The organism is Heminiphilus faecis (genome assembly GCF_008728965.1).
In the GTDB taxonomy this organism is placed as follows: Bacteria; Bacteroidota; Bacteroidia; order Bacteroidales; family Muribaculaceae; genus Muribaculum; species Muribaculum faecis.
On record NZ_VSMC01000010.1, the window covers coordinates 1 to 57,671 of the forward strand.

Genomic DNA, 57,671 nt, shown 5'->3' on the forward strand with positions numbered 1-57,671 from the left:
TTTAGCAATACAAAATTACTTAATCTTAAGGAGACTTCGGTCTCCTTTTTTGTATTGCTGTTTTACTCGTTGATGAATCTCTTGAAACGGATCGCTCTTGGGGGCGGACTCGGCCGCCCCCGCCACTCCGGGCATCCCCTGCCGAGGAGAGAGGGAGGCTTTGGTTATGTGGATTGAAAGCTAATACTGTGCGTTTCTATTTGGATTCTTCACTGTCACTATTCAATGTCAATTTAGAATCAATCCTTTTGTGCAAGCGGATTCCAGCCTTGAGCCTTAAGCGGAATTTCGGTACCGTCGCGTGTGACCATAGCACACCCGAGATCGGCTTTAGTTATATGACCGATAACTTTTATCCCCGGCAATTTCGAAACTGCTTCGTGCATAGACAACGGCACCGTAAAGAGGAGTTCATAATCCTCTCCGCCGTTCAAAGCCGCAGTAACGAGATTCATACCGAGTTCCTCGGCCATCACTGCAGTCTGGTAATCTATCGGTATACGGTCTTCATATACACGGCATCCGGTATGGCTCTGTCTGCATATATGCATAAGTTCGCTTGACAGACCGTCAGATATATCCATCATTGCAGTAGGCTTTATGCCAGCCTCGGCAAGTTCTTTTATTATATCCTTTCTTGCTTCAGGCTTCAACTGACGTTCGATAAGATACTCTTTGCCTCCGAAGTCAGGCACAAAATCTTTTTGTCCGGCTGATGCCACTTTCTCGCGTTCGAGCAGCTGGAGCCCCATATAAGCCGCCCCAAGATCGCCGCTCACACATATCAGATCGGTATCCTTTGCCCCGTCACGATACACAATCTTATCTTTCGGCGCATCGCCTATGCAGGTTATGGATATCACCAATCCCTGCCTTGACGAGGTAGTGTCGCCACCGACAAGGTCCACGCCATAGACATCGCATGCTTTACGTATACCATCATAGAGAGCATCCATATGCTCCACGGCAAAACGCTTAGACACACCGAGCGACACCGTTATCTGCCGAGGAGTGCCGTTCATGGCATATATATCGCTGAAGTTTACCACTGCTGACTTATAACCGAGATGACGCAACGGCACATATGTCAAGTCAAAATGTATGCCTTCAAGAAGCAAATCGGTGGTAACCAGCACCTCCGTATCGTGATACTCCATGACAGCGGCGTCATCGCCCACCCCCTTCAATGAGGAAGAGTTGGTCAAGGCTATGTCTTTAGTCAGACGGTCAATAAGACCGAACTCACCGAGGCTTGAAATCTCCGTATAATCCTGATTGGCATCCATGACTATTCTTCAAACCGATTAACCAGTTCCGTCATGATTTCCATCATTTTGGGCTGTGCTGCCTGCGCCGCCTTCTGCACCTCTTCATGAGATACCTCCTCGACAATGCCCTCTACGCCGAGGTCGGTTATAACCGAAACACCGAAAACCTCAATTCCGGTATGTCGAGCCACAATAACCTCAGGCACAGTCGACATGCCCACGGCATCGCCTCCTATGATATGAAAATACTTATACTCGGCCGGAGTCTCAAAAGTAGGACCTTGTGTACCTACATATACACCATGCATGACACGTATGCCTTTTTCCTCCGCTATCTCCTCGGCGTGTTTAAGCAACCGTCGTGAGTATGCTTCGCTCATATCGGGAAAACGCGGGCCGAGCTCTTCATAATTCTTACCATGCAACGGATGCTCCGGGAAAAGATTTATATGATCGGTTATCAACATTATGTCGCCTATCATGAATTCCGGGTTCATGCCCCCGGCGGCATTGCTGACAAAAAGCGTTTTTATACCGAGCGCTTTCATGACTCTTACAGGAAATGTCACCTGCTTCATGTCATAGCCTTCATAATAATGGAAGCGACCCTGCATGGCCATAACGCGTTTATTGCCGAGACGTCCGAATATAAGGTTTCCCGAATGTCCCTCGACCGTCGACACGGGGAAGTTGGGTATTTCGGCATACGGTATATATTGCTTATCCTCGATATGATCTACAAGAGCGCCAAGACCGGTACCCAGAATAATAGCGGTTTTAGGAAGATCCGAGACCTTAGAACGGATATAATCGGCAGTTTGGTTAATTTTTTCTAACATGCTTATAAATGAATTTGGTTATATACAATATATAGTAAACACCCATACGAGAGGTTAGTTTTCGTGGGGCACACTTATGACGCGGCGCAATTCACGATCAAAGACATCGGAACCCATTGGCATTTTATGAGGCAAAAACTCGACTTTTATCGGCAGATAGAAAGTAATCGCCTTGAGTTCATGTGGATAATAAGGATTATTGGCAATACGCACGGCATCCTTTTCAGTAGTGAATATATAATTGTTTCTGCCCTTAAGCTGCTTGAAGCGCTTTAATATATCATCAAAATCTTTTCGCGTAAAATTATGATGATCGGGATATTGCTTAAGTGTCACATCCACTCCGCTACCTTTAAGGAAACGAACTATAGGCGTGGGATTGGCTATTCCCGATACAAGCAGTACCGCATCATCGGAAGTCATCCAAGCGACATTAGGTACATACGCTACCTCGTCGGGAAACACACCAACGAGATTTCCGTATATATATCTTGAAAAATACACTTTCTGGTAAGCAAACAGGCCAAGATAGTCATATATCAGACGCACATCGACAGGCCGTATCTCAGCAGGACACTTGGTAACGATTATTATATTGCCGCGCAGCAAGGCCCTCTTTGGCTCACGAAGCCGTCCAAGCGGCAGCAACTCGTCATTGTATACCGGACGGTTCCACTCCATAAGCACAACCGAGGCAGTAGGCTTGACATACCGATGCTGGAAGGCGTCATCAAGTACAATAAGGTTTATCGTCGGGTCTATACGCAATAATTCCTCAATGCCCTTGACTCGACTTTCACAAACCGCGACCCTGACCTCATGGCCATACTTCTGATATATCTGATAAGGCTCATCTCCTATGTCAGAAGGTGTAGAGCGCTTTGAAGCTATGACAAAACCTTTAGTCTTGCGACGATATCCGCGACTAAGCACGCCTATATGATATTCATGTTTCAGAAGATTGACTATATACTCGGTATGAGGAGTTTTTCCCGTACCACCTACGGCAAGGTTGCCCACGACAACTACAGGTACATCAAACTTTCGCTGTTTGAGAATACCCCAGTCAAAAAAGCGGTTACGCAACAATACTATCCACCCGTATACAACCGACAGGGGCTTCAGCAAAAAAGTATCAAGTATCTTATTGCGCCGCATCGTCCAAAGCTATATCTAAACGTTATTCGACAACTATATATTCCATGCGGCATTGCACCGGTGACATCTGCTTTACCCGTTGTATAGCCTCATAATAAGGAAGAGCCTCACCAAGTTCGGCTTTAATAACCGACTGCTTGACACTTGATGATGCCATAAGCAACTCTTCCCACCATTCACCTTTGGGATCGGGATATTCTACAATACTGTACTTGTCATAACCCTGCTCTAAAGCAAGATCCGAAATACAGTCAGTCAAACTACCGAGTTTATCGACCAGACCGATCTCTAAAGCAGTGGTGCCGTCCCAGACACGACCCTCGGCAATGGCTTTGATTGAATCAACCGGAACTCCACGACCTTCGGCACAACGGCCCACAAATGTCTCATATCCACGGTCAATCATACGTTGCATAGCCGCGCGCTGTACCGGCGTAAAAGGTTCGGTCAAGGTCATGTTGGCATTTGGATTGGTGGCGATTGACACCATGTTTACTCCAAGTTTGTCATTCAGCAATCCTTTAATATTAGGTATCAGTCCGAAAATGCCTATAGAGCCCGTTATAGTCACAGGCTGACAATATATGCGGTCAGCGCCGCAAGATATGTAATATCCACCCGATGCGGCAACATCGCCCATTGACACATAAAACGGTTTTCCGGTAGCCTTAAACTGTTCGAGAGCTTCCCATATCTGCTCTGAAGCAAATGCACTTCCGCCACCGGAGTTAACTCTAAGAACCAAAGCATCTATATCATCATTCTCCGCGATACTCATGATAAGCGGAGCCATCTTGTCGCCTACAATTCCTTCATTGCCGCTATCCACAATATCACCGGTGGCATACAGAACAGCTATCTTGTTGGATGAGGACTTTTCCTTGATTGCAGACGCATATTTGGCAGGAGAAACAAGACTCAGATTATCTTTCTTCTTTTTACCGGTCACAGACTTCATCCACTCTTCCGCCTCGTGACGATATTTCAGCGATGTTATAAGCCCGCGTGCGGCAAATGTGGCAGGATCCTGAGTAACGATTATACTGTCGGCCCACTCGTTTACATCAGCTGTCGACACATCGCGTCCGGCAGCAATACCACCACTGATATAATTCCATATCGGTGTTATATAGCCCTTTATCTGCTCACGGTTGGCCTCGCTCGGTTCTGTCATTATATAAGGCTCGACAGCACTCTTGTAAGTGCCCACCTTAACCACCTGCATCTCTACACCGAGTTTATCAAGAAGGCCTTTAAAAAATGGCAGCGTACCTCCTACTCCATGTATGTCTATGGCTCCCACCGGATTCAGCCATAAAGAATCAGCTAACGATGCAAGGTAATAATTGCTTTGAGTATATGCATCGCCATAAGCCACTATCCACTTGCCGCTCTCCTTGAATTTCTCAAGCGACTCGCGTATATATGCCATGCTTGCAGCACCTCCACTTCCGCCCTGACAGTCAAGATATATGCCTTCTATTCTGTCATCGGCAGCAGCATGGTCAATGGCCTTTACAAGGTCATTGAGCGGTATTGTGTTTATAGATATACCCTGTAACTCTTCAAGAATAGACCGCCCCTGCGCACGCTCCTCGACAGGACCGTCGAGGCAGACATGCAATACTGACTTTTTATCAATTCTGACTGTTGGAGTCGCCATTGAAGCGGCAAGCATAACTATCGTCATAAGTACGGACCCGACGGTCATGATAATCATCGTTATCCATAATCCGGCGATGGTAGCAAGTACATAAGTAAAAAATTGTTTCATATTGTTGATTTCGTTATCAGCTTAAAGTCTGCTCATGCCAAATTCGGCACTATATCACACAAAGTTAACGCATAATGTCCGTAACTGCAAATATTGTTTAATTAATTTTAAGTTTTTAAATACAAGAAGTATCACTATTTATTTTTGAGCCGGACTTTCACCAAGAAAAATTAATTACTACTTTTGCGGTAAATATCGTCATGCAAGTATGAGTGAATATAATTACACCCTATATAACAGCGTCTTAAGCAGCGCTGCGTCATGATTGTCCCAATGAGTGAAATTTCCCATATATGAAGCCCGGTTTAAACTTACTTATCATAACAATATCAATAATGGCATTATCCTGTCGGACAAGCGAAACACCAACAACCCCGTCAGCATGCTCTTCGGCGACAACCATGACGGCTTCAACCTCATCGGCGACTAACCGTATACTGCCGCGTGCCATTATATATAAAACAAACGGCAATTTCGACGATTTTGTACCTGTGACATTAAATGATGACGGGCAGACGATAGCGTCATATCCGGCACCATCCGACATAACACCATCACAGAAACCCGTAAAACTGTCGTGCGGATATCTGCTTGACAGACGAGGAATAAATATTAACACTGCTTTTACGCATTATAAATACGCCGAATATGCATCCATGATGCAGGCTCCGTCAATCGACGAATTGAAAGCCGCCATAATGCCGGATGCTAAGGTCACACAAATCATCATATTGCCGATGACATTAAACGAAGCAATAAACGATACCGCAAAATGCGATTCACTGATAAACACCGGTTTGAAAGGATGTGAAATCATATTACATTAAAAAACTATACTACAATGATACTTTTTCCCAACGCAAAAATAAACATAGGTCTTAATATAACCGGCAAGCGCGATGACGGTTACCACAACATCGTAACGCTTTTTTATCCTGTGCCATGGCGAGATATACTTGAGATCGTACCGGCCAAGGGTTCAGAAACGACACTCACCGTAACGGGCAGATACGTCGACTGTCCCCCGGAAAAGAATCTCGTGATGAAAGCATATAATGCCCTCAATGACATGATATCGCTGCCGCCGGTCGATATATATCTGCACAAGATCATACCGGACGGAGCCGGGCTCGGCGGAGGCAGTGCCGATGCATCATTTACACTTACAGGCCTTAACCGCTTGTTTGAACTTGGGCTAAGCAATGACACATTGGCCGATATCGCGGCAAAGTTAGGGGCTGACTGCGCATTTTTCATATATAACCGGCCTCGTATCGCCCGTGGCATAGGAAACATATTCTCTGACATAGATATGGATTTAAGCCGATACACAATAGTGATAGTAAAACCGTCCAATGGCGTGTCTACCGCCCAAGCCTATTCCGGGGTAACACCATCGATGCCTCCTGTCTCCCTCGAAGATCTGCTTAAAAATGACATCTCGCAGTGGAAAGATACAGTATTTAATGACTTCGAAAAATCGGTATTCCCGCTACGCCCCGAGATTGCCGCGGCCAAGCAATCGCTCTATGACATGGGAGCTATATACGCGTCCATGACCGGTTCGGGAGCATCTTTATATGGAATATTCTCAACCGACAGTGACACTTTGTCAGCTACCGTCGGCACCATGTTCCCTGATTATGACACATTAGTACAACCGCTCGCTTTATAAGCCGTTAAATGAACGTTATAGCCTACGGGTTGTTATCACTAATGAGATTAAAATATAGTTCTTAATGTATTTGGCAGCATTTTTGCTGTTATTAATATGAAAACAGCGATATCTAAAAACATCAACATATTATGAGCAATAAACATGACAATCACGGCAAAGTCGAAGAACAAGCCCCGATTAATGAAAACGACATTGACATAAACGAATTGGACGACATCGAAAACTCCGACACCGAAGCTGCAAAGAACATTGCACAAGAAGAGGAGGATGAGGTGGAAAGCCTAAGAAAACAGTTGGCCGATACACAGGCACAACTTGAAAAAGAGAAGAAAGAATATATGTTTCTCATGGCGGACTTCGATAACTTCCGCAAACGCACACTCAAGGAAAAAAGCGAACTCATAAAAAATGGAGGCGAAAACGCCATGCGCGGTCTGTTGCCAATAATCGACGATTTCGAGCGCTCTCTTCAGGCTATCAATGAATCATCAGATGCAATGGCCATTAAAGAAGGGGTTGAATTAATATATAATAAATTCACCAAATACCTCGAGCAGAACGGAGTAAAACCGATTGCATCAGAACCCGGAAGCGACTTTGACACGGAGATACATGAAGCGGTGACTATGTTCCCGACTGACAATCCCGACCAAAAAGGCAAGGTGATAGACACCGTTCAAAAAGGATATACTCTGAACGATAAAGTTATACGCCACGCCAAAGTAGTCGTGGGACAATAATTAAGCAACAGGCAACAATGGACAACAAAAGAGACTATTACGAAATATTGGGTGTTCCCAAAACGGCTACCGCCGACGAGCTGAAAAAAGCTTATCGCAAGCTTGCCTTGAAGTATCATCCCGATAAAAATCCCGGGGACAAAGCTGCTGAAGAAAAATTCAAAGAAGCTGCAGAGGCCTATGACGTTCTTAGCGACGCAGACAAAAGAGCCAAATATGACCAATGGGGTCATAATATGGGGCCTTCAGGCTTCGGTGGCGGAGCCGGAGGCAGCTTCCACGCCGGCGGCATGTCTATGGAAGATATATTCTCACAGTTCGGCGATATATTCGGCGGAGGAGCTTTCGGTGGTTTCGGTTCGGCTGCCGGAGGTTCGGCACGACGTCGTCGCCAACCGAAAGGAAGCGACCTGCGCATAAAAGTAAAACTGACACTAAAAGAAATAGCGGAAGGTGTAACCAAGAAATTGAAAATACCTCGCTTCGTACAGTGTCAGCATTGTTCCGGCACAGGAGCAAAGGACGGCACGGCATTTCAGACATGCGCAAGATGCCACGGTTCAGGCGTGATAGAACATGTACAACAGACATTCCTCGGGCCAATGCAGTCCACAGCCACATGCCCTGATTGCAACGGAGACGGAAAGACAATAACCCAGAAGTGTCAGTACTGTAACGGTGAAGGCATTGTAAAACAGGAAGAGGTCATCGAATTCACGATACCGGCTGGTGTTTCAGACGGTATGACACTGTCGCTTAAAGGCAAAGGAAATGCCGCACGCAAAGGAGGCATAAACGGCGACCTGCTCGTAGTGGTTGAGGAGATATCTGACCCTGAATTGATAAGAGACGGCAATGATCTGATATACAACCTTATGCTCGACATCCCTACTGCCGCTCTCGGAGGTTCGGTAGAGATACCGACCGTCAACGGACGCGCCCGTGTAAAAATACCGGCCGGAACACAGCCGGGAAAAGTTCTGCGTCTGCGCGGAAAAGGACTGCCCTCCACCGACGGCTACGGCACAGGCGATGAGCTTGTAAACATAATGGTATACATACCGGAGAATCTCAATGACAAAGAGAAGGAAGCAATCGAGTCTTTGAGAAATTCACCAAATACAAAAGCTGACGATTCGGTCAAAAAACGTATATTCAGCCGCCTGCGACACATATTTGAATAAAGGCACATCATGACATATGGGCAGTCGGCAGTAATCGGCAGCCCATATGTCTTATTTTTTTAATTCGTTTCATGAAAATACACACCGGCAGATATCAACGCAAGACACACTCATATATTTAATAATACATTTATCATGAAAAGAAAACTTTTACTCAGCGTTGCGATTGCCATTATCAGCGTACTCACACCGGCAATAGCCGACGCACAGGTTGTCACCATCGGTGGATCGGCATCTTATTGGCGAAACTACAAAGATGACCATACAACGTTCTCAATTGCTTTTGATGCAAACCACGGGCTAAGCGAAAGGTGGCTTATCGGTTTGAACGCAGGTTTTAAACTTAACCGTGAAGACGGAGTCAGCGCACATGCTCTGACACTTAATCCATACCTTCGGTACGTTTACTTCACTCACGGTATACTCAGCCTGTACATGGACGGCACAGTAGGCTTTGCCAACGAACATATAAAAGATCATTCGGGCAATGCCTTCGGTCTTGAAGCAGGATTGAAACCCGGTATATCGGTAAGAATCACCGACAGGGCATGGTTTGCGGCAGGACTCGGCTTCATAGGCTATCGTCACTCAAAATATGCCGAAAGTGCATTGGGCGACAGAGGTTTCGGTGTCGACTTCAGCAGTACCAGCCTGTCATTCGGCTTTTACTACGCATTTTGATTATACGGTGGAATTTTAAACAATTGTCGGGCATTGCGTTCAGTAATCCCGACAATTTCATCTACCGGTACTCTCATTATATCTGCTACATAAGCGGCAGTATGTACAATGTAAGCCGACTCATTGCGTTTTCCTCTGTGTGGCACCGGGGCAAGATAAGGCGCATCGGTTTCTAAAAGTATACGGTCAGCACCTATTGATGGTATTACGTCACGCAGACGTGAATTTTTAAAGGTGACTATACCGTTGATGCCAAAATAAAAATCGCCGAAACGTCTTATACGTTCAATATCTGTCACTTCTCCGCCAAAACTGTGAAACACGCCTTCGGGCAATTTTGAAAAAGAAGCAAACACATCAAGGATATCATCAAGTCCTTCCCGGCAATGAATGATAAGCGGCAGTCCGTGACGCAAAGCCATGTCGATCTGAGCAACAAATGCGGAGCGTTGCTCTTTTCGGTACGATATATCCCAGTACAGATCTATACCTATCTCCCCTACTGCCACAAAATCGTCGCGCTCATTGATGAGGCGTTCGATTTGTATAAGGTCGGCATTCCACCCCGGACCGACTTCGGTAGGGTGAAGCCCCATAGCCACTGACGTACAGTCGCGATGCCTGTCATGAAGAGACAACATAGGTTCTATGCTTGTCATGTCGACATTAGGCAATACCATATGCCCCACTCCAGCCGCTAAAGCACGCTCTACGGCAGCATCGGGGTCTTCAAATTCAGGCAGATAGATATGAGTATGTGTATCAATTATCATGATTTCCGGTCTGATGACGACTCTGCCAGATTCACAAAAAACGCCCTAGCTTCTTCCGACAGTTCGATCGTATCAAGGCAGGCTACAGCATCGACAATATATGCCGCTATACGTTCACGACACACTTCTCCGACATTTAGACTGTCATATATAGCCTTTATACGCGACACTTTGTCATCAGAACGTTTTCCATACAACGACTCGATCTCGGCACGCTGACGCACATCCGCTCTGTCAAGAGCCGTTATAAGAAGAAACGTCTTTTTGTCGTTAAGAATATCCCCTCCTGTTTTTTTCCCGAAAACACGTGGATCACCGTATGTGTCAAGCAGATCGTCCTGCAGTTGAAATGCAAGGCCGAGTGAAAGCCCGTAGTCATAAAAAGCCTTTACTACCGGAGCGGAGGCATCGGCCAACACAGCTCCTACGGCACATGCACAACCAAGCAGAACCGAAGTTTTCAGCCTTATCATATACATATATTCGGACTCGGTGACATCATTGCGGGTCTCGAAGTCCATGTCATATTGCTGGCCTTCGTAAATCTCCATTGCAGTCTTGTTAAACATCGACATCACCTCATGCAATTTGTCATGAGGACAATTGCCCATCAGCTGCGATGCCATTGTCAGCATGGCATCACCCGACAGTATGGCTGTAGCCTCATTCCATCTGACATGCACAGTAGGATTTCCACGCCTCATGTCGGCCCGGTCCATGACATCATCATGAAGCAGTGTGAAGTTATGAAACATCTCTATTCCCATGGCCTGCCTCACAGCATGCTCCGGCTTCATTCCGAGAGCTTCGGCCACCGCAAGAACCAGCATCGGACGCAACCGCTTGCCTCCACACTGCATGGTGTACTTAATTGGGTCATACAATCCGCGCGGTTGTTCGGGATAAGACATAGCGTCAAACGACGCATTTATATACTCTATGTAATCTTTTACACTTTTCATTATACACAATTGTCACTTAATCCACTTATTAAAAAATCTCACGGGCAAGAGAATCGGAGTTCTCCCTGATATAATTTTCGAAACCTTCGATATACAGTCGGGCAGCCTTTTCATGGCCCTCCTCTATATATCCATATTCAATGGCTTTTACTCCAAGTATATAACCCTCGACTTCGAGTTGAGACATGTCGGAAACGCCGTCTATAAGAGTCCGGGCATCAGACTCGCCATTAGTACGCGCGGCCTTGTTTATTCTGCCTTCCTTGCACGAACATGCGGTAACGAGAAGCAATACGGCAATAAAATACAATCTGTTCATAACAACGTCATGGCTATCTTCGCACATGCCTCTGCATCGGCAAGTGCATTGTGGTGATTATAAAAAGGTATACCGAGAAATTCACATACATTGGGCAACGAGAATCGTCCAAGAAGCTGCCGGGGTATCTTGCGTCGGGCAGCCGATAATGTACACTGAAATGTATTGTCGGGCCATGTCATGCCATACACACGATGTGCAGCCCGCAAGCACTTTTCATCAAAAGCCTTGTTATGGGCCACAAACACGACGTGCTCCATCCCTCCGGGCGCATCATATCCGAAACGGCTCACCATATGCTTCCATACACGGTCAAATGTACAGGCGTCAGCAGTATCCTCAGGATATATGCCGTGAACGTTTTCCGAGAAATATCGGTAATACCACTCGGGCTCGGGCTTTACAAGTTCGTAAAACCGGTCAACTATACATCCGCCGGATACCTTCACAGCACCTATGGCACATATGCTTGACGGAGCATTGTTGGCAGTCTCGACATCTATGGCTATAAAATCATTCATCCTTCAGTCATATGTATCAAACGATCGCGTACCTCTTCCATAAGCCAGCGCGGTGTAGACGTAGCTCCGCATATGCCCACACTATCGACACCGCTCAACCATGACTGATCTATCTCAGCGGGGTTGGATACAAGATGAGTACGCTGATTCACCTCTTTGCACTCTCCGTAAAGTATCTTGCCGTTGCTGCTCTTCTTTCCGCTGACAAAAAGTATCAGATCATGCTCAGATGCAAAACGCCTTAACCGAGGCACCCGGTTTGCTACCTGACGGCATATAGTGTCATAGTAACGAAATGTCGTGCCGGGTGACTTGCGGCGCTCAATTTCCGCTATCATCTCCGAAAGACCGTGCAATGACTTAGTTGTCTGCGAATAAAGCACAATGTCGTGGTTGTAATCAAGCTGCGACAACCCCTCGATATCCTCAACGACTATGGCATTGCCGTCAGTCTGCCCCACAAGGCCGTTAACTTCGGCATGACCGAGCTTGCCGTATATGACAATCTGCTCGTCGGGTGTGCGCTCGTCATACGACTTCTTTATACGCTTCTGCAAGTGCAGCACTACCGGACACGTCGCATCAATCACGTCTATGCCGTTGGCATTAGCCGTCTCATAAGTCTGTGGTGGCTCTCCGTGAGCCCGCAACAGTACTTTCACGTCATGCAGTCTCGACAAGTCGTCATGAGTTATCGTTACAAGACCGCGCTTGCGCAAACGCTCAACTTCGTCACTGTTGTGCACTATATCGCCCAAGCAATAAAGCCGTCCGCTGTTGTCAAGTTCAACCTCGGCTTTGCATATCGCAGACACAACTCCGTTGCAAAAGCCCGATGCTTCATCTATCTCAATGCGCATCGGACAGTATTTTATTGTACAAGTCAAGCAGCCAAGCATTCTGCTCCTCGATACTCATGCATGAGTTATCAAGCGACACCGCATCTCCGGCTTTGCGTAACGGACTCTCTTCGCGGGTTTCATCTATATGGTCGCGATGGACAACATTGGCAAGGACCTCCTCGTAAGTGGCCGGCACACCTTTATCGACAAGTTCGCTGAACCGCCTTTGGGCACGAGTCTCTGCCGAAGCATCGACAAATACTTTCATCTCGGCAGCGGGAAATACGGTCGTTCCTATGTCTCGGCCATCCATCACTATGCCTTTTCCCTCCCCAAGCGCTTGCTGCATCGCCACAAGGCGATGCCTTACTTCAGGTATTACGGAAACTTGCGACACATTGTTGGATACATTGAGCCGTCTTATTTCATCCTCCACATCCTCACCGTTGAGCAATGTGCGCTGCCTGCCGTCAGGCATCGGCTTAAAATCAATTGTAATTCCGGGAAGCGCACTGACAAGAGCCTCGGAATCCACATTGCCGTTCTCAACCATACCATGACGCATGCCCCACAAAGTAACGGCGCGATACATGGCTCCGGAATCTATATAACGGTACCCGATAGCCGAAGCAAGCGCACGAGCCATAGAACTTTTACCTGATGACGAATATCCGTCAATGGCAATTATGATTTTCTTTTCTTCTGACATAATATAACAGATAAGACAAAGTCAAAGTTACTTAGAATTTATCAATCTCCCTACTAAATCAGCCTGAAAGTTTCATGCCCGCTCTCAGTCAGCATACATGAAGATGCCGAATCTTTTCAATGTGTACATTAGTTTATCATGATAACAGGCTTATATACATATCCAAGGATTGAAGTAAAATCAATTATTATTTGATATTTGCGGAAGTTACAATGCGTTTCGCTAAATTTGCAAAACAAACCCGAATTCAATTATGAAGGATTACAAAGCATATCTTTTCGATTTTGACTATACGCTTGCCGACTCTTCACAAGGCATAGTGAAATGCTATCGGAATGTACTCAACCGCCACGGTTTTACCTCTGTCAGCGACGATGACATAAAACGTACAATAGGCAAGACACTTGAGGAGTCGTTCAGCATATTTACTGACAATCACGATCCTGAATTTCTTGCACGGCTAAAAAAGGAGTATGTGGCCGAAGCCGACCGTATAATGACCGACAATACCGTGCTGTTTCCCGAAACGGTCAATGTTTTATCGGCATTAAAAAAATCAAATGCAAAAATCGGCATAATCTCAACAAAATACCGTTATCGCATAAAAGAATGCCTTGATCGCAATCTGGATGAAAATATTGTAGACATCATAATAGGAGGCGAAGATGTAGAGTACCCCAAACCCTCTCCTGAAGGTTTAAAATTTGCTATAAAGCAGCTTGATTTGGAGAAAAGCAGTGTTCTATATATCGGCGACAGCACTGTCGATGCCGAAACCGCTCTACATGCGGCGGTCGACTTTGCAGGCGTGCTCAACGGCGTAACGACATCCGATGAACTGGCGGCTTATCCTCACGTTGCGGTTATGAACGATTTAAACGGACTCCTATAAAGTCATACGCAGATTAAACATAAATGTCATAGCGCCTGAATGAGGCTGGGCGACCGCCCCTCCTATTGAAAATCGGTTGGCGTTAAATCCGGCACACATGGACATCCCAGATAAAAACGTACGTGAATAAGCACTCATGTCGGTCCGTGTTTTATAATTGTATCCAAGGCCCACATAAAAAGCATCGGCAGGCATAAACTCCATGCCGAATACAAGATGACGCAATAAATTTGAGCCGAAAGAGTCCTTTTCTTCCGGCATCGTATCGGCACTTCCGTCTCCGGCATCGGTATATGGAAGATGCCATTTGGTAAGATTCCATGCCGTTACGGATATACGGAATGGATACGGCCCGAGACCTTGTGTCCAGCCAAGCCTGACATCAACAGGCAAGCGGTCATACACGTCATTGAACCGCTTTAACTGACCGCCCAGATTAGTTATCACCAACGATAAAGACAAATCTCGGTCAGAGTCAAAATAACTAATGCCCAAATCGGTAGCCATCGCAAATGCCGTATAAGATTCATATGACGAATATATGGCTTTCAACGTAATGCCTCCCCGAAGACGATCGGTTATATCATGTCCGAACGTACCTGCGACATAAATATCCTTTGGACTGAATGAACCGATATCGGCACCAGTCTCGTCAGTACCCCTGATTTCACCATAGCCGAAATACTGAACGGCAACAGCCCATGCAGACTTCTCACCGGCAGCCATGCCGTAACGCACACCAGCAAAGTCGGAGTCGCCAAGATATCGCATATAGTTCACCCCGACCTGCTTTCCCAATTCCGGACCGAGAAAAGCCGGATTTTGTTCTATCAGGTTTATATCATCATCAATCAGCGATATGTTTATACCTCCAAGCCCGTAAACTCGACTTGAAGATGTGACATCAAGAAAGTTGTATGCCGTAGAACCGTCATCAGCCAAGCAACAAAAAGCAGCCGCTATAAAAGAACCGGATATCCATGCACGAAAATTCATAATCATTTTACTTACGTAAGTGTTAACGTATGTTTTCACTCTTATATTGCACCGAAACGATAATAATTAATTTAAATATTTTTGCTAATAAACCTGAAACAAACTAAACTATTACAAAAATGGGCATTCAATTTTGGATATATCGCTTTACGCTCCTATATTTGCGATACATTTCAGTTTGGAAATCATGAAATATATAACTCTTAAACTCTTTATCACATTATTGCTATTTTCGGCAACGAGCATCGGGGCATATGCTCAGATACGCATTGTCACACACACTACCGCACAATCCTTAGCCATGACAGCCGATATCGACGCCTCTTACGAAGACTTCTCGTTTGAAATAATCGAAGCGTACGAAAGCGTAGATGTTGACGAACAGCCGATGTTTCCCGGAGGCAACAACGCTCTTGTCCAGTATATCAACTCATCTCGACGCTATCCGGCCGAGGCTTATAACCGTGGGATACACGGACGTGTCCTGTGTTCGTTTATCGTACAACCTGACGGAAGCATAACACATATCAATGTACTTAGGGGTGTGGAACCGTCGCTTGACCGCGAGGCGGTAAGAGTGCTTAACTCAATGCCCCAATGGAAAGCCGGACGCATTGAAGGCACACCGGTGCCGGTGTACTGCATACTTCCGGTAGTTTTCCGTCTGTAAAATAAAGTTTAGATACAATTTTTGCTTAATACGACCCCATCTTTGGTTTTTATTTGTTATATTCGCAGTGAATAAACATTTCAAACCTATTTATTATGGCAAATAAACGTGAACTCAAAAGAGCTATAAAAGCCGCATGCGGCAATATGGCCGGAGAATGTATAATAACCCGCAATTTTGTTGAAGGAGTGGACCGCGCCAAGATGGCAGATATAATATTCAATATTGCCGATTTGCAGTGTGCGTCGATTGAAAAGGTGTCATTTGCTTTCGACAAGAATGCAAAGAGTTTTGACAACCGTCATCTTTACAAAGCGGCCCGTGAAAAATATTTCCGCAAAGCTTACGGAAAACTGATAAAAGACTTCAAAGAAGGGATGAACGATATCGTAAAACAGATGAACGAAGCTCTTCCCGCAAAACAAAAAGAGCTGAACAAGGCTAAAGCCGCAAAATAAAGCATCTAAAATTCTCGGCAATGTTACTGTCGAAATGGATACTTAAAATAATCGGGTGGAAGGTGACAATCACCACACCCGATTATGCCAAATGCCTGATATGCGTGGCTCCGCATACAAGCAATTGGGATTTCATACTCGGAGAACTCGCCTACTCCTCGGTCGGGCGCAAAGCGGGATTTCTGATGAAAGAGGCGTGGTTTTTCTGGCCACTGGGCTATTTTTTCAAAGCTATAGGAGGTATTCCCGTACCGAAAAAACGCGGTTCATCACTGACCGAAGATATTGTAAAGCGTTTCGGAGCGTCGTCGCGCCTTGTGCTCGCCATTACTCCTGAAGGCACCAGAAAAGGCACCGCAAAATGGCGCCACGGATTTCTGTATATAGCTAAAGATGCCGGTATACCGCTATTGCTCGGAGCTATCGACTATAAGAACAAGACAATAGAGATAACCACGGAATTCAAGCCTACTGACAACATCGAGGCCGATATGAGAGCGATAAAAGACTTTTACAGCAAATATAACGCGAAGTATCCGGAAAAATTCATTACTGACTATGAGTGAAGTTTTAAAAACGGCGGCCGTTCAGCTCGACATATCATGGGCTTCGAAAGAGGAGAACATGAGCAAAGCGCTTGACGCATTGTCGTCGCTTCCCGCTGACATTGACATAGCGGTATTACCCGAGATGTTTACCACCGGTTTTATATGTGCGCCCGACGAAGCACGCCTGCTTGCCGAACCGGTCGACGGCACCACGATGAATGAGCTAAGGCTGTGGTCACGAAAATCTGACACGGCATTATGCGGCTCTTTCATAGCATTGGAAAACGGCCATGTGTACAACCGGGCATTTTTCATCGAACCGTCAGGCAATGAACACTATTACGACAAGCACCATCTGTTTTCAATAAGCGGGGAAGATGATGCGTATTCCCCGGGCACTGAAGTGATGCCTATATTCAATTTCAAAGGATGGAACATAAGTATGGCCGTATGTTTCGATTTGCGTTTTCCTGCTTGGTTGCGAAATAACAATGTCACTCCATATGACCTGCTTATAATCATGTCAAACTGGCCCGATTCCAGAGTATACGCATGGAAACACCTTCTTATAGCGCGTGCTATTGAAAATCAGGCTTACGTACTGGGATGCAACCGGTCGGGCGCAGACAATTACGGAGTATACAGCGGCGCATCGATGATTATAGACCCTAAAGGGCGGCCCATACAACAGCATTTGGACGACACGTTTTGCTTGGCGGAGCTGTCACTTGCCGACCTTGAGATATTTCGCAAAAAGTTTCCTGTTCTAAACGAGACCGACCACTTCCGTTTCTCAATCTGAACCGCAGTTATAATAAAGCCGATGCGATTTAGTAATTTTGCCTTAACCTGCTTTTTGTTGACAGTATGTCTGATGACACCGTCACACACAGGAGCCAACGGTCTTATATTTGACAACGTCGTCATACCTCATGAGGAATCAGGCAATTACGTAAGGGCAATAAACCAGTTGCCCGACGGACGAATGGTTTTTGTATCGGTAACCGGAGTGGACATATATGACGGTACGCATAGCAAAAGTCTGCCGGCATTTCCTGCGGAATATACCGCTCCGTTAAAATCATACAACGGTTTTCATCACATGTATCTTGACAATGACTCTCTCCTATGGATAAAGGATTGGGGTAAAGTGTCATGCATAGACTTGCGTTACGAAAACTACAGGCCTGTCACGGATACAAACATGACCGACATATACATAGACGAGACCGGACGCCGAATTATACAATCGACGGATTCTCTGATATTCAACGGCAATTCGCTTCCTCGGTCAGTTCTAAACGGCACACTTCAGGATGTGGCAGGTGACAGCAGCACTTTATATATGTTTGATGACAGCGGCCGCATAACAGCATTCTCCGTAGCCGACGGTGCCATACTCTACCATGCCGACGCTTACCCGCCAGAACAAAAAAAGGACTACAGCAGCACGTCGCTTATATGTAGCGGTAAAGACGGCTTCTATCAGATACGCAACGGAAAGAAAGGCGGTTTCTTTCATTTTTCCAAAAAAGAACGCTCTTGGACAAAAATACTTGAAACGCCATATACCCTTAACACACTTGCCATCGGAGATGACAACAAAGCCTACATAAGTTGTCAAAGAGGCATGTGGATCATAGACCTCGACAGTGGCGAAAAAAAATATGACGAAATTTTACGTACATCACACGGCGACCTGATAGCCACAGAGATAAGCACGGTATACGAAGACATGGATGGCGGTATATGGCTCGGCACATTCAACCGCGGTATACTGTACTATCACCCGTCGAAATACGATAGCGGAAAAATATATTTAAATCCGCTCAATCTTAATGACACCTCGGGATATTTTGCGGAAAACCGCGATGGAAGCGTATATTATTGTTGCGGCAATGATGCTTATGCCTTAAATGACAAATCATCGGACGGCAAACCGATAAAGCTATCGGAAATAAACATCGGGCATACGGTTTCAGGTTCTGCCAATACATTCGTATCTCACAACGGTAACGTATATTTCAAAACCGACTACGGTATAGATATTTTTTCGCCCCGCAAATCATATCAGGACGAAAGCCTTGCTCATAAACCGCTGCTTACGGCTCTATACATACACGGAGAGCGTATAGAGCAGGGCAAAGACTATAACGGACACGTAATACTCCCTTTCAGCGAAAGCAAGACCGAACGTATCGAACTAACTCATAATCAAAACTTCATTGGCCTTGAGTACTCGACACTTAATTATATGAGCCGCGACTCACTGTCGCTGAGTTACCGCTTGTCAGGACTTGACCCATATACCGTAAAACTAAACTTGCCGCCGGGCGAAAACCGGTCATTTAAAATACCGTATACCAACATACCGCCGGGTGAATATCTGCTAACCGTAGAATCCGGAACAAATATCGCAAAACTTGAAATAGTCATACGACCTCCGTGGTGGCGCACCGTATGGGCTTACGCCCTGTATACGGTATTTAGCATTGTCTTATTGTTGGTGGCGGCATACATTTATAATAATGTGTCGCGAAAAAAAATGTTGCGCAAACACAGGGAGGACATGCTTCTTGCCCGTATACGCAGCCTCATCGACCAATGCAATGCATATGAAAACGAACGAGTAATATCGGAATGTAATGCAACAAAACCGACACAAACGCCCAAAGCCATGGATGACAGCGACAGCCAATTCATATCAAAGGCTATGGAACTGGTCGAAAACAACATAAACACCGCAGGCTATTCAGTAGAGCAGTTAAGCCGCGACCTATGCATGGACCGGACGGGATTATACCGCAAACTCATGTTGCTCCTCGACCAGTCGCCAAGTCTGTTCATAAGAAATATACGCCTGCGCCATGCCGCCAAGCTCTTGCTTGAAAACCGGGGATTAAGTATAGCGGAAGTAGCCGAACTGACCGGCTTCAGCAGCGGAAGTTATCTTAGCAAATGTTTTCAGGAGATTTATGGGTGTAAACCTTCGGAATATGCGGCAAAATCACAAGAATCAACATAGTTGTCGTTCATTTCAACATGATTGTTGTATTGCAAATACGTTAAAACGTTAAATTTGCCATGATAATTAACCACAATTTAACATCATAAAAATCATAGCAAATGAAACTTAAATGTATTGCTGTGTCACTTGTACTGCTCTGCGGCGGCATTATACAAGGACAGACGATAGAAGAGTTGCCACACGGCATAAAAACGGTCGTGGACTCTATGGTCATCAATCTTGAGTTCTTCACTCCGTCCACTGTACGAGTGACAAAAGTGCCGGAAAACTTGAAAAACGAAAAAGAGAGTTACTCTGTGACAGCAAAGCCACAAGACGTGAAATTTACCACATCACGCAGCGGTGACAATATCACGCTTAAAAGTTCGAAACTGAAGGTAACCCTCAACACAAAAAAAGGAACGGTATCATTTGCCGACAGCAAAGGCGGATTATTGCTGAAGGAAAAAAACAACGCTATGTTCACCCCCATGCTTGATGCCGGAGTACCGTCATTCAATGTGAAGCAATCATTTGTACTTGATAAGGAAGAGCCCATATACGGACTCGGAAATTATGAGAACGGCAAGCTGTCATTACGTAATTTCTCCAGAAGACTTATGCCCGGAAATATCGAGGACGGCATACCGGTCATTCAATCAATAAAAGGATACGGTTTATTCTGGGACAACTACTCCCCCACCGTTTTCTCCGACAATGCCGAAGGCATGACATTTGACTCCGAAGTCGGAGACTTGGCTGACTATTACTTTATGTATGGAGGAAATGCCGACGGAGTGATTGCCGAGATGCGCACACTGACCGGCACCGTGCCCATGTTCCCGCTATGGACCTATGGCTTCTGGCAAAGCCGCGAACGCTACAAGTCGCAAAACGAGATTCTTGAGGTAGTTGACAAACACAGAAAACTCGGTGTGCCCATCGACGGCATCATACAGGACTGGCAATACTGGGGCAACAATTACCTGTGGAACGCAATGGAATTCATGAATCCGGAATTCAACAAACCGCAGATGATGGTAGACTCCATCCATAACATGAATGCTCATGCCATAATATCAATATGGTCTTCATTCGGACCCCAGACAAAGCCTTACCGCGAATTGGACGCCAAAGGGCTGCTTTTTAACTTCTCCACATGGCCGCAATCTGGCATAGCAGAACAGTGGCCTCCCCGCATGGACTATCCTTCAGGTGTACGCGTATATGATGCTTACAGCGCCGAAGCCCGCGATATTTACTGGAACAACCTGAAACGCCTCTTTGACTTTGGGCTTGACGGATGGTGGATGGATTCTACCGAACCCGACCACTTCGATGTCACATCTAAAGATATGGACACCAAAACAGCATTAGGCTCATTCCGCCGTGTACGCGGCGCATACCCGCTGATGACTGTAGGCGGAGTATACGACCACCAGCGCGCAACCTCCGACGACAAACGCGTATTTATTCTCACACGTTCGGGATGGGCCGGACAACAACGTTACGGATGCAACGTATGGACCGGCGACGTCACCTCGACATGGGATATGCTGCGCAATACCGTACCGGCTCTTATGAATTTCTCCCTTACCGGAAACCCCAACTGCAACTCCGATATAGGAGGCTTCTTCTGTAACCAATACAACAAGCGTTCAGGCGACAACTCGGCACCGAAAAACCCACTTTTCCAAGAACTTTATGTGCGCTGGCTCCAGATGGGTACGTTTACTCCGATGATGCGCTCGCACGGAGCCGACATATTCCGCGAGATATATTACTTCGGCGAAAAAGGCGAACCGATTTACGATGCCATTGAAGAGGGCATCAGACTTCGCTACTCACTGTTGCCTTACATATACTCTACCTCATGGCAGGTAACAAACAACAACGACAGCTATCTACGTCCGTTGATGATGGACTTCAAAGCCGACCGCAAGACATGGGAGTGCAACGACGAGTTCATGTTTGGGCGCAACATACTGGTTGCTCCCGTGCTGAAAGCCCAATATACGCCTGAAAAGATAGTGAAAGCCGATGAAAACTCAGGTTGGAACATAGCCGGCGACATGAACAATGAAAGCCTGAGTACAAAAAAAGTCGATTTCATGGCTCCGTCATCAACAGCAGTGTATCTGCCCAAGGGTGCAAAATGGTATGACTTCTGGACAAATGAACTGATACCCGGAGGCCGCACAATCGAAAAAACGACTACAATCAAGACTATTCCATTGTATATAAAAGCAGGCAGCATAATGCCTTTCGGTCCTGATGTACAGTATTCGACAGAAAAGCCTTGGACCAATCTTGAAATAAGGGTATACCCCGGCGCTGACGGTTCGTTCACTTTATACGAAGATGAAAACGACAACTACAATTACGAGAAAGGCATCTACTCCACCATCGACTTCAAGTGGGATAACAAAGCCAAGACCCTTACAATAGGCAAGCGCAACGGCGAATATCCCGGAATGGATAAAAACCGTAATTTCAACATCGTACTTGTATCGGAAAACTCAGGTGCAGGCAACAAACCGATGAAAGTCACCAAGTCGGTAAATTACTCAGGCAACGAACTGAAAGTAAAGCTCTAAATTATTTAGATTCACAATAAAAGTGAGGAAGCGCCATTATGACCGCTTCCTCACTTGTTTATTTTCTATTGTTGATGTCCGATAAAAGTCAGCACAGATAATCCGGAGCGGTTAAAAAGACAGTAGCACACAGTTCACTCAATACAGAATATTCTTACTATCGCAGCGGCAGCAATAGCAACGGCAACGGAGATTAAAATACGAATCCACATCTTTAGTTTATTGCCGGTAAGCCAATAGCCGGCGCCTAATATCAAGCCGGTAAATACACCGACGAGAGTATGGCTCCAAGTTGGGAGTAGTGCTGAATTTACAATATACACAACCACTATAGACACGCTAAATATAATCGATTTCCAATTCTTCATATCTCATTATTTTATTTTTCTGAAGCAATCCTTTATTTTCTGACAATACGTCTTACAGATACTTTCAAAGCCTTCTATCCATAAATCAAAATGTGAATTATTTTATGATTTTGCGGGCGAGAGCCGGTATTTTCAGTATGCCGTTCAATATTTTGACAGGATAATTTTTATCGGTATTGACAATAAGCCGCAACCGGTGACCACAGCCGGGGCAATGCATTTCATCAACAGAAAATCCTTTATCGATTACGTGGCCGCACATCGGGCACACCGCCTCCGGGTCACGCAATTTTCCGGTCGTAAGATCCCACCGGCGACGCAGCACGGTTACAGGCAATTCGTTAACCTTATGAGCAGGATCGGTCGCGAACAGTGCACAATGGCAGTCATGTTTGGCTACGGCAAGTCCTTGCGCGGTACTCTGCCAATAGCGCTTAGCTTTGGCATTGTGAAGCGACGTAAACTGCAGTCGAGTCCCGTCAACATCATAAAGCGATATTGTATTGTCGTAACACGACACATATAAATGTCGATCATCAGCCACAGGCAGCACAGACTCAACATTATTCAAACGGAAAAGAACCTGTCCAGTTCTACTATCGACAACCGACATAGTGGCACCAGTGTCTATAGTAAACATATAACGACCCGATGCGGAAATACTTATACACAACTCTCCGTTTTCAAGATATCGGTCAACAACAGTCGAATTTACAGGGTGAAACAAACCTCGCACATCATAGTTGTCGTATCTCCTGTCTTCATATTTTCTAATAGCCTTAAGCGAGAACTTACCGTCCATTTTCTTCCCGTGACTTACTACTTTGCATGAAGATAAATCAATCATAGGTCCGGAAATGCCTACCGATACGAATCTGTTATCGGGCGATAATGCTGCCACCTTGTATTCATCAAGGTAGCAATCCTTTTCAATTAATAGTTCTTTTACAAAGTTTCCGGTACAGTCAAACAAATACAATGACATATCCGATCTAAATAGCCAATCACTTGTAATGACAACAAACCAAAAGCTGTCACTAGTAAACAATATAGATGAAGCCTGCGCACATATTTTATATTTAGATAATAGTTTATTAAACTTTACATCATAAACAAATATAATAGACTCTTGATTTGTGTATGTACAATAAGCGAGATACTTACCATCAGGAGATACTGCCGAAGCCGATACATAATGACAATACTCTGACCGGTCGACATCAAGAAACATCTCATCGTACTCTCCGGCAGAGTTTTTTACCGTCAATACGGGGACACGTATTTCACCGGTCTCCCACGCAACATTCCGGCCAATAGATACAACCATAACATCTCCGGAATAAGACGCGGAAAAACTGTTTATTCCAGAATAATTACCATGATTATTTACCGCAAAGCTCTTACGCAACTGCCGGAAATCAAATACCTTTTTATTGCTTATTGACAACGCCCGTGTGAAATCGGGGGTCACTTGATCTACAACGTGCATGTTGCCCTGTTCAATTACCGACAACATAGTATTGGCAACTCTCGCAATCTGATATGCCCCGCTACAGAGATAGAACAGATAAAAATCCGATGTTCCGTGAATAAATTTCACCGAATTAATAGGAGCTTGTCGATAATGCTTCCAATATCGTAATCGATTATCTTGAAAATTAAATATTTTACCCTGATCACCATCAATAACAGCAATATGCTCCGAACATCCGATAATTTTATTACGCGAAAATGACCAACTGGTCAATCTCGGTTTTTTATCATATTTAAAAGCTACAGTATCGCTTTTAAGAGAAACGAAATCGCAGCAACCTACAATACTATCCCATTTTTCCTTTTCCCTTTCCGGAACTTCCTTTATGTAATATATCCAAAGTCGGTTTCCTGACGGGGACAACATTCCCTCATCAGCCGAAATCCATGTATAACTGCGGGAGGTAGCGATTTCCACCCTGTATGTTTTTATTGTCGGGCCTCCGTAAGCAATGTATTGTCCGTTCTCTGACAGACTCATCCATATGATACCCTTATTGAATATACTAAGGATCGGTATCATTCCCACCAATTTAAACACTTGGATTCTTTCAGAATAATGCATGGCAAGAATTTTTTCGTCAGCAGATATGGCGTAAGTAAACGGTTCTATAAATATAAATATCGTTTCTATCGTACCTGACACAAGATCCAATCGTTCGAGTATAGGATGTCCGTCGGCACCTGTTACTATACGATACAATTTTTCACCTGACGGGTTGAGCCACGGATACCGGCCGCAATTATCTATGCTGAATAGAGTATAACGCTCACTGTCGATATTATTAAGTTTGTCACGCATCAATTTCGAGTAGAGGCGCTCTGGCGGAATTTCCCGCAACGGGTGTCCGTCCCAAAGGTTAATCATCCTCGCCTGAAGTTCAAGTGGCGACAATGGCGGCATGTTTTGTCCTACTGACCATGACTCCCGAAACGCCTTGTCATCCAAACTCGTATAGCTTACAAAATTCTTCATCTGCGAGACAAGTTCCCGTCGACGTATATCGCCCAATTCGGTATATATAGACAACAGCCGATCATATTCACTGACTATCGTATCGGGAAAGTACTTTTCTTTCAACAGAATATATCGCTCGTCGGAAAGTATACCCCATAGCTTACGACCTACAGCTTTACGGATTGACATCTCCTCCTCTCCGTAAAGCGTGCCGTCGAGCGCACTATCAAAAGCATCGTCTAAAGAGTGAATATCATCCACCGGGGCATGTACGGCATGAACAAAGTCGCGTATGGCGAGTTTGTTCTCTTTGAACAAATTTTCCTCATACCAACGCACCTGCAGCTCGCTCGCATGCTTGCGCTCATCTTCGGTAAGCCAGCGGTATTTTATAAACTCGTGTATGGCATCATGACGCACTTTAACCGCCACTCCTATGGATGTGCTGCGCGAAACAAGTATCACACGGTCAAGGTCATAAAACAGGCGGCTCCATATTATAGGCGGCACACTTTTGACATCCTCCTGTATCCATAAATGAAAACTGCGTTCCATAAGTTCGGCCTGCAGTTCATAGTCTGACGCAAGAAGACCGTTAAGCGAATTCACATCAACACCATCGCTGCTCGTAACAATCATGGCAAGCGCTAGTTGTGTAAGTCTACGACCGTGCATCTGCGGTGAGGCGAGCCTGTCAAGTATCATCGAGCACATAGACACATAGTCGCCCGGAAGTCCGGTAAGATCCATAGTCGAGTCATAATGCTGCAGGACCGACGACAAAAGCGACAGATACAGGGCTGACTGCTCTTTGTCGCCCAACAGCACCTTTAGCTGTGCCAACTGAAAAGACTGCAATCGCCTGCCCGCAGCTTGCAAACGCGATACAACCACCCGCAACGCATCACTCTTAATCGCTTCGAGATGCATAACATGTAACCGGGGATGCTCCTTTGGGAAACGTCCCTCCGTGGTTGACGTTATGATGATTTTTACATTGGAGGGCAGTAACTTTTCTTTGTCAGCAGCCCATATGAGACTGTCAAAATCATCATATCCTGTATTGTCAAGCTGATTAAACGCATCTATTATAATCAGATACCGTTTATCATGAGAAAAACGATGCGCTTCATCCACAAGATTGACAAACTTTTCATATGGCTTACGTTTATCCTTTCGATACCGGTCGGCATACTCCCGGTCAAAGCAGTTACAGACCAACTCCAACATTGATTGAGCACCGGAAGAGCGCGGTGTAAGGCTACTGAAAAACGGCATGACACAATAGCTCTTATCGGCGGTATACAGCGACACGACCTTAGCCATCAACGCACTTTTACCAAGTCCGGAATCTCCCTTAATCCATAACGGCATATCCGGTTCAGTCGAGTCTACGTATTCTCTTATCTTTTTAATGTCATCGGCTCGTCCATAAAAACCCACGGCCTCCGATGCGGCATATTCTCGATGCTCAAACAACTCGTAGTCTATATCATCGACAGACTCGCGAGATACCTCTTTCTCAACTATTTTCCGTAAATGCTCTTCAATGGTTTGCGAAAAACGCGATGCAAAACCGTCAGAAAGATATTCCTCCCACGCAATATTTTCTTCGTAGACATTTTCAGGCTTGGCCAGTTCCGAAACTTTCCTCCTCAATCGGGCTATGTACTCCAATCCTGACGCATCACTGTCATAATATGCGACACGTTTATCGTCAGGCACATCCTTAAGCGAACGCATGTAAGCAAACACATGGTCGGATGCATGAGCGGCATCAAGAGCCCCTTTGCGTATCTCCATCTCCGTGGCCGAACAGTCGGTAAAGGGCAACTCACGGTAAAACAGTATAAGCAACGGCAACTCGACTTCACGATGAAAACGTTCGCCGTCATACCCGGAACCAAGACGACTTTTCAGCACATAGGCACCCTGCATAGTCAGGTCATTGTCATCGCGCACATACCAGCGGTCAAGCAGTTCTACCTCTTCCGGCATAGCCGCTTCGTATACACGCCTCATGTCAGCGATTGAAATCGTCTCAGGGAGCGGACGCCAACCGTAGCGCTCGCCGATAAGCATTATAAAATTGGGGCGTGGTGACAGTTTCTGACATTGTGCAAGTTCATTAAGGCATATTGTCATTGTACGGTTGTCTTCGCCGGCATCAGGACTTATGCCCCACCGCAGATCTATGTATTCTATCTGCCAGCCGAGACTCTCGTACTCCTTGTCAAGGCGCTCTATGACCTTGCGCAACAAATTGCGCTCCACCTCCATGTCAGAGAAGGTGGAGCTTATAAAAAACCTTATATACTTATGTCTTAAAACAGACACTGTCTATTTGCGGAAAAGATTTCTGAAAAAGCCGATGACTATCCAGACCCAGCTGATACAGGCACATACCGCAGCTATCCACCAGTCTACAGTATACATAGTCGTATGTAGCGGCGCCGAAAGCAACCATGAACTGTCAAACCTGCTTATAATCCAGTTTGGGACAAGGAGGCCTCCATGTATAAGTCCAATAAACCATCCATATTCCTTAACGGGATTTATAGAAAGGAGCCACGCGGACAAAAGACCAATGACCAGAGGCCATAATAACTGCAAAAATGCTTTCATGCTTTTATAAATTTAAAGGTCGTGCATTGAATTAACATAATGCAAATATATGATAAATCTTTACATATTCCTCACATTTCTGATTAAAAACATTCTATCGGATATTTTACGAATAAAATTTTGTATTATTATATAAACTGACTAATTTTGCAGGTGAAGACAAAGGGGTGCCGCACACCTATGCGAGCTGAGATCATACCCTACGAACCTGAAACGGTTAAGACCGGCGAAGGGATTGTCGGATTGTAGTCCAACAAATTTTATCAGGTGTGCAACAGCCTTTTTGTCGCTAACATTGTTATTAGCATAAAAGGATACATGTTCACTTACCGCACAGCACTATCCATAGCGGGCTCCGATTGTTCAGGCGGCGCCGGTATTCAAGCCGATATAAAAACCATGTCGGCTCTCGGTGTATATGCCATGACCGCAATTACGGCTATTACAGTACAAAACACATGCGGAGTGACCGAAGTTCAAGGTATAGCCCCGTCGATTGTATACGGACAAATAAACGCCATATTCAATGACATACGCCCGATGGCGGTAAAAACCGGCATGCTGTTTTCAGCCGATATTGTGAATGCTGTTGCCGACGCGCTGATTGAAAACAGAGCCGAAAACATTGTTCTCGATCCTGTCATGGTAGCTACATCGGGTGACAGACTGCTAAGTGACGATGCCATAGCGACGATTATAAAACGGCTTATACCGCTGTCGACAGTCATTACTCCCAATATTAACGAAGCCGTGGTGCTGACGGGGACTGACGATCAGGTTCTGCAAAGCCGACGACTGCACGAAATGGGAGCGCAAACCGTATTGCTCAAAGGCGGTGACCGCATAGACAAAACGGGAATATCGGCCGACCTACTGTCACTTGCTCCGGGTCAAAAACTTATACCGATAGAAAGCAGACGAATAGACACGGTCAATACACATGGCACCGGTTGTACACTATCATCGGCAATAGCGTCATTTTTGGCCAAAGGTCATGAAATACATGATAGTGTCATAAAGGCCAAAAACTATATATATGAAGCTCTAAAAGCAGGAGCGCAGATCAAGACAGGAGCCGGACACGGGCCTGTAAACCACCTATACTCACCTGTCAAACTTGAAACAATCAATAACTAAACTCCAAGTCATGAACATTACTGTAAACAACAAGCCGTTAAGTGTGCCAGAACACACTTCCCTTCAGGGAGCATTGAATCTGGCAGGCATTGACCCCACAGACATAGCGACCGCTCTTAACGGAGAAGTTGTGTCATTGACCGACCGCGACTCCACAATACTAAAAGAGGGCGACACCGTTCTCGTCATAGAACCGTTCTATGGCGGATAAAAAGGCGGTGCTTATAGCCATAACACCTCAAGACGTGCGTCACGACGAGGCAAGACAGATAGCCACCATACTTGACGGAGGCGCAACCTTTGTGCACCTACGTCATCCCGGAGCCACATATAGCGACATGAAACGTATTATCGAAGATATACCACAACGTTATCATTCGAGGCTTAGGTTGCACGGGCATTTCGAGTTATTGAACGAATTCAATCTCGGAGGCATACACCTCAACTCAAGATGTCCCCAAGCCCCGCTACTTTACCACGGGTCGGTAAGCCGTACATGCCATTCGGTCGAAAAAGTCAATGAAGCGGCACAATATGTCGATTTCGTGACTCTAAGCCCTATATGCAACAGCATCTCAAAACCGGGATATGAAGGAGCATTCACCCACGAGCAGCTATCATCACTTCCTCTCGGAAAAGTCGTGGCACTCGGCGGCATAACACCCGGGCATATATCCGAGCTGAAACAATATCCGTTTATCGGATATGCCGTACTCGGATATCTCTGGGAAGCTCAAACAACCGATGAACTGACACAGCGGCTTGATAAACTGACAAGTGCGCTATAATATAATGATACATATAATACAATGTTACAATTCATAACTCATCCTTCTGACAAATACTCCATAGCGGAAGAAGTAAAAATGGTGATTGAAGGCGGCTGCAAGTGGATACAGCTACGCATGAAAGAAGCCTCGTATGACGAACTGCGAGACACTGCCCTCGAAATAATACCGATATGTAGAGAAAACGATGTAATACTTGTAATCGACGACAACGTCGAACTTGTAAAGGAGTTACGCGTACACGGCGTGCATATCGGAAAAGAAGATATGTCGCCTGCCAAGGCCCGCGAGTACCTCGGGCCGCATGCCATAATAGGAGTCACGGCCAATACTGCGACCGATATAATAAATATGCGCGGCATTGACGTAGACTATGTGGGTCTGGGACCCTTTCGCCACACTACGACCAAAACAAAACTATCACCTACTCTCGGCATTGAAGGTTATCGCGATATTATGTCAGAAGTCACAAAAGCCGGGTCAGAACTTCCGGTTGTGGCTATAGGAGGTATAACTCTCGATGACATAGACGACATAATGTCGACCGGTGTACAAGGAATAGCCGTGTCAGGAACCATAATCAACGCTCCTGATCCGGTAGAATATACACGTGAAATCCTTTCCAAACTAAAACAGGACTGACACCAAACAACCAATTCAAGTTAAATAACACTCGTTAAATCAGATTTTAACAACATTATCACATCAACATGCATGACTCTTTGAACATAGGCGGACGCGAATTCAATTCAAGGCTGTTTGTGGGCACAGGTAAATTCTCGTCCAACAAACTGATGCTTGAGGCAATACTGGCTTCCGGTTCTGAAATGATAACAGTGGCGATGAAACGCATAGACATGGATAACGAACGTGGCGATGATATGCTACGCCATATAAATCGCGACAAAGTACAGTTTCTGCCAAATACATCGGGAGTGCGCAATGCCAAAGAGGCCGTGCTCGCGGCCAAACTGTCGCGAGACATATTTCATACTGACTTCATAAAACTTGAAATACATCCCGACCCCAAATATCTACTGCCCGACCCTATCGAAACCCTTGCAGCCACCGAGCTTCTTGCCAAAGAAGGTTTCAAAGTACTACCTTATATTCAAGCCGATCCGGTACTTTGCAAACGACTTGAGGAGGCGGGCACATCGGCTGTGATGCCGCTTGGAGCACCTATAGGCACCAATAAAGGTCTTAAGACACGCGACCTGCTTGAAATAATCATAGCTGAAAGCCGCGTGCCGGTAGTGATAGACGCCGGTCTCGGGGCTCCGTCACATGCGGCTGATGCCATGGAGATGGGAGCCGATGCCGTTCTTGTCAATACTGCCATAGCTGTTGCCGACGACCCGGTGGAAATGGCCTCGGCATTCAGGCTCGCGGTAGAGGCCGGACGCAAGGCTCGTCTTGCAGGACTTGGCCGACAGTATTCATCGGCACAGGCTACGTCGCCTCTCACTTCATTTTTAGAATAACGCATTTAATATCACGCAATGGAAATCAATGACATAGACCTTCAGTCATACCCGGGTTCGGAAAAAGTATATGTTGACGGCAAAATACACAACATAAAGGTAGCTATGCGCAAAGTCAGCCTCACACCCACTGTAAAAATTATCAACGGTGAGCGCTTGGTTTACGAAAACGCGCCTGTTTACATTTACGACACAAGCGGCCCATACACAGACTCATCAATAAATACAGACATAAACAAAGGGCTGCCGCGCACACGCGAGTCATGGACTGCAGAGCGTGACGACCTTGAGCAGCTCGACGGCATAACTTCAGACTACGGACGCAGACGTGAAGCGGATACTTCACTCGACAGCATACGCTTCACCCACCGCCATGCTCCACGCAAAGCACGTAAAGGAGCGGCGATAACGCAGATGGCACTTGCGCGAAAAGGCATAATAACACCTGAAATGGAATATGTGGCCATCCGTGAAAATATGAACAACGACATGCTCGGAATAAAAAGCCACATAACACCAGAGCTGGTCCGCGAAGAGATTGCCGCAGGTCGTGCCGTAATTCCAGCCAATATCAATCATCCCGAAAGCGAGCCCATGATTATAGGGAGTAAATTTCTTGTAAAACTGAATACCAACATCGGCAACTCGGCCCTGTCATCGGGCATAGAAGAGGAGGTAAGCAAAGCCGTGTGGAGCTGCTATTGGGGAGGTGATACACTCATGGACCTCTCAACAGGTGAAAATATACACGAAACCCGTGAATGGATAATACGCAACTGCCCCGTACCGGTAGGTACTGTACCCGTCTATCAGGCATTGGAGAAAGTGAACGGCGATGTTAATGCGTTAACATGGGAAATATATCGCGATACCCTTATAGAACAGGCCGAACAGGGAGTCGATTATTTTACAATACATGCCGGAGTACTTCGCGCCCATGCCGATCTAATCCAAGAGCGTCTTACCGGCATAGTATCGCGCGGAGGCTCCATAATGACCCAATGGACAGTACTTCACAATGAGGAAAACTTCCTTTATACACACTTTGAGGATATATGCGAAATTCTTGCCTCCTACGATGTGGCGGTATCGCTTGGCGACGGCATGCGTCCGGGCTGCATACATGACGCCAACGACAAGTCACAGTTCCTTGAACTCGACGTACTCGGAGAACTCACTGAAATAGCATGGCGTCATAATGTACAAGTACTTATAGAAGGGCCGGGACACGTGCCCATGCACAAGATACGCGAGAATATGGACCGCCAGCTATCATCATGCCACGAAGCCCCGTTCTATACCCTCGGTCCGCTCACCACAGACATCGCACCGGGATATGACCACATAACCTCGGCCATCGGAGCGGCGCAGATAGCATGGATGGGCACAGCCATGATATGTTACGTGACTCCCAAGGAGCATCTTGCACTGCCTGACCTCGAAGATGTGCGCAACGGAGTGATAACATACAAAATAGCCGCCCATGCGGCCGACTTGGCAAAAGGCCATCCCGGAGCACAGGTAAGAGACGATGCCATGAGCAAAGCCCGTTATGATTTCCGTTGGAAAGACCAGTTTAACCTGTCGCTTGATCCTGCTCGATCACGACAATACTATGTAGAGAGTCATAAAGGCGATGACCGTTTCTGTACAATGTGCGGCCCCAACTTCTGCGCCATGCGCATATCGCAGTCGGTTGCCGACAATTGTGTAAAATAATATACTTTGCGATGTTTTACGACGAGATAAAAAAATATGACTGGGACGACACCACACGCCGCATAGCGTCAATGACAGCACGCGATGTCGAGGCGGCTCTTGACAAGGAGCAACCCGACGTCAACGACTTCATGGCGCTCATATCGCCTGCCGGCGCGGATTATATCGAGCCAATGGCCCGGTTAAGCCGCCGTTACACGCAAGAGCGTTTCGGCAAGACTATAAGCATGTACATACCTATGTACATAACGAACTCATGTGCCAACGCGTGTGTATACTGCGGCTTCAACCGCAACAATCCATTCAGGCGTACTATACTGACAATGGAGCAGATTGAAGAGGAATGCAAGGCCATACGCCGGCTCGGTCCGTTTGAAAATCTACTCATAGTGACCGGAGAAAATCCGGCAAAGGCAGGCATCGACTATCTTGAACAGGCACTCCATACATGCCGGCCCTACTTCAGCAACCTGAGCATCGAGGTGCAGCCGCTGAAATCAGAGGACTACTACAGACTTACTCAGTCGGGACTCAACGGAGTGGTGTGCTTTCAGGAAACTTACAATGAAGCCAACTATAAGAAATATCACCCTGTAGGCATGAAGTCGATATATGACTGGCGTCTAAACGGCTACGACCGTATGGGACAGGCCGGAGTACACAAGATAGGCATGGGGGTATTGATCGGTCTTGAAGACTGGCGCACCGACGTTACCATGATGGCTCGTCATCTGCGTTATCTGCGTAAAAATTACTGGAAAACAAAATTTTCGGTCAACTTTCCGCGTATGAGGCCTTCCAAAGGTGGCTTTCAGCCCAATGTCGTCATGAGCGACAAGGAACTGGCGCAACTGACATTTGCTTTCAGGATTTTTGATCATGATGTTGATATAAGCTATTCGACACGTGAAAATCCTGCTTTCCGAGAAAATATGATGCAACTCGGAGTCACATCCATGAGCGCCGGAAGCAAGACCGATCCGGGCGGTTATGCCGTAACACCCGACTCGCTGGAACAATTTGAAGTAAGCGACGACCGTAGCCCCAATGTCGTAGCAGAGAGTATACGCAGGCTCGGATATGAAACCGTATGGAAAGACTGGGATAAAATATTTGACATAGTATGACACAATTCAATAAAATGCAGGAAGTAAAACACCGCTTGTACGCGATGCGCAACGGAGCGGTGGCCGATTACATGCGCCGTATGGGTGCTCCGTATAAAATAATATTCGGTGTGAATCTACCCCATCTGTCGGAAATAGCATCGGAAACAGTTCCGTCACAGGAACTGGCCCGACAACTTTGGGCAAATTCATCGACAAGAGAAAGCATGCTGCTCGCACCTATGATATTTCCCAGAGAGGAGATGGACATAAATACAGCGAGAGAATGGGCTAATGCAGTTCCCACGGCCGAAGTTGCCGACGTGCTTTGCATAAAACTGCTCAAGCACTTGCCGTTTGCAAGGATGTTGGCCGACGAATTAATAGTAAGCGACACCGACATGAACCGCTACACGGCATTGCGGCTCATGTTCAATCTGCTGCCCGAGGGCAAGGCTGAAATAAAAGCATACGCCACAGCCGAGCTCAACCGCGATGCAGAACTTACGCGTTACATATCACATGCTTTGATTGAAGAAATTGATTTTCTGAGCAACGAATTATAAATTTATTTATGGCGGGAATTCGCTTTTCGTGAACCGAAACGGTCGCTAAGCCATACTCCCGCCAAAATCAAGGCACAACCGGTATAGCCTATTATCGACACCTTCTCGCCCAAAAACAGAGCCGACGCAACAAGAGTGACTATCGGCTGAAAATACAGGTAATTATTGGCTTTAACCGCTCCAAGTCCTTTATTTGACCATGCCCATATAATAAATGCAAGCATCGAACAGAATACTCCGAGGAACAAGAAGTTAGGCCATACCTCCGGCTTCATCAGGACAGAGAAAGATGTCTGTTCGGGCTGAAACCATAAGAACGGCAACGCAGTAAGCATACCATAAAAAAATGTCTTACGCGAAATAAACATCACTGTATAAAACGCATTAAGTTTTCTAAGCACAAGCGAATATACAGCCCACGACACCGCTGCTGCAAGCGAAAGCAAGTCACCGAGCGGTTTGACATCAAGTACGAAACTGCTGTTGAATATGACAAAACCGACTCCTGTCAGAGCTATAAAAGAACCTATCAAAATACCTTTGGTAGGTTTTTCGCTTTTATAAACCGCCCCCACCAACAATGTAGTAATAAGAGGGGCAAGAGTGACGATAAGCGATACATTTGACACAAGCGTATATTCGAGAGCCGTATTTTCAGCAATGAAATAAAGCGAGCCGGCACACAGCCCACAGGCCACAAAAAGAAGTTCATCACGTAACGAATTGGAGAGTATGCGCTTATGACAAACAGCAAGTACAAGAATATAAGCAAGCAGCGTACGGTATATATATACTTCAGTAGGCTGCAACCCGTTGTCAAGCAATACCTTTGTGGATACAAACGATATGCCCCACGCCACAATCGTAAGGATTGCGCCCAAATGAAACCAGAACATGCGGCTACGCCCTATATGTGACAAATAACTCATTTTCCATGCAATTCAAATAATATGCAAACTTAGCTAAAAATCCCCACAAGACGAAAACAATTAACCGATTTATCTTGTATTTAAAGGTAAAGAGAAAATAATATCGCATGTATTTGATAATATTGTTATCTTTGCAATCGCGGATATATTAACTTAATTTTAACACGTAATTATGAGACTTCTAAAAATCACAGGAGCAGCCCTTTTGTCGGCATGTATGCTCCTTTCATCGGGATGTAATTCGATGACAAATACCGGTAAAGGCGCCTTGATAGGAGGCGGAGGAGGCGCGGCTGTAGGCGCCGGTTTAGGTGCTTTAATCGGAGGCGGCAAGGGCGCAGGTATAGGAAGCGCCATCGGTGCGGCCGTAGGTGCAGGAGCAGGTGCTCTTATAGGTAAAAAGATGGACAAACAACAGCAACAGCTTGAAGCATCATTGCCTGATGCAACAGTTGAACAGACCACCGATCAAAACGGTCTTCAAGCGATAAAAGTAACATTTGAAGGCGGTATTCTCTTTCCCACCGGCAAGTACACACTCAACACACAGGCCCGTCAGGACTTGAGCCAGTTTGCAGTATCGCTGAAGCAGAACCCGCTGACCGATGTTCAAATCCTCGGATTCACAGACAACACAGGTTCATATGCGGTAAACGAAAAATTATCCAATGAACGAGCATCGGCAGTGCTAACCTATCTTGTAAACTCAGGAGTAAGCCCTACCCGCCTTACCGCCAAAGGCATACCTATGGCCGATTATGTAGCGTCAAATGAAACAGCAGCCGGGCGTGCTCAAAACCGCCGTGTGGAAATATACATTACCGCCAGTCCTCAGATGGTACAGGAGGCAGAAAACGGCACATTGAATTAATGTCATTATAACCCATCAGAATAACGGGCACCGCCACTTGGCAGTGTCCGTTATTTTTATTAATTACAAACCAATAGCCGGAGTATACACATTTTTTATATGCAAGTAGATGTAAATCGGCAAATTCTATGTAAATTTGTAGCGTTAATCCGTAATAGACAGATATGGAATTAAAATATAAACCACTCCGGTTTTTATACCGCTCCGTCGCAACTTTAGTTGTGATTTCAGCCTCATTATCAGCCAGTATCAACATTTTTGGAGCTGGCTTACCCACCAAAACCATAAACGGAAAAGAATACTTTTACCGCGAAGTAAAGTCGAAAGAAACCATATATGGTATAACGAAAGAACTTGGCATAACCAAAGCCGACATAATAAGATACAATCCTTCGGTTGCCGACGGTCTGCGCGCCGGTATGACATTATATTTCCCGGTAGATGAGATGCCCGATCTTGGTGATTCATCTAAAAACACAGGTTCGGTAGGTCAACCTGAAGATACCGATAACACTGACAAGCCGGCAAGAAGCAGAAAAAATGACAAAGTGCATCTCGTAGAAAAAGGAGAGACTGTATACGGTATAAGCAAGCATTACGGTATAACCCAAAATGAACTTATTGAAGCCAATCCACAAATCAAAACCGGTCTTAAACGCGGTACAATTCTACATATACCGTCATCATCAGATAATACAGACGAAACAGAGGACAGATATGCAGAGCCTGAAGAAAAGGCGGATGTACCAAATGACGACATTACAGAATACACTACGGAACCGTATGATGAGCCCGAAACGCCAACGGTCAGCCACACACCTGAATCACAGCAAAAACCGGAAGAAGACGACAACACAGACGCTGATAATGATGAATCTTTGCTGTCTTTGCTCAATCCCGAAGCTTCTGACTCTACAGAAACAGTGTCAGCAAAAGAGGCAACGGAAGTTGTAGTTATTTTACCGTTCATGCTCGGTCAGACCTCGCCTGACAAGCAGGCACAGTTGTATACAGAATTTTACAAAGGTCTGCTTGTAGCGGCCGACAGCCTGCGCGACAGCAAGCGCCATATAATAATCCGGGCCTATGACTCGTCCAATAATACCGACAGCGTAAAGGCAATACTTACGCGTCCTGAAATGACAAAAGCCGATATAATAATAACTCCCGACAATGACGAGCAACTAAATCTAATAGCGGATTATGCCACTTTACATGACGCAAAAGTGCTTAATATATTTGCCGTCAAAGGCACCCAATATCTTACAAATCCCAACATACTGCAGGCCAATATACCACACTCGTCAATGTACGAGCAAGCTATCAACGAGTTCATGAACCGCAAAGGCGATTATATACCAGTATTTCTGTCTGCTCTCGGAGGCAAGACCGATAAAGCTGAATTTTGCCAGATGCTGCGCAAACGACTCGATGAAGACGAACAAAAGTATGTCGATATAAGCTATAACAGCTATCTAAAGGCTTCAGACCTTGAGAAACTCAATACTTCGTCATCATATATATTTATCCCAGAATCGGCTACCTCATCAGAATTCAGCCATATTATAAGCGCACTCAAAAACTACCGTGAAGCATTGGACGACTACAGCCTTGTAAGAATGTTCGGCTATCCGGAATGGATTACGTTCAGAGGTGACGCACTCGACAATCTGCACCTGATGAACGCCACTGTCTACTCGCGCTTCTTTAATGACAACGACAGCTACCGTAGCAAACAATTTACCGAACTTTACGTAAACCGCTACGGCACTCCGCTCATGTCAGCTGTCCCCGTACAGGGCATGCTTGGCTTCGACACCGGCTTCTATCTTATAAAAGCCATAAACCGAAACTGTGAGAATGTCGGTGAGCCCAACTACTTCTATGACGGCATACAGAGCGGCTTCCACTTTACCGGTCCGGAAAATGTGGCAGGAAAAGTAAATGACGCCCTATACTTCATAAATTACCGTCCGTCAGGTATAACAGAAAAACAGGCCATACAATGAAACGAACCATAACCGCAATAGCATTTTCTCTTATACTTGGGATTATAACATGTGCGGCACAAGCCCACTACACATCCAAGATATCGATTGGCGGAAAAGCCGGTATAACATTATCGCAGATGTCGTTTACACCAAGTGTAAAGCAGTCGTTTGTCATGGGTGAAACCGCCGGTATAACTTTTAAATACTGGGAAGAAAAAATATTCGGACTCATAGCGGAAGTAAACTTCGAACAACGCGGATGGAAAGAGGATTTTGAAGAAGCCCCATACTCTTTCGAACGCAAGCTGGACTATATACAGATACCGCTGCTTACCACTATATTTTTTGGCAACAAGAAAGTGAAAGGCTTCATTAATCTCGGTCCGGAGGTGGGTTTTCTTGTAGGCACAAGCTACTCCGCCAATTTCGACGTCAACAACATAGGCGCTCTGCCCGACTTTCCCGACAACCGCATGACCGACCAGCTCACAATGGAGCCGACCAACAAATTTGATTACGGCATATCGGGTGGTGCTGGTATCGAGTTCGCGCTTAAACGCCGTCACCTGATCAATCTTGAGGCACGCTACTACTTCGGTATCGGAAACATATTCCCCGACGATCGTCGCGACACTTTCTCTGCATCACGGGGTATGTCTATCATGGTCACCCTCGGATACTCCTACCGTCTTAAATAAGGCGGCTTGTCACAGACGGCCTTGAGCGGTCAGTATCCGAAAAATCAGATCATGCAGAATATCATAAGGGTCCATGCGTGATTTCACACCCTTGCTACGACAGTCGGCTTCTCTTATAGCATGAATGATTTCAATCAGTTTCCATGCATTGTAGCTGCGTAATCCCTCTTTATAATCCGACGGCAACCAAGTGCCCTTGCGCCCTATGGCGGCACACAACCCGGCATCGCTCTTATCGGGACTATATAACATTACCAGAAGATTCGAGAAATAATTCCATATTGTAGGAATGGTGACCATAACGGGATTTTTTTTAGGATCACGGCAAAAATGATTTACTATAGTAAAAGCCCGTCTGGCATCTTTCAGCGCCAACGCATTGACTAATTCAAAGTTATTGTAGTCCTTGCTGACTCCGATATGCTTTTCTATCACCTCAGGAGTTATGGTAGCTCCGGAAGAAAGCGCTACCGCAAGTTTGTCGACTTCATTATAGATTCTTGACAAATCGGCACCTATATAATCACGAAGCATGGCAAGCCCTTTTTGCTCTATATTAAGTCCTTTGGATTTTATATACTTGCTTATAGTGGGTGCTACTGCCGATTCTTTAAGCGGAACGGAGTCAAATATGACACCTCCGTTAGCCCCAATCTGTTTAAGCAGATCTTTGGCCTTGCATTTTTCTCCACGGCAAGCAATGACAAGTATGGTAGAAGCAGTGCTTGACGACACATACAGATGCAGTCGATTAAGTTGCGCCGCCGGCACAGCCTGCGCCTCCTTAACAAGAACTACCTGCCGGTCTGACATCATCGGATATCGGCGGCAGGCATCCATAATCGTATCGGGAGTCGTTTCCGGCGCATAGAACGTATACAGATTGAAGTCCCGGTCAGCCTCCGGCACCATGGCTTCAAAACGCTTCAGCAGTTCATCAATATAATATCCTTCCTCACCATGTAGCAGATAGACCGGAGCGGTATTGCGAGAATTAATTTGCAATACAATTGAATCAAAGTCGGAAGTGGTTGCGGATTGTGCCATGGCGCATGAACGTTATCGAGATATTTTTTGTAAATTTACGGAAATTTTCAACGCAACGCAAATATAGATACATGCAATTAAACCTGCCGCATTATGAAGTGGCCCTGCAACGCGGAGCCTCCGGAATCAAGATATTTGACCGTCTGCGCAACAAATATGTGGCTCTTACCCCGGAGGAATGGGTAAGACAGCATTTTATCGAATTCCTTATAAAAGACCGAGGTTTTCCTCCATCGCTTATGGGCAATGAAGTGGGGCTGACGCTAAACGGGACCCAACGCCGATGCGACAGCGTGCTGTTCAATGCAAAAGGCGAAGCGGTAGCCATCATAGAATATAAAGCGCCGACAGTAACTTTAAGCCAAAAGACATTTGATCAGATAGCACGCTATAGCATGGTACTTAACGCACCCTACCTTATCGTGTCAAACGGAATGGTCCATTATTGCTGCGAAATAGATTACAGCAATCACTCATACCGTTTTCTTAAGGAAATACCTTTTTATCGGGATTTAAAGAAATAGACCACACGCACGTTCCATGTGCGGTTTTTGGAGTTAAAATCATCAAGCAGTTTTGTGCTTGCAGCAGTCATAAGGCCCCAAGTGTAGCTGCCTGACACCTGCCAGTCACGATATATTTCCACACCGAAACCGGCTGTAAGGCCTACATCACCGAAAGGATAGTCCAATGCCTTTATATCGCTGTGAGCCGCCAATATAGAGAATGTAGGACCTCCGAATACAAAAGGAGCCACATAATCCTCAAGACCATTCATGCGAGTCCACTTAAACCGTAAATTCACAGGTACCTCAATATAGTGAAGGTAACAACGTTCCTTACCGTAACCCTGCGAAGCCCACACTTCACGTTCGCCGAGATTGAGTGTGGCACCACGCTGCTGGTAAAATATACCGGCATCAACTCCAAATCCAATCCCCGGAAACATAAGCTCGGTAGCAAGACCGGCCGAAAACCCGACATTGCTATCAACGTTAAACAGCTTCTGATTAAACTTCATAGTAGTTATGTCCATACCCAACATAGGGCCGTAACGAAACTGCGCCGAAGCATTTACTGTAGTTATAATGGCTGCCACAACAGCGAGGCTGAGGATATACTTTCTCATTGTCTTTATATTATTTTCCCACAAAGGTAATAAATGTCAAGAAGCTATGCAAATAGACGCACTATGTCATCAAATGCAATTATGCTCATCACCGTCTTGCCGTCAGGAGTATATCCCGGCGCAGACAACTTGAACAGGTCACTAAGCAGATGCTCCATCTCGGCATCGGTAAGCTGAGCCCCGGGCTTTATGGCCGCGGCACGGGCCATAGACAACGCTATACGATTGCGAAGGCTTTCACCAAGCTCTTCTCCGGTCTCTGTCACACAATCCACCATTGAAAGCAGTATCTCGTGAGGGTTCACACTATCAAGCACCGACGGCAAACCGTTGACAGACCAGCTTGTTCCCCCAAGAAAAGCCACATCAAAGCCGAGAGACACAAGTTCGTCAGAAATACTCTCCATGACCGAACTCTGCGAAGGCGACAACTCCACCACCTCAGGAAATATAATGCGCTGAGTCGCGAGAGCATCAAGACGGGCCAAATCGAGATAGCGGTCATAAAGTATTCTTACATGAGCACGATGCTGGTCCACAACCATAAGTCCGTTTTTTGACGGCGCAAGTATATAACGTCCTTTCAATTGCATACTTCCGGGCAATGAATTATCAAAATCGCCCGAAAAGTCAGGATCCGGCATATCTTCAGGCAACTCCTCGGAAGGGAAAGCGTCAATAGCACTTTCACTTATTCCGGCGTAAGACTCATCGCGGTTTCTGGCAAAGTCTTCATACAGTTTTTCCCAATCGGTATGCACAGACCGAGAAACAGAAGACTCCTTCTTACCAGATGGCGCGGTGTCAAACGGATTATAGGATGTGTCAAGATCAAGACCATGTGAAGCATGGGCATCAGGATTGAAAGCCGGTATATCGGGAGCATTCTCCATATCAAACTCTATCGAAGGCATGACATTGAACTTACTAAGCCCTTCCTTTACAGCTGCCACAAGAATTTTCCATATAGGCTGCTCGTCTTCAAACTTTATCTCGTTTTTGGTAGGATGTATATTCACATCTATCGACTCCGGATCAACCGTAAAATTAAGGAAATAGCTCGGTTGCTCGTCTGCAGGAATAAGCTGCTCATAACAATGAAGTACTGCCTTATGGAAGTAAGGATGACGCATATTGCGACCGTTTACAGTCAGGTACTGTAACGCCCCGCGTTTACGGGCATTCTCCGGACGACTGACAAATCCTTGTATTCTCACAAGCGACGTATCAGTCTCTATAGGCACGAGCTGGCGGTCCATAGCCTTGCCGAACAGATCGATTATACGCTGTTTAAATGAACTGCCGAGCAGTTTATGTATAATCGTTCCGTTATTAGTCAACTCAAACTCTATGTGCGGGTTCACAAGAGCCATGCGTTCAAACTCGCGCAATATATGGTTCATCTCCACTTGATCGCTTTTCAGAAACTTACGACGGGCGGGAACATTGTAAAACAAGTTTTTAACCATAAAATTGCATCCATGCACACAACTCTCAGGCTCTTGACTCAGCACTCTTGATCCCTCGATGACTATACATGTACCCATCATGTCATCCTTACGCATAGTGCGCAACTCAACCTGCGACACAGCGCTTATCGACGCCAGAGCCTCACCGCGGAATCCCATAGTATGAAGGGCAAACAAGTCGGTAGCTTCTGTAATCTTGGAAGTCGAATGACGCTCAAATGCCATACGCGCATCGGTAGGCGACATGCCACAACCGTTGTCGACCACCTGAATCAACGTGCGGCCGGCATCCTTTATATATATTTTGATTATCGACGCTCCGGCATCAACGGCATTTTCGACAAGTTCCTTTATTACCGCAGCCGGACGTTGTATCACCTCTCCGGCAGCAATCTGATTAGCTACCGAATCAGGCAATAATTTTATGACATCGCTCATATATGTTTACTATTGTGTATTTTATGCAAATTTACTATTGTTTTACGGCATATGTGCACTAAGGTACGTTAATTTATCAACGAGTTATCAATAATCAAGCATAGCGTTAAAACGCCGACGTTCATCATCACGCCACCATCCCCATTTGTTGAAATATCTCACCATATTGACAGCATGAATCCAAGTCATGCGCATGCTCCGGTACGACTCCGCACGATGGCAATGTATGACTTCAACCTCAGGATAATACATGGTGGACCTGTGACGATGTATTCTGCGGGTCAAATCAATATCCTCCGGATACATAAAAAAGCGCTCGTCGAATAGTCCGGCTTCCAATAGGGCATCACGGCTGATCATCATAAAACTTCCCTGATGATACGGCACATTAAAAGCCACATTATGGTCCAGATGCTTCAAAAGATAACGGTCATCATGTATGCTGAAAAATATACGGGGTAAAAAACGTCGGCAAAAAAGATCCAGAGGAGAGGGCAACCGTCTTACCGTATATTGAAGTGTACCGTCAGACGACAGTATACGCGGCTGCACCATACCTATATCAGGGTCGGCCGACATATATTCAATAATGCGGTCGATTACCGATGCGTCAAAGAACACATCGGAGTTAAGTACGAGATGATAACAGGCCTCTCCTTCTACGGTCTTGGTCATAGCTATATTATGAGCAGCACCGTATCCAACATTTTCATTCGGGACATACAGGCAACCGTAACGAGCGCAGATATCGGCTATAACACCATCTTTTCCGTTATCAATAACATACACACGACGTACACACATGGACGTAAGACATGACAGACAACGCTCCAATTCTTTCGGGTCAGTCCGATAAGTCACAATCGAGACATTTACAACAGCTTGTTTCATTACCATCAAACTAAAATTTAAATGACACCATTCTTTCGACAATCCATAGGAACACATATGAAAACAGAGCGCCTGCCCTATTTTTAAGTCGTGAATGTCGGTCGCTAACTACTTTTGAACGGAGACGTTTAATAACCGCACTGCAATTTTTAATTTCATTCTTAAATACGGATGCATCATGACACAGCATTAGCATCAGCATATTATAATTAGCGCCGAACCTGCGATTTTCCGCAGCGTCAATTAAGTCAGGAAACACAGCCGGCATATCCATACATATACGAGCCGTAATACCGAGCACATCAAGCCGGCAGTCGCCAAAACAAGACAAAGTGCCACCTTTTCGGTGCCTGTAAAAATACAGTTTGTCTTGACTGACAGCAATACGCTCCACGTGTTTTCCGGCCATGAGTATCCGAGCCATAAGGTCGAGATCCTCATATATTATTCCTTCAGTGAAGCGCACATTATAAAATATCTCATGCCGAAATAACTTACCCCACACACTCGCATCAAACCGACGACGATACAACATGGCTTCAAGAGCTTCACGTCGGTCCATTGACTTGTACTCACTGACATGTCTGTAGCCATACTTCTTGCATAAACGGCTGCAAGTAAAACCGACCGAGGCAATATCAGCTTCGGTCTCCATTATTATGCCTAACAGATTTTCAAGATACTTCGGATGCACACAGTCATCACCATCAATAAAAGCAATATATCTTCCTACCGACTCATCAAGTCCTATATTGCGAGCGACCGACTGTCCGCAATTACGGTCACTCTGAAAAACATGAAAACGCGAATCGACCGACACAATATCACGACACACTTCAAGGGTGTTATCATCAGAGCCATCATCAACCAAAAGCACTTCAAAATCGGCATATGTCTGACAGCGGATAGACTCTATACACTCTCCGACATAAAGCCCTACATTATATAAAGGGACTATGACCGATATTTCAGGACACTTTGTCATATATGACAAAGTTATATCATTAATCATTAACAGAAATATTAAATATTGATATATCTGTTATTTTTTTCTATTTTTGATGCAACTTTTCACAATGTTGATGCATCTAACAGTAAATTTCAATATATTATGAACAGATTTTTATCAACTTTAATCTGCGGTACGGCTCTGATGATGTCAGTGACCGCCAATTGCAAAACAATCAAGGCAAGCAAGAACTATGTTACAAAAAACGTGGCAGTCGAGCATTTTTCAGCAATAACGACAACATCGTCGGTCGATGTGAAGTATTCGCAATCGCCTGTCACTAAAATAGAGATCTACGCGCCTGACAATGTCATCGATTACGTTGACGTACGAGTATCCGGAAACACTCTCAAAATAGGATACAAAAAAGTATCGGGAGGCCTGTCTATTTACGGAAACAAAAAGACAGAAGTAAGGGTATCGGCTCCGATGGTAACTTCATTCAACACGGCGAGCTCAGGTGACATAGACATAAAGACACCTTTAAAAATACAAGGAGAGGTAGTATTTAATACAGGAAGCAGCGGTGACATTGATGCCGGTAACATAACATGTGAAAAACTCACTGCAAAGACAAACAGTTCGGGCGACATAGAGATTTCTTCTGTCAAATGTGTGGCTCTTAACGCATATACCGGAAGTTCGGGTGACATAGATATTAAAAACGCAGTTGCCAAAACAGTTACGGCTTCGACCAGCAGTTCAGGCGATATAAAAATATCGGGGACCTGCGATATGGCCGAATTTACGACAAGAAGCAGCGGTGACATAGATGCCGACAATCTTAAAGCCATCAACGTAAAAGCCACCACCCTATCGTCAGGCGACATATCCTGCTACGCTACAGGTAATAAAGAGATATCAAAAAACAGTTCAGGCAGCATACATTGCCGATAGACACGGCTTTCGCCGTCAAATAGCAAGCCTTTTATTCCGGTGCTTTTCCATAATTTTGCACGCCACGGAATAAAAGGCTATATTTGTGTATATAAAATCAATAATATCATGGCACGACACAACGATCTTGGAGCATGGGGCGAGAGCATAGCCCGTGAATACCTTATCACACGAGGATATACCATAATCGAACATGACAAACGCATGGGCCACTACGAAATCGACATAATAGCCTTAAAAGGCAACCGCATTATATTCATTGAAGTAAAAACGCGACTCGCCGGCTCTTTTGACCCCCTCGAGGCTATAACCACAAAGAAAATAAGCAACATATGCAGAGCTGCCGACTCATTTGTCAAACAATATAATTATCCACATGAAGTGCAGTTTGACATAATAGCCATAACCGGCTCCCCCGACACTTCATGTGAAATAGAACATATACCCGACGCTTTCGTGCCACCGCTTGGCGGCTACAGATGAGCATCGCGACAATAAAACCGGTCAGTTAACCTTTCGTTTACGCGCCGACGGATCAGGCTCCTTCAACAGAGCCTCCATTTCCGGCGGTATGTTGAATATATCATCTTTATCCTTCGGCCGCAAAGCCTCGTACCATTGAAAGTTAGGCAGATGAAATATTGATTTCTTGGCAAGATACAACGGCGTGACGGTACCCGGCGATTCAGGCCACATTTTTATCTTCTGCACCGTACCGTCCTCTTTATTGAAATTAGCTTTCAGAAAGCTGCTCTCTGCGCTTACAATCTTATTAAAGGTGGAGTCTTTCTCCTCAGGCAATGATATTACCTCCACATTTCCATTTACGTCAAGCTCACTCATCATGCCATCGGCAAAACGGGCTATCATCTCCTTTCCCGAAATCTGATTGCAAAACTCTTCATCAAGATGCTCGGCAACAAAACCAAAGTCGGGCAACTTGGCCCAGTCTGCGGTAGAATCATTAAAATGAACCATTATTATATTGCCAAAAACCTGACGGGCTTCATTCCATACTATAGGATGACGATGCATGTACAACGTCGAGTCACGCTCCAAAAAACTCAAAGAGTCACAAAGGCCCTGAATATCGACACGCCAGAATCTCACACGCGGATATACAGCCACGATATGGGTTGTGTCTTCAAGCAGAAATGTACGTATGGTGTCGCCATGCATGTATAACGTATCGCCACGACTGTATTCAAGTATTCTGGCATGACCTGTGGCAAACGAGCTGTCCTGTTCCTGATAGTAACAGCCGTAATCGCCCTCAAGCATGGACTGCCTTACCGAGTCGGTTAATACCATCTTTCCCCATGCTTCTCCGAAAGCGGCTACATGATCATAGAAAATCGTATCGCCGGTAAGAGTCGACCCGCCGTTTGACACGACAAGCGAACGGTAATACAACTCCGACACCTCCGACTCGGTATCATACCAGCCGTTGCTCGAATACACGGTGCCACTATCGGTCTCTATCACCGTAGGGCTGACAATATTGGCGATATGGGTGTCGGTATTATAGCGCAACAGATCGGTCGACATTCTGAAGTCTTTCTTATTAAGGTCCTGAAGCACCACATTGTTACGAAACTCGGCCTCTTTGGTGTCGGGGCTATATTCTCCATAGCCTGAGCTAAGACGGTTTTCAACATCGGTTATAGTACCGTTATTGTCGTAATAGCCGAGATTGTTGGCCACGTCATAATAGAATATATATGTCTCGAGAGTCACATCCCTATTTATAAGGCGCACCGGACTGGCGCCCTCGCCATAAAAGGTGGCAAACTCCGCCGCACCATCATAATCAAGTTCGTCGGCATATACAAACAGGGTGTCGCCCTGCTCCATCCTGACATTACCGAACGCTTCAAGCGAACCGCTTCCCTCATAGAAGTTGGCGCTGTCGCAATACATGTACATGCCTCCCTTACGAAACATGACATTGCCTGTAACCATCTGAAACTCGGTACTCACTTTTTCATCCATCCATAACCGGTCGGCTCGCTCAAGAAATACCCTACCCTGTTGATTTCGATCAGCCAGAGGAATAACAGGCTTTATAGGTATGCGCTTGGCTCGCTCCGATACAGAATGGTTAGGTGTGTTATCCACCGGAAAGCCAAACAACACTGACGGGACAAGAACACCCAAAAGGCACAGGACGACAAAATATCGCCTATGCCTTAACGTATTTTTATTATCGTGAAAGATATCTTTCATCAATTGCTCTTTTTGATCCAACCTTCATGCTTGAAGTCACAGTCGCGCCAACCGTCCTCAATGCGCACATAAGTGTCTTTTATTTTCTTTTCAATCCACTCCGACACCATCTTCTCTTTTATAGAGTTTTCATACATACCTTTTATCATCTGGTAGTCATCGCTAAGGTTGGCCCTATGTCCTTCTATTCGGTTAGTCAGTTTCACAATAGCCACGATATCGCGGTTGCGTTTGGGTTCTTTCATTATAAACGGCTTTGACAGTTCACCGACACTCATGGTATTGACAGCCTTGCTGACCTCCTGCGGAAGATCGGCCATCTCGAAGCGAGTCGTGCCGTTATTATCATTCACCATAACACCTCTGCTGTTGCGAGTGTCCTTGTCCTGCGACACATAAGGCACAGCCTCCTCAAAAGTATACTTTTCACCCATAATCTCCGACCTCACGGTGTCAAGACGATGAAGGGCCTCGGTAAGATCCTTGTCGGTAACCTTTGGACGCATCAATATATGGCGCGTATTTATACGGTCGCCACGCTTCTCTATAAGCTGGATGATATGATAGCCAAATTGCGTTTCCACAATCTTGGACACTTTCTTGGGGTCGTTAAGGTTGAACGCGACCGCCGCATATTCGGGTTCAAGATGGCCGCGCCCCATGAAGCCAACCTCTCCGCCACGCATTGATGTACCGGGGTCCTGCGAGTAAAAAATAGCCTGTGTTGAGAACTCGGTCTCACCCTTGTTGACCTTATCGGCAATGTCACGCAGACGAGACTTAACCTCGTCAATCTCTTCTCTCGGAATAACCGGGTTCAAGGTCATAATCTGCACTTCGACCTGCAACGGCACAAACGGTATACTGTCGGCAGGCAACTGCGAGAAGTACTTACGTACATCCGAAGGAGTTATTTTCAGGTCCTTTGTCAGCGAATTCTGCACCTCTCTCACCTTATAAGTGTTACGTATAGCGTCGACCATTGTCTCGCGTATCTCCGGCATGGGACGGCGGTAAAATTGCTCAACCTTCTCCTGAGTGCCGAGATTGGTTATCATATAATTGATACGTCGGTCCACCTCCTGCATGACCATGGCATCCTGCACGGTCACGGAGTCAAGTTCGGCCTGATGCAAAAACAATTTTTCTATGGCAAGCTGCTCGGGAATGACACAATACGGATTGCCGTCAATCTCATTGTGTTCATAGAGCATAGTCTGGTACATCTCTTCCACTTCCGATTTGTAGATAGGTTCGTCGCCTATCCACCACACCACTTCTTCAACGATATTGTTTTGCGCCATAGACGCCATTGTCATTCCGGCGAAAGCGCATAATGTGATTGCTCTGGTTAGTTTCACTTTATTATTCTGTTATTGTATTATTTTCAATCATTTATATTCCGAGGTCAACATTCACTTTGACATCGCCCGACTTCACTCCCCTTTCAAATAAAAGCTTTCGGAGCATACGGTCATACTCCACCCTGTTCTCGTTTGCAAACAAGTCTTTTATCGACTCCTCCACAAGTTCAAACGGAGCTTCACTGCCTGAAGGAAGATACTCGGAGACACTCAATAGATATGTATACCCGTCACGTGTCATTTCAAAATTATCGTTTTTCTTCAAAAACATGTCCGGAGAACCGCCGAAATCCATCGGTATATGATTTTGGATATCATTCCAGTCTGTCCAGCGGTCACGGAAGTAATCATACTGCACTGCATCCTGCAAAGTATACTTTTCAAGTCGCTCGATATCGTCACTATTGTCAGAACAATACCACTTACGCACATCCTGCAAGCGCGGAGCATCCTGAGGCAATTTCAGGAAAATGCCCCTAACCAAGGGCTTTTTCAGAATAAAATCGCTTTTATGATTGTCATAATAAGACTTCAATGTATCGACGCTGAACCAACGACCGCCATTCTCCTCATACATGAGCCTCTTGTATTCTTTCATTATCAGGTCATTACGATACTCTTCAACCATTTTGTCGATTTTTTCAGTACCTGATATGTTTCGGACCGCAATCTCGCTTACGAGACGACTGTCAATCCACTGTTTTATATATGCTCGACAAAACAGCACACTGTCTTCAGATGAAAGCCCCAAAGGAGTGTTGTCGCGCAAATCATCGACAGTAAGCATAGACGTTCCGACAGAAGCAAGTACATCACCGTCAGCCACAGCGCCCCCGCTGCCACATGCGGTGACAGACAGTGACGAAAGCATAAATGCAATGTACTTTAATGAAATCATGTACAGTCATTATGATAATTACGTGCCAAATTTACGAAATTTTCAGCTAACGATGTATGTTTAATATAATTTTAATAAGTTTTTATATATTAAAATACAGACATGGCGGTCCGGTATCTATCCGTCCGCCATGTCTGTATCATATTTATGCTTCGTTCAATCAGTTGGAAGATGCGCTGTAGTTAGGCGCTTCGCTGGTTATAGCCACATCATGGGGATGACTTTCGGCAACTCCGGCATTGGTGATGCGGGTAAACTTGGCACTATGCAGCTTCTTTATATTCTCGGCTCCGCAATATCCCATACCGGCACGAAGGCCACCAAGCATCTGATAGGTCACTTCATAAATAGACCCCTTGAACGGCACACGGGCAGCTATACCTTCAGGCACAAGTTTGCGCGTATCGGTTTCACCGGCTTGAAAATAACGGTCTTTCGAACCCTTCTCCATAGCTTCAAGCGATCCCATACCACGATAAGCCTTATACTTGCGGCCGTTATATATGATGGTATCGCCGGGTGACTCCTCGACACCTGCCAGCATGCCTCCGAGCATAACGCAATAAGCACCGGCAGCAAGAGCTTTCACAATATCACCGGAGTAACGTATGCCTCCGTCTGCGATAAGGGGCACATCTGTGTCGGCAAGAGCCTTTGCCACATCATATACGGCAGACAGCTGCGGCACACCTACTCCGGCTATGACACGTGTGGTGCATATGGAACCCGGACCTATGCCTACTTTAACTCCGTCGGCACCATTGTCTACAAGGTAACGAGCAGCCTCACCAGTGGCTATATTCCCGACAACGACATCTATTTCAGGATATTTGTCTTTTACACTCTTCAATACTCCGACCACGCCTTTGGAGTGACCATGCGCGGTGTCTATGACTATAGCATCGACACCGGCAGCGACAAGAGCATCCACACGGTCCATGACATCGGGAGTGACACCGACGCCGGCCGCCACGCGCAAACGTCCGAGTTTATCCTTACATGCGTTAGGTTTGTCCTTGGCCTTTGTTATATCCTTATATGTCACGAGCCCTACAAGACGTCCGTCATTGTCTACTACAGGCAATTTTTCAATTTTATGCTCCTGAAGTATCGAAGCGGCCTCGTCAAGATTGGTCGATTGAGTGGTCGTCACAAGATTTTCCGAAGTCATCACTTCATCAACCAGACGGCTCATATCACGTTCGAAACGAAGATCTCGGTTTGTCACGATACCTACAAGCTTGCGGTCATCGTCAACAACGGGTATACCGCCGATATGATACTCCTCCATCATAGCCAACGCATCTTTGACCGTACTGCCACGCTTGATAGTCACCGGATCGTAAATCATGCCGTTTTCGGCACGCTTTACGGCATGCACCTGACGGGCCTGCTCTGCGATAGACATATTTTTGTGGATTACGCCTATGCCGCCTTCACGGGCTATGGCAATTGCAAGACGTGCTTCTGTTACAGTATCCATCGCTGCCGATACAAGAGGCACGTTTAATGTAATGTTGCGTGAAAACTTGGTGGTAAGATCGACACTCCGCGGAAGAACTTCGGAATAAGCCGGAATAAGGAGGACATCATCAAAGGTGAGTCCATCCATCTTTACTCTATCTGCAATAAACGACATAAGTTGAAAAATTTATTGCGCACAAAGTTAAGACTTTTTTCACATAAATAAAAATATTAGAGCCTCCACAATAAAATTTTTGACTATTTATTCATAGAATCCATCTCTAATCACGACAGACAAGTCAAAACACCGACAAAAGATAATTGCTTATAGCTCTTCTTACTTCAGCTCCTCTACATGTAAATCCATTGACCATTATCACTACGGCATGTGTAGGCCGGCCGCCGGAGTCAAGTTTATATCCTGCATAACACAGTACGCCCGACATACTACCCGATTTGAGAGCAAGACGTCCTGTCAACCGAGTTTTCGCGAGAAGACTTCTTACAGTACCCTCTTTACCTACTATAGGAAAGAGTTTTTTATAAACTCCCGCATTTTTGCCTTTGCCCATCACAGTAAGCATACGGGCCAGAAACGCGGGCGACAGACGATTGGTAACCGCCAAACCGCTACCGTCGGCAATTTTCATACCCGAAAGATTGAGACCGAGAGCTTCAAGACATCGTTTTTCCACAGCCAACGCACAATCGACCGAGTGGTCATCGCCCGACAAAGTCAGTGCACGCAGCAGGCCTTCGGCATATAGATTATCGCTCTTGAACATCATTGCACGCAAGATATCGTCACACGAAGGCGACTTCCATAACATCGGAGACTCCGATATCAATTCATCAGTTTCAATCGGCTCCTCGCTACACCCGACACCACTATCAGCCAGAGCATCGACAAAAACATCTCGAAATACCATATGAGGATAAGGCATAGAATACCTCGAGCTATAACTTTCACCAGTTATATTGCCGTAAACATACAATCTATATGAATCCTCGCCACGCATCGCCATGACATTGCCACGGCTGCCCTTTCTGACATCGCACACTACCTCAAGACCGTCAATCTTGGGTGACAACGACTCGACACCCTCTGATGACACTTTCATAGAAAAACTGTTGTCGTGCCAGTTAAATCCGTACAATCCCGCACCGTACTCCCATGCAATGTCTTCAAGCAACCAATAAGGCGACACCCCCAGCGAGGGATAAATATCCGGCACCACGATCACATCGCCAGCTATCGAGTCGATGCCTTGACCGCGAATCCACTCCACAGCTGCATCGATGAAGCGGGAAGGGCTGCCTATATGACGCGACCCAAGTGTAGGATCACCACCTCCGGTGACCACGACATTGCCGTCAAGCACATTGTTTTCAATATGGCCGTATGCACTGACAACCGTAGTAAAAGGGCTTTCCGAAGGATTGAGCGATTCCACAACAGCAGCCGAAGTAATACATTTCATAACCGAAGCGGGTATAAACACTTTCTCTGCATTATGGCTGATGACAGTTTTGCCAGTAGCAAGATCAACGATACAGACACCAATCGTAGCAGCCTCGCTACCGGAAAATCTAACAGTGTTTTGTGCCCACATAAACGACAACCAAAACAGGGCACATAGTGACAGAATCAACTTTTTCATGCTGCAAAATTACAATTTAACTACATATTTTATTCATTTTAATATGATTTATTGTTTGTATATTAAGGAAAATGCGTAATTTCGCACAAATTATTCTCATTTGTGCAATTATGGTATTAAAGACCCGCGAAAAACTGATCGACGTTGCCCGCCAACTCTTTGCCCACAAAGGCATAGAGAATACCACCATGAGCGACATCGCCAACGCATCATACAAGGGCAGACGCACAATATACACCTATTTTAAGAACAAGCGTGAAATCTACAATGCCGTAATTGAAAAAGAGAGCGAGATGCTTGTGGCAAGGTTGCGCGAGGTCGTATCGGCCGATGCATCACCCACCGACAAGCTTATGAAGTTCATTGACCTGCGTATCGATGTGGTAGCCGAGAGCGTAGCCCGTCATCATGACAATACGGTATTGCGGTCACTGCTCATACGCGAGTTCAAACGCATGGAACGCATAAGAAACCTCGCTATCGAAAAAGAACTTGAGATGCTGCGCGGCATAATGACCGAAGGTGTTGACAAAGGCGACTTCGACCCGGAGAAGACCACAGGAGTCTATTCTGCCATGATTATGCTTTTTCAAGGCATCGAACTGTCCTACATGCGCAACAATTTCTCGCAATTCGGCATAGAGCCGCAACAAATGAGACAATACATAAAACAATACGTACTGTCAGGAATAAAAAAACATTAAATATAACAACATGTATATCAACGCTACCGGCTATTATGTGCCGACCGAGAGGGTCGACAATGATTATTTCAAAGATGTGAACGGACTTACCGATGACTGGATTTACAAACGCACCGGCATAAAATCGCGCTCTAAAGCAGCCGAAGGCGAAGGCCACAATTCAATGGGCCTTGCAGCCATCGACAATGCAATAAAGACCATACCCTATGACATAAAGGACGTAGATCTTATTGTATCGGCATCTTATTCACCCTATGATACCGTAGCCACACTTGCCCATATAGCTCAGCAGAAGTATGATATCGCCGGGGCAAAGGCCATATACGTATCAGCGGCATGCTCGTCATTTGTAAACGGCCTTGAAATTATTGAAACATACTTCAAAGCAGGCAAAGCAAAGAAAGCTCTTATCATATGCTCGGAGCACAATACATATTACTCCAACGAGAGCGACCCCAAAAGCGGTCACCTGTGGGGTGACGCCGCCGTGGCCTATTTTCTGTCGGCCGACAAGGTGGCTGACAGCGACGTAGAAATCAAAGAAGTCTACACATGCGGACTCGGAAATGTAGGCAAAGGTCCTGAAGGCGTGACTCTGCGCCCAAAAGAAGGAGGCATCGAGATGCCCGACGGACGCGATGTGTTTGTCAATGCATGCTATAACATGATCAACGCCCTCGGACACGCTACTGCTCCCCACGGCATCAAGCCTGAAGAACTCGACTATATCATAACCCATCAGGCCAACAAACGCATCGTTGCACAAGTAGCTCACCAGCTTGGATTAAATGATGACAAATTCCTGAACAACATCGAGGAGCTCGGCAACACAGGCTCAGCAAGCTGCGCCTTGGTATTCGCACAAAACCGCGGCAAGTTTAATAAAGGTGAAAAAATAGGCCTAACCGTCTTCGGCGGCGGATATTCATGCGGTGCATTTTTGGTAGAGATATAATAATTACATACCTTTGTAACTGACATTAATCCAATATCAAAGTATATATGAAATTACTTGAAGGAAAAACCGCGCTCATCACCGGTGCAGCCCGCGGTATAGGAAAAGCGCTTGCGCTTCGTTTTGCCCAAGAGGGCGCCAACATAGCTTTTACCGACCTCGTCATTGATGAAAACGGCAAAGCCACTGAAAAAGAGATTGAAGCTCTTGGAGTAAAAGTAAAAGGATACGCCTCCAACGCCGCTGACTTCAACCAGACTAAAGAAGTTGTGGAAGAAGTAAAGAAAGACTTCGGATCAATCGATATACTCGTAAATAACGCAGGTATCACCAAAGACGGGCTCATGATGCGTATGACCGAAGCCCAGTGGGATGCAGTCATCGCCGTCAATCTAAAGAGTGCGTTCAACTTCATCAATGCAGTTCTGCCCATTATGTTGCGTCAGCGCGGCGGCTCTATTATAAACATGGCTTCGGTAGTAGGTGTGCACGGCAATGCCGGCCAGTCCAACTATGCCGCATCAAAGGCCGGACTTATCGCCCTTGCCAAGTCAATAGCTCAGGAAGTAGGCTCACGCGGTATACGTGCCAACGCTATCGCTCCGGGCTTCATCGAGACAGCCATGACAGCCGCTCTTCCCGACGATGTACGCGCCGAATGGGTCAAGAAGATACCACTGCGTCGCGGCGGACAAGTAAACGATATCGCCGACGTAGCCGTATTCCTTGCATCTGACATGTCAAGCTACGTGACCGGTCAGGTAATACAAGTCGACGGTGGCATGAACATGTAATATTGATTTTCAAAACCTCATCATAAAAGCATCATCATGGCCTCTCGGGCTTTGATGATGCTTTTGCCTGATTCAAATGCTAACTTACAATACACAATTAAAAAAGCTCGTACTGCCGGAGTACGGCCGCAATATCCAGCAGATGGTAGACTACTGCGTCACCATACCCGACAAAGAAGAGCGCACAGTGTGTGCCTACTCGATAATAAACTCAATGGGCAATCTGTTTCCGCAGTTGCGCGATGTCGATGACTTCAAGCACAAACTATGGGATCATCTTGCCATAATGTCAGATTTCAAACTTGACATTGACTACCCCTGCGAAATCATAAAACCGGAAAGCCTCGAAAGCCGGCCAGAACCGCTCAGCTACCGTCCGTCAAACATGAGGCTGCGGCATTACGGCAAATACATCGAGCTGATGATAGCAAAAGCCGCAACGATGGAAAACGGCGAAGAACGTGACGTGCTCGTATCGCTCATAGCCAATCACATGAAAAAAATGATGCTCGCAGTAAATCCCGACGGAGTGGACGACGCCCGCATACTCAACGACCTCGCTGTATATAGCCACGGAGCCATCAGGCTTGACCCGGCCGAGTATCATCTGTATGAGTTCAAAACAGTGCCGGCACCGGCCACATCAAAAAAGAAAAAGAAAAAATAGTCCATCCCCGATTATCATATCGCATCACCCCATGAGCACATTTATTGTTGAAGGCGGCCATCCGCTTCACGGCGAAATCACTCCGCAAGGAGCCAAAAACGAGGCTCTGCAAGTTTTGTGTGCAGTACTGCTCACTCCTGAACGTGTCGTAATAGAAAATCTGCCCGATATACTTGACATAAACAACCTTATATCGATGCTTGGAGATCTCGGAGTAAAGGTGGAGAAACTTGAACCTCACACTTATGCCTTTCAGTCCGACTCGATAAACATAGACTATCTAAGCACACCCGAATATATAAAAAAATCGGCATCGTTACGAGGCTCGGTTATGTTTGCAGGTCCGCTCGTGGCCCGGTTCGGTTATGCCGTACTGTCAAAGCCCGGAGGCGACAAGATAGGCCGTCGACGCCTCGATACCCACTTCATCGGCATAAACAAGCTGGGCGCAGACTTCGACTACAATCCCGAAAGGCATGCTTATGAAATACATGCCGGAAGCGGATTGAAAGGCACATACATGTTGCTCGACGAAGCATCGGTTACCGGCACAGCCAATATCATAATGGCGGCCGTACTTGCCGAAGGGGTGACGACAATATACAACGCAGCCTGCGAGCCATACCTTCAGCAACTCTGCAAAATGCTCGTTTCAATGGGCGCCAAAAT

Annotated in this window: 57 protein-coding genes and 1 riboswitch (1 of these 58 running past the window's edge); of the genes, 32 read left to right on the forward strand and 25 right to left on the reverse strand. The window is 45.8% G+C overall.

The window, feature by feature from the left end; genetic code table 11:
* Window positions 1–239: 239 nt before the first annotated feature.
* From thiL to sppA, 4 genes are read right to left on the reverse strand one after another with little or no spacing between them, the layout of a single operon-like run.
* Window positions 240–1,286, reverse strand: a complete 1,047-nt coding sequence (thiL, locus tag FW767_RS05690; RefSeq protein WP_121699599.1) for a thiamine-phosphate kinase — start codon at window positions 1,284–1,286, stop codon at window positions 240–242.
* A gap of 2 nt (window positions 1,287–1,288) precedes the next feature.
* Entirely contained in the window at window positions 1,289–2,107 is an 819-nt protein-coding gene (locus tag FW767_RS05695) for a purine-nucleoside phosphorylase (protein ID WP_121699598.1), read from the reverse strand.
* 54 nt (window positions 2,108–2,161) lie between these two features.
* Window positions 2,162–3,265 (reverse strand): tetraacyldisaccharide 4'-kinase, encoded by a 1,104-nt coding sequence (gene lpxK / locus FW767_RS05700; protein WP_121699597.1) that lies wholly within the window; start codon window positions 3,263–3,265, stop codon window positions 2,162–2,164.
* A 22-nt stretch (window positions 3,266–3,287) separates the two neighbouring features.
* Window positions 3,288–5,039, reverse strand: coding sequence for a signal peptide peptidase SppA (gene sppA / locus FW767_RS05705; RefSeq protein WP_121699596.1), 1,752 nt, complete (start codon window positions 5,037–5,039; stop codon window positions 3,288–3,290).
* A gap of 277 nt (window positions 5,040–5,316) precedes the next feature.
* Between sppA and FW767_RS13125 the strand changes: the two genes are divergently transcribed.
* The 6 genes from FW767_RS13125 to FW767_RS05730 all read left to right on the forward strand — a co-directional run bounded on the left by FW767_RS13125 (window position 5,317) and on the right by FW767_RS05730 (window position 9,322).
* Window positions 5,317–5,469 (forward strand): hypothetical protein, encoded by a 153-nt coding sequence (locus tag FW767_RS13125; RefSeq protein WP_205523826.1) that lies wholly within the window; start codon window positions 5,317–5,319, stop codon window positions 5,467–5,469.
* On the forward strand, window positions 5,441–5,866 hold the full coding sequence (locus FW767_RS05710) for a hypothetical protein (protein ID WP_121699595.1): 426 nt from the start codon (window positions 5,441–5,443) through the stop codon (window positions 5,864–5,866). The genes FW767_RS13125 and FW767_RS05710 overlap by 29 nt, the downstream gene beginning before the upstream one ends.
* Before the next feature lie 14 nt (window positions 5,867–5,880).
* Window positions 5,881–6,714: a 4-(cytidine 5'-diphospho)-2-C-methyl-D-erythritol kinase gene (ispE, locus tag FW767_RS05715; protein ID WP_121699594.1), complete on the forward strand. Its 834-nt coding sequence runs from the start codon at window positions 5,881–5,883 to the stop codon at window positions 6,712–6,714.
* A 131-nt stretch (window positions 6,715–6,845) separates the two neighbouring features.
* Complete coding sequence (locus FW767_RS05720) at window positions 6,846–7,457, forward strand: nucleotide exchange factor GrpE (protein WP_121699593.1); 612 nt, start codon at window positions 6,846–6,848, stop codon at window positions 7,455–7,457.
* 17 nt (window positions 7,458–7,474) lie between these two features.
* Complete coding sequence (gene dnaJ / locus FW767_RS05725; RefSeq protein ID WP_121699592.1) at window positions 7,475–8,641, forward strand: molecular chaperone DnaJ; 1,167 nt, start codon at window positions 7,475–7,477, stop codon at window positions 8,639–8,641.
* A 135-nt stretch (window positions 8,642–8,776) separates the two neighbouring features.
* On the forward strand, window positions 8,777–9,322 hold the full coding sequence (locus FW767_RS05730) for a hypothetical protein (protein ID WP_121699591.1): 546 nt from the start codon (window positions 8,777–8,779) through the stop codon (window positions 9,320–9,322).
* Here the strand turns inward: FW767_RS05730 and FW767_RS05735 are convergent.
* Genes FW767_RS05735 through cmk form a run of 6 tightly spaced genes read right to left on the reverse strand, consistent with a single transcriptional unit; the run spans window position 9,310 to window position 13,448 of the window.
* On the reverse strand, window positions 9,310–10,095 hold the full coding sequence (locus tag FW767_RS05735) for a TatD family hydrolase (RefSeq protein WP_235898070.1): 786 nt from the start codon (window positions 10,093–10,095) through the stop codon (window positions 9,310–9,312). The two genes, FW767_RS05730 and FW767_RS05735, sit on opposite strands and share 13 nt — an antisense overlap.
* Window positions 10,092–11,057 (reverse strand): polyprenyl synthetase family protein, encoded by a 966-nt coding sequence (locus FW767_RS05740; RefSeq protein WP_121699590.1) that lies wholly within the window; start codon window positions 11,055–11,057, stop codon window positions 10,092–10,094. Before FW767_RS05740 ends, FW767_RS05735 begins: the two co-directional genes overlap by 4 nt.
* 28 nt (window positions 11,058–11,085) lie before the next feature.
* Entirely contained in the window at window positions 11,086–11,376 is a 291-nt protein-coding gene (locus FW767_RS05745) for a hypothetical protein (RefSeq protein ID WP_121699589.1), read from the reverse strand.
* A complete protein-coding gene (locus tag FW767_RS05750; RefSeq protein WP_121699588.1) occupies window positions 11,373–11,897 on the reverse strand; it encodes a 3'-5' exonuclease in 525 nt (174 codons plus the stop codon). The genes FW767_RS05745 and FW767_RS05750 overlap by 4 nt, the downstream gene beginning before the upstream one ends.
* Window positions 11,894–12,757 carry a 4-hydroxy-3-methylbut-2-enyl diphosphate reductase gene (locus FW767_RS05755; RefSeq protein ID WP_121699587.1) on the reverse strand — a complete coding sequence of 288 codons (864 nt, stop codon included), beginning with the start codon at window positions 12,755–12,757 and terminating at the stop codon, window positions 11,894–11,896. The genes FW767_RS05750 and FW767_RS05755 overlap by 4 nt, the downstream gene beginning before the upstream one ends.
* Window positions 12,747–13,448 carry a (d)CMP kinase gene (cmk, locus tag FW767_RS05760; RefSeq protein ID WP_121699586.1) on the reverse strand — a complete coding sequence of 234 codons (702 nt, stop codon included), beginning with the start codon at window positions 13,446–13,448 and terminating at the stop codon, window positions 12,747–12,749. The genes FW767_RS05755 and cmk overlap by 11 nt, the downstream gene beginning before the upstream one ends.
* A 253-nt stretch (window positions 13,449–13,701) precedes the next feature.
* Here cmk and FW767_RS05765 point away from each other — a divergent pair, with 253 nt between their 5' ends.
* Window positions 13,702–14,340, forward strand: a complete 639-nt coding sequence (locus tag FW767_RS05765; protein WP_150980393.1) for an HAD family hydrolase — start codon at window positions 13,702–13,704, stop codon at window positions 14,338–14,340.
* Here the strand turns inward: FW767_RS05765 and porQ are convergent.
* Window positions 14,335–15,336 carry a type IX secretion system protein PorQ gene (gene porQ, locus FW767_RS05770; RefSeq protein WP_121699584.1) on the reverse strand — a complete coding sequence of 334 codons (1,002 nt, stop codon included), beginning with the start codon at window positions 15,334–15,336 and terminating at the stop codon, window positions 14,335–14,337. The two genes, FW767_RS05765 and porQ, sit on opposite strands and share 6 nt — an antisense overlap.
* A 187-nt stretch (window positions 15,337–15,523) precedes the next feature.
* Here porQ and FW767_RS05775 point away from each other — a divergent pair, with 187 nt between their 5' ends.
* The 6 genes from FW767_RS05775 to FW767_RS05800 all read left to right on the forward strand — a co-directional run bounded on the left by FW767_RS05775 (window position 15,524) and on the right by FW767_RS05800 (window position 22,616).
* A complete protein-coding gene (locus tag FW767_RS05775; protein WP_121699583.1) occupies window positions 15,524–16,006 on the forward strand; it encodes an energy transducer TonB in 483 nt (160 codons plus the stop codon).
* Window positions 16,007–16,101: 95 nt separating this feature from the next.
* Window positions 16,102–16,464, forward strand: a complete 363-nt coding sequence (locus tag FW767_RS05780) for a hypothetical protein (protein ID WP_121699582.1) — start codon at window positions 16,102–16,104, stop codon at window positions 16,462–16,464.
* 20 nt (window positions 16,465–16,484) lie between these two features.
* A complete protein-coding gene (locus FW767_RS05785; protein ID WP_121699581.1) occupies window positions 16,485–17,030 on the forward strand; it encodes a 1-acyl-sn-glycerol-3-phosphate acyltransferase in 546 nt (181 codons plus the stop codon).
* On the forward strand, window positions 17,023–17,814 hold the full coding sequence (locus tag FW767_RS05790; protein WP_121699580.1) for a nitrilase-related carbon-nitrogen hydrolase: 792 nt from the start codon (window positions 17,023–17,025) through the stop codon (window positions 17,812–17,814). Before FW767_RS05785 ends, FW767_RS05790 begins: the two co-directional genes overlap by 8 nt.
* A 72-nt stretch (window positions 17,815–17,886) precedes the next feature.
* Window positions 17,887–20,037 carry an AraC family transcriptional regulator gene (locus FW767_RS05795; RefSeq protein WP_205523827.1) on the forward strand — a complete coding sequence of 717 codons (2,151 nt, stop codon included), beginning with the start codon at window positions 17,887–17,889 and terminating at the stop codon, window positions 20,035–20,037.
* 101 nt (window positions 20,038–20,138) lie between these two features.
* Window positions 20,139–22,616 (forward strand): glycoside hydrolase family 31 protein, encoded by a 2,478-nt coding sequence (locus FW767_RS05800; RefSeq protein ID WP_121699578.1) that lies wholly within the window; start codon window positions 20,139–20,141, stop codon window positions 22,614–22,616.
* Between the two features lie 134 nt (window positions 22,617–22,750).
* On the opposite strand, the gene FW767_RS05805 is transcribed toward FW767_RS05800, so the two are convergent.
* From FW767_RS05805 to FW767_RS05815, 3 genes are all read right to left on the reverse strand, one after another.
* On the reverse strand, window positions 22,751–22,984 hold the full coding sequence (locus FW767_RS05805; protein ID WP_121699577.1) for a hypothetical protein: 234 nt from the start codon (window positions 22,982–22,984) through the stop codon (window positions 22,751–22,753).
* 97 nt (window positions 22,985–23,081) lie between these two features.
* Window positions 23,082–27,812 (reverse strand): DUF4062 domain-containing protein, encoded by a 4,731-nt coding sequence (locus FW767_RS05810; RefSeq protein ID WP_147438782.1) that lies wholly within the window; start codon window positions 27,810–27,812, stop codon window positions 23,082–23,084.
* A 3-nt stretch (window positions 27,813–27,815) separates the two neighbouring features.
* Window positions 27,816–28,100, reverse strand: coding sequence for a hypothetical protein (locus tag FW767_RS05815; RefSeq protein WP_150980395.1), 285 nt, complete (start codon window positions 28,098–28,100; stop codon window positions 27,816–27,818).
* 153 nt (window positions 28,101–28,253) lie between these two features.
* Window positions 28,254–28,352: riboswitch (TPP riboswitch) on the forward strand.
* Between the two features lie 66 nt (window positions 28,353–28,418).
* On the opposite strand from FW767_RS05815, the gene thiD reads away from it, so the two are divergent.
* From thiD to FW767_RS05855, 8 genes are all read left to right on the forward strand, one after another.
* Entirely contained in the window at window positions 28,419–29,237 is an 819-nt protein-coding gene (thiD, locus tag FW767_RS05820) for a bifunctional hydroxymethylpyrimidine kinase/phosphomethylpyrimidine kinase (protein ID WP_121699574.1), read from the forward strand.
* 10 nt (window positions 29,238–29,247) lie between these two features.
* Window positions 29,248–29,448, forward strand: a complete 201-nt coding sequence (thiS, locus tag FW767_RS05825; protein WP_121699573.1) for a sulfur carrier protein ThiS — start codon at window positions 29,248–29,250, stop codon at window positions 29,446–29,448.
* Window positions 29,438–30,025, forward strand: coding sequence for a thiamine phosphate synthase (locus tag FW767_RS05830; protein WP_121699572.1), 588 nt, complete (start codon window positions 29,438–29,440; stop codon window positions 30,023–30,025). Before thiS ends, FW767_RS05830 begins: the two co-directional genes overlap by 11 nt.
* 21 nt (window positions 30,026–30,046) lie before the next feature.
* Window positions 30,047–30,667, forward strand: coding sequence for a thiamine phosphate synthase (locus FW767_RS05835; RefSeq protein WP_121699571.1), 621 nt, complete (start codon window positions 30,047–30,049; stop codon window positions 30,665–30,667).
* 68 nt (window positions 30,668–30,735) lie between these two features.
* Window positions 30,736–31,509, forward strand: coding sequence for a thiazole synthase (locus FW767_RS05840; protein ID WP_121699570.1), 774 nt, complete (start codon window positions 30,736–30,738; stop codon window positions 31,507–31,509).
* Between the two features lie 18 nt (window positions 31,510–31,527).
* Window positions 31,528–33,228, forward strand: coding sequence for a phosphomethylpyrimidine synthase ThiC (gene thiC / locus FW767_RS05845; protein ID WP_121699569.1), 1,701 nt, complete (start codon window positions 31,528–31,530; stop codon window positions 33,226–33,228).
* A gap of 11 nt (window positions 33,229–33,239) precedes the next feature.
* The gene (gene thiH, locus FW767_RS05850; protein ID WP_121699568.1) at window positions 33,240–34,355 is read left to right on the forward strand and encodes a 2-iminoacetate synthase ThiH; all 1,116 of its coding nucleotides are present in this window, start codon (window positions 33,240–33,242) and stop codon (window positions 34,353–34,355) included.
* Complete coding sequence (locus tag FW767_RS05855; RefSeq protein ID WP_121699567.1) at window positions 34,352–34,900, forward strand: DNA alkylation repair protein; 549 nt, start codon at window positions 34,352–34,354, stop codon at window positions 34,898–34,900. The genes thiH and FW767_RS05855 overlap by 4 nt, the downstream gene beginning before the upstream one ends.
* Window positions 34,901–34,902: 2 nt before the next feature.
* On the opposite strand, the gene FW767_RS05860 is transcribed toward FW767_RS05855, so the two are convergent.
* The gene (locus FW767_RS05860) at window positions 34,903–35,829 is read right to left on the reverse strand and encodes a DMT family transporter (protein WP_205523828.1); all 927 of its coding nucleotides are present in this window, start codon (window positions 35,827–35,829) and stop codon (window positions 34,903–34,905) included.
* A 172-nt stretch (window positions 35,830–36,001) separates the two neighbouring features.
* Between FW767_RS05860 and FW767_RS05865 the strand changes: the two genes are divergently transcribed.
* From FW767_RS05865 to FW767_RS05875, 3 genes are all read left to right on the forward strand, one after another.
* On the forward strand, window positions 36,002–36,700 hold the full coding sequence (locus FW767_RS05865) for an OmpA family protein (protein ID WP_121699566.1): 699 nt from the start codon (window positions 36,002–36,004) through the stop codon (window positions 36,698–36,700).
* A 221-nt stretch (window positions 36,701–36,921) separates the two neighbouring features.
* Entirely contained in the window at window positions 36,922–38,709 is a 1,788-nt protein-coding gene (locus tag FW767_RS05870; RefSeq protein WP_205523829.1) for a lytic transglycosylase, read from the forward strand.
* Entirely contained in the window at window positions 38,706–39,389 is a 684-nt protein-coding gene (locus FW767_RS05875; RefSeq protein ID WP_121699564.1) for a porin family protein, read from the forward strand. The genes FW767_RS05870 and FW767_RS05875 overlap by 4 nt, the downstream gene beginning before the upstream one ends.
* A 9-nt stretch (window positions 39,390–39,398) precedes the next feature.
* On the opposite strand, the gene holA is transcribed toward FW767_RS05875, so the two are convergent.
* Window positions 39,399–40,436, reverse strand: a complete 1,038-nt coding sequence (gene holA / locus FW767_RS05880) for a DNA polymerase III subunit delta (protein ID WP_121699563.1) — start codon at window positions 40,434–40,436, stop codon at window positions 39,399–39,401.
* Between the two features lie 71 nt (window positions 40,437–40,507).
* Here holA and FW767_RS05885 point away from each other — a divergent pair, with 71 nt between their 5' ends.
* Window positions 40,508–40,960, forward strand: a complete 453-nt coding sequence (locus tag FW767_RS05885; RefSeq protein WP_121699562.1) for a type I restriction enzyme HsdR N-terminal domain-containing protein — start codon at window positions 40,508–40,510, stop codon at window positions 40,958–40,960.
* Here the strand turns inward: FW767_RS05885 and FW767_RS05890 are convergent.
* From FW767_RS05890 to FW767_RS05905, 4 genes are all read right to left on the reverse strand, one after another.
* Complete coding sequence (locus FW767_RS05890) at window positions 40,939–41,565, reverse strand: porin family protein (protein WP_147438781.1); 627 nt, start codon at window positions 41,563–41,565, stop codon at window positions 40,939–40,941. The genes FW767_RS05885 and FW767_RS05890 overlap by 22 nt on opposite strands.
* A 44-nt stretch (window positions 41,566–41,609) precedes the next feature.
* Window positions 41,610–43,472: a DNA mismatch repair endonuclease MutL gene (gene mutL, locus FW767_RS05895; protein WP_121699560.1), complete on the reverse strand. Its 1,863-nt coding sequence runs from the start codon at window positions 43,470–43,472 to the stop codon at window positions 41,610–41,612.
* Between the two features lie 87 nt (window positions 43,473–43,559).
* Window positions 43,560–44,363, reverse strand: a complete 804-nt coding sequence (locus FW767_RS05900) for a glycosyltransferase (RefSeq protein WP_148464402.1) — start codon at window positions 44,361–44,363, stop codon at window positions 43,560–43,562.
* Between the two features lie 10 nt (window positions 44,364–44,373).
* Window positions 44,374–45,348, reverse strand: coding sequence for a glycosyltransferase family 2 protein (locus FW767_RS05905; RefSeq protein WP_205523830.1), 975 nt, complete (start codon window positions 45,346–45,348; stop codon window positions 44,374–44,376).
* A 126-nt stretch (window positions 45,349–45,474) separates the two neighbouring features.
* Here FW767_RS05905 and FW767_RS05910 point away from each other — a divergent pair, with 126 nt between their 5' ends.
* Window positions 45,475–46,269 (forward strand): GIN domain-containing protein, encoded by a 795-nt coding sequence (locus tag FW767_RS05910; protein WP_121699558.1) that lies wholly within the window; start codon window positions 45,475–45,477, stop codon window positions 46,267–46,269.
* Window positions 46,270–46,377: 108 nt separating this feature from the next.
* Window positions 46,378–46,752: a YraN family protein gene (locus FW767_RS05915; protein WP_121699557.1), complete on the forward strand. Its 375-nt coding sequence runs from the start codon at window positions 46,378–46,380 to the stop codon at window positions 46,750–46,752.
* Between the two features lie 21 nt (window positions 46,753–46,773).
* Here FW767_RS05915 and FW767_RS05920 read toward each other — a convergent pair whose 3' ends face one another.
* The 5 genes from FW767_RS05920 to dacB form a co-directional block, all read right to left on the reverse strand.
* Window positions 46,774–48,387 carry an OstA-like protein gene (locus FW767_RS05920; RefSeq protein ID WP_205523831.1) on the reverse strand — a complete coding sequence of 538 codons (1,614 nt, stop codon included), beginning with the start codon at window positions 48,385–48,387 and terminating at the stop codon, window positions 46,774–46,776.
* A gap of 107 nt (window positions 48,388–48,494) precedes the next feature.
* Window positions 48,495–49,814, reverse strand: coding sequence for a peptidylprolyl isomerase (locus FW767_RS05925; protein ID WP_121699555.1), 1,320 nt, complete (start codon window positions 49,812–49,814; stop codon window positions 48,495–48,497).
* A gap of 76 nt (window positions 49,815–49,890) precedes the next feature.
* Window positions 49,891–50,757, reverse strand: coding sequence for a hypothetical protein (locus FW767_RS05930; RefSeq protein ID WP_147438780.1), 867 nt, complete (start codon window positions 50,755–50,757; stop codon window positions 49,891–49,893).
* Between the two features lie 160 nt (window positions 50,758–50,917).
* Window positions 50,918–52,396 carry an IMP dehydrogenase gene (gene guaB, locus FW767_RS05935; protein WP_121699553.1) on the reverse strand — a complete coding sequence of 493 codons (1,479 nt, stop codon included), beginning with the start codon at window positions 52,394–52,396 and terminating at the stop codon, window positions 50,918–50,920.
* 124 nt (window positions 52,397–52,520) lie between these two features.
* The gene (gene dacB / locus FW767_RS05940; protein ID WP_150980399.1) at window positions 52,521–53,882 is read right to left on the reverse strand and encodes a D-alanyl-D-alanine carboxypeptidase/D-alanyl-D-alanine endopeptidase; all 1,362 of its coding nucleotides are present in this window, start codon (window positions 53,880–53,882) and stop codon (window positions 52,521–52,523) included.
* A gap of 110 nt (window positions 53,883–53,992) precedes the next feature.
* On the opposite strand from dacB, the gene FW767_RS05945 reads away from it, so the two are divergent.
* The 5 genes from FW767_RS05945 to murA all read left to right on the forward strand — a co-directional run.
* Window positions 53,993–54,586, forward strand: coding sequence for a TetR/AcrR family transcriptional regulator (locus tag FW767_RS05945; protein ID WP_205523832.1), 594 nt, complete (start codon window positions 53,993–53,995; stop codon window positions 54,584–54,586).
* A 10-nt stretch (window positions 54,587–54,596) separates the two neighbouring features.
* Window positions 54,597–55,541: a 3-oxoacyl-ACP synthase III family protein gene (locus FW767_RS05950; RefSeq protein ID WP_121699550.1), complete on the forward strand. Its 945-nt coding sequence runs from the start codon at window positions 54,597–54,599 to the stop codon at window positions 55,539–55,541.
* 47 nt (window positions 55,542–55,588) lie between these two features.
* Entirely contained in the window at window positions 55,589–56,335 is a 747-nt protein-coding gene (fabG, locus tag FW767_RS05955) for a 3-oxoacyl-[acyl-carrier-protein] reductase (RefSeq protein ID WP_121699549.1), read from the forward strand.
* Between the two features lie 76 nt (window positions 56,336–56,411).
* Entirely contained in the window at window positions 56,412–57,002 is a 591-nt protein-coding gene (locus FW767_RS05960; RefSeq protein WP_121699548.1) for a DUF4290 domain-containing protein, read from the forward strand.
* A gap of 31 nt (window positions 57,003–57,033) precedes the next feature.
* Window positions 57,034–57,671 carry the 5' portion of a UDP-N-acetylglucosamine 1-carboxyvinyltransferase gene (murA, locus tag FW767_RS05965; RefSeq protein WP_121699547.1) on the forward strand. 676 nt of this gene lie beyond the right edge of the window, so the window shows 638 of its 1,314 coding nt (coding positions 1–638); the start codon lies at window positions 57,034–57,036; its stop codon lies off the right edge, out of view.

Coding starts and splice junctions, on each gene's coding strand:
- FW767_RS05855 (WP_121699567.1), top strand. CDS start 34,352: ATGACACAATTCAATAAAATGCAGGAAGTAAAACACCGCTTGTACGCG.
- FW767_RS05720 (WP_121699593.1), top strand. CDS start 6,846: ATGAGCAATAAACATGACAATCACGGCAAAGTCGAAGAACAAGCCCCG.
- FW767_RS05830 (WP_121699572.1), top strand. CDS start 29,438: ATGGCGGATAAAAAGGCGGTGCTTATAGCCATAACACCTCAAGACGTG.
- FW767_RS05890 (WP_147438781.1), bottom strand. CDS start 41,565: ATGAGAAAGTATATCCTCAGCCTCGCTGTTGTGGCAGCCATTATAACT.
- dacB (WP_150980399.1), bottom strand. CDS start 53,882: ATGAAAAAGTTGATTCTGTCACTATGTGCCCTGTTTTGGTTGTCGTTT.
- thiC (WP_121699569.1), top strand. CDS start 31,528: ATGGAAATCAATGACATAGACCTTCAGTCATACCCGGGTTCGGAAAAA.
- FW767_RS05750 (WP_121699588.1), bottom strand. CDS start 11,897: ATGAATGATTTTATAGCCATAGATGTCGAGACTGCCAACAATGCTCCG.
- fabG (WP_121699549.1), top strand. CDS start 55,589: ATGAAATTACTTGAAGGAAAAACCGCGCTCATCACCGGTGCAGCCCGC.
- FW767_RS05790 (WP_121699580.1), top strand. CDS start 17,023: ATGAGTGAAGTTTTAAAAACGGCGGCCGTTCAGCTCGACATATCATGG.
- FW767_RS05865 (WP_121699566.1), top strand. CDS start 36,002: ATGAGACTTCTAAAAATCACAGGAGCAGCCCTTTTGTCGGCATGTATG.
- FW767_RS05930 (WP_147438780.1), bottom strand. CDS start 50,757: ATGATTTCATTAAAGTACATTGCATTTATGCTTTCGTCACTGTCTGTC.
- cmk (WP_121699586.1), bottom strand. CDS start 13,448: ATGTCAGAAGAAAAGAAAATCATAATTGCCATTGACGGATATTCGTCA.
- sppA (WP_121699596.1), bottom strand. CDS start 5,039: ATGAAACAATTTTTTACTTATGTACTTGCTACCATCGCCGGATTATGG.
- FW767_RS05950 (WP_121699550.1), top strand. CDS start 54,597: ATGTATATCAACGCTACCGGCTATTATGTGCCGACCGAGAGGGTCGAC.
- FW767_RS05735 (WP_235898070.1), bottom strand. CDS start 10,095: ATGATAATTGATACACATACTCATATCTATCTGCCTGAATTTGAAGAC.
- FW767_RS05780 (WP_121699582.1), top strand. CDS start 16,102: ATGGCAAATAAACGTGAACTCAAAAGAGCTATAAAAGCCGCATGCGGC.
- FW767_RS05775 (WP_121699583.1), top strand. CDS start 15,524: ATGAAATATATAACTCTTAAACTCTTTATCACATTATTGCTATTTTCG.
- FW767_RS05925 (WP_121699555.1), bottom strand. CDS start 49,814: ATGACAATGGCGTCTATGGCGCAAAACAATATCGTTGAAGAAGTGGTG.
- ispE (WP_121699594.1), top strand. CDS start 5,881: ATGATACTTTTTCCCAACGCAAAAATAAACATAGGTCTTAATATAACC.
- FW767_RS05695 (WP_121699598.1), bottom strand. CDS start 2,107: ATGTTAGAAAAAATTAACCAAACTGCCGATTATATCCGTTCTAAGGTC.
- FW767_RS05795 (WP_205523827.1), top strand. CDS start 17,887: ATGACACCGTCACACACAGGAGCCAACGGTCTTATATTTGACAACGTC.
- FW767_RS05885 (WP_121699562.1), top strand. CDS start 40,508: ATGCAATTAAACCTGCCGCATTATGAAGTGGCCCTGCAACGCGGAGCC.
- FW767_RS05840 (WP_121699570.1), top strand. CDS start 30,736: ATGCATGACTCTTTGAACATAGGCGGACGCGAATTCAATTCAAGGCTG.
- FW767_RS05740 (WP_121699590.1), bottom strand. CDS start 11,057: ATGAAAAGTGTAAAAGATTACATAGAGTATATAAATGCGTCGTTTGAC.
- thiL (WP_121699599.1), bottom strand. CDS start 1,286: ATGGATGCCAATCAGGATTATACGGAGATTTCAAGCCTCGGTGAGTTC.
- thiD (WP_121699574.1), top strand. CDS start 28,419: ATGTTCACTTACCGCACAGCACTATCCATAGCGGGCTCCGATTGTTCA.
- thiH (WP_121699568.1), top strand. CDS start 33,240: ATGTTTTACGACGAGATAAAAAAATATGACTGGGACGACACCACACGC.
- dnaJ (WP_121699592.1), top strand. CDS start 7,475: ATGGACAACAAAAGAGACTATTACGAAATATTGGGTGTTCCCAAAACG.
- FW767_RS05765 (WP_150980393.1), top strand. CDS start 13,702: ATGAAGGATTACAAAGCATATCTTTTCGATTTTGACTATACGCTTGCC.
- holA (WP_121699563.1), bottom strand. CDS start 40,436: ATGGCACAATCCGCAACCACTTCCGACTTTGATTCAATTGTATTGCAA.
- FW767_RS05905 (WP_205523830.1), bottom strand. CDS start 45,348: ATGACAAAGTGTCCTGAAATATCGGTCATAGTCCCTTTATATAATGTA.
- FW767_RS05745 (WP_121699589.1), bottom strand. CDS start 11,376: ATGAACAGATTGTATTTTATTGCCGTATTGCTTCTCGTTACCGCATGT.
- FW767_RS05835 (WP_121699571.1), top strand. CDS start 30,047: ATGTTACAATTCATAACTCATCCTTCTGACAAATACTCCATAGCGGAA.
- lpxK (WP_121699597.1), bottom strand. CDS start 3,265: ATGCGGCGCAATAAGATACTTGATACTTTTTTGCTGAAGCCCCTGTCG.
- FW767_RS05900 (WP_148464402.1), bottom strand. CDS start 44,363: ATGAAACAAGCTGTTGTAAATGTCTCGATTGTGACTTATCGGACTGAC.
- FW767_RS05785 (WP_121699581.1), top strand. CDS start 16,485: ATGTTACTGTCGAAATGGATACTTAAAATAATCGGGTGGAAGGTGACA.
- mutL (WP_121699560.1), bottom strand. CDS start 43,472: ATGAGCGATGTCATAAAATTATTGCCTGATTCGGTAGCTAATCAGATT.
- thiS (WP_121699573.1), top strand. CDS start 29,248: ATGAACATTACTGTAAACAACAAGCCGTTAAGTGTGCCAGAACACACT.
- porQ (WP_121699584.1), bottom strand. CDS start 15,336: ATGAATTTTCGTGCATGGATATCCGGTTCTTTTATAGCGGCTGCTTTT.
- FW767_RS05960 (WP_121699548.1), top strand. CDS start 56,412: ATGCTAACTTACAATACACAATTAAAAAAGCTCGTACTGCCGGAGTAC.
- FW767_RS05945 (WP_205523832.1), top strand. CDS start 53,993: ATGGTATTAAAGACCCGCGAAAAACTGATCGACGTTGCCCGCCAACTC.
- FW767_RS05875 (WP_121699564.1), top strand. CDS start 38,706: ATGAAACGAACCATAACCGCAATAGCATTTTCTCTTATACTTGGGATT.
- FW767_RS05805 (WP_121699577.1), bottom strand. CDS start 22,984: ATGAAGAATTGGAAATCGATTATATTTAGCGTGTCTATAGTGGTTGTG.
- FW767_RS05915 (WP_121699557.1), top strand. CDS start 46,378: ATGGCACGACACAACGATCTTGGAGCATGGGGCGAGAGCATAGCCCGT.
- FW767_RS05800 (WP_121699578.1), top strand. CDS start 20,139: ATGAAACTTAAATGTATTGCTGTGTCACTTGTACTGCTCTGCGGCGGC.
- FW767_RS05730 (WP_121699591.1), top strand. CDS start 8,777: ATGAAAAGAAAACTTTTACTCAGCGTTGCGATTGCCATTATCAGCGTA.
- FW767_RS05815 (WP_150980395.1), bottom strand. CDS start 28,100: ATGAAAGCATTTTTGCAGTTATTATGGCCTCTGGTCATTGGTCTTTTG.
- FW767_RS05860 (WP_205523828.1), bottom strand. CDS start 35,829: ATGAGTTATTTGTCACATATAGGGCGTAGCCGCATGTTCTGGTTTCAT.
- FW767_RS05755 (WP_121699587.1), bottom strand. CDS start 12,757: ATGCGCATTGAGATAGATGAAGCATCGGGCTTTTGCAACGGAGTTGTG.
- FW767_RS05910 (WP_121699558.1), top strand. CDS start 45,475: ATGAACAGATTTTTATCAACTTTAATCTGCGGTACGGCTCTGATGATG.
- guaB (WP_121699553.1), bottom strand. CDS start 52,396: ATGTCGTTTATTGCAGATAGAGTAAAGATGGATGGACTCACCTTTGAT.
- FW767_RS05710 (WP_121699595.1), top strand. CDS start 5,441: ATGACGGCTTCAACCTCATCGGCGACTAACCGTATACTGCCGCGTGCC.